Source organism: Salipiger sp. PrR002 (genome assembly GCF_010500775.1).
In the GTDB taxonomy this organism is placed as follows: Bacteria; Pseudomonadota; Alphaproteobacteria; order Rhodobacterales; family Rhodobacteraceae; genus Salipiger.
Window position 1 is genome coordinate 1 of record NZ_JAAGOU010000033.1, and the last position, 53,907, is coordinate 53,907.

General features: G+C 63.6%; 55 protein-coding genes and 1 tRNA gene. 27 read left to right on the forward strand and 29 right to left on the reverse strand.

Translation table 11 applies throughout. The features are described from left to right. Positions 1–243: 243 nt before the first annotated feature. Both G0A00_RS21710 and G0A00_RS21715 read right to left on the reverse strand, forming a co-directional pair. The gene (locus G0A00_RS21710) at positions 244–480 is read right to left on the reverse strand and encodes a hypothetical protein (protein ID WP_164184400.1); all 237 of its coding nucleotides are present in this window, start codon (positions 478–480) and stop codon (positions 244–246) included. Positions 481–636: 156 nt separating this feature from the next. Further along, positions 637–873: a hypothetical protein gene (locus G0A00_RS21715; RefSeq protein WP_164184444.1), complete on the reverse strand. Its 237-nt coding sequence runs from the start codon at positions 871–873 to the stop codon at positions 637–639. A gap of 409 nt (positions 874–1,282) precedes the next feature. Here G0A00_RS21715 and G0A00_RS21720 point away from each other — a divergent pair, with 409 nt between their 5' ends. Then, positions 1,283–2,275, forward strand: coding sequence for a zinc transporter ZntB (locus tag G0A00_RS21720; protein WP_164184443.1), 993 nt, complete (start codon positions 1,283–1,285; stop codon positions 2,273–2,275). Between the two features lie 67 nt (positions 2,276–2,342). Here G0A00_RS21720 and G0A00_RS21725 read toward each other — a convergent pair whose 3' ends face one another. Further along, on the reverse strand, positions 2,343–2,945 hold the full coding sequence (locus tag G0A00_RS21725; protein ID WP_164184442.1) for a response regulator transcription factor: 603 nt from the start codon (positions 2,943–2,945) through the stop codon (positions 2,343–2,345). A 172-nt stretch (positions 2,946–3,117) separates the two neighbouring features. Here G0A00_RS21725 and G0A00_RS21730 point away from each other — a divergent pair, with 172 nt between their 5' ends. Then, entirely contained in the window at positions 3,118–3,633 is a 516-nt protein-coding gene (locus tag G0A00_RS21730; protein WP_235953269.1) for a molybdopterin-dependent oxidoreductase, read from the forward strand. Next, positions 3,630–6,182: an ATP-binding protein gene (locus G0A00_RS21735; protein ID WP_164184441.1), complete on the forward strand. Its 2,553-nt coding sequence runs from the start codon at positions 3,630–3,632 to the stop codon at positions 6,180–6,182. The genes G0A00_RS21730 and G0A00_RS21735 overlap by 4 nt, the downstream gene beginning before the upstream one ends. On the opposite strand, the gene cueR is transcribed toward G0A00_RS21735, so the two are convergent. The 5 genes from cueR to G0A00_RS21760 all read right to left on the reverse strand — a co-directional run bounded on the left by cueR (position 6,179) and on the right by G0A00_RS21760 (position 11,650). Next, entirely contained in the window at positions 6,179–6,589 is a 411-nt protein-coding gene (gene cueR, locus G0A00_RS21740; RefSeq protein ID WP_066102732.1) for a Cu(I)-responsive transcriptional regulator, read from the reverse strand. The genes G0A00_RS21735 and cueR overlap by 4 nt on opposite strands. Next, positions 6,586–9,075 carry a heavy metal translocating P-type ATPase gene (locus G0A00_RS21745; RefSeq protein ID WP_164184440.1) on the reverse strand — a complete coding sequence of 830 codons (2,490 nt, stop codon included), beginning with the start codon at positions 9,073–9,075 and terminating at the stop codon, positions 6,586–6,588. The genes cueR and G0A00_RS21745 overlap by 4 nt, the downstream gene beginning before the upstream one ends. Before the next feature lie 100 nt (positions 9,076–9,175). After that, a complete protein-coding gene (locus G0A00_RS21750; RefSeq protein WP_164184439.1) occupies positions 9,176–9,601 on the reverse strand; it encodes a hypothetical protein in 426 nt (141 codons plus the stop codon). A 103-nt stretch (positions 9,602–9,704) separates the two neighbouring features. Then, complete coding sequence (gene rlmN, locus G0A00_RS21755) at positions 9,705–10,901, reverse strand: 23S rRNA (adenine(2503)-C(2))-methyltransferase RlmN (RefSeq protein WP_164184447.1); 1,197 nt, start codon at positions 10,899–10,901, stop codon at positions 9,705–9,707. Between the two features lie 221 nt (positions 10,902–11,122). Continuing rightward, the gene (locus tag G0A00_RS21760; protein WP_164184438.1) at positions 11,123–11,650 is read right to left on the reverse strand and encodes an invasion associated locus B family protein; all 528 of its coding nucleotides are present in this window, start codon (positions 11,648–11,650) and stop codon (positions 11,123–11,125) included. 167 nt (positions 11,651–11,817) lie between these two features. Between G0A00_RS21760 and G0A00_RS21765 the strand changes: the two genes are divergently transcribed. Continuing rightward, complete coding sequence (locus G0A00_RS21765; protein WP_164184437.1) at positions 11,818–12,834, forward strand: asparaginase; 1,017 nt, start codon at positions 11,818–11,820, stop codon at positions 12,832–12,834. Between the two features lie 81 nt (positions 12,835–12,915). Here the strand turns inward: G0A00_RS21765 and G0A00_RS21770 are convergent, their stop codons facing one another. From G0A00_RS21770 to serB, 5 genes are all read right to left on the reverse strand, one after another. Continuing rightward, positions 12,916–13,245, reverse strand: a complete 330-nt coding sequence (locus G0A00_RS21770) for a hypothetical protein (protein WP_164184436.1) — start codon at positions 13,243–13,245, stop codon at positions 12,916–12,918. A gap of 30 nt (positions 13,246–13,275) precedes the next feature. Then, positions 13,276–13,563 carry a hypothetical protein gene (locus G0A00_RS21775; RefSeq protein ID WP_164184435.1) on the reverse strand — a complete coding sequence of 96 codons (288 nt, stop codon included), beginning with the start codon at positions 13,561–13,563 and terminating at the stop codon, positions 13,276–13,278. Beyond that, a complete protein-coding gene (locus tag G0A00_RS21780) occupies positions 13,563–13,820 on the reverse strand; it encodes a hypothetical protein (RefSeq protein WP_164184434.1) in 258 nt (85 codons plus the stop codon). Before G0A00_RS21780 ends, G0A00_RS21775 begins: the two co-directional genes overlap by 1 nt. Before the next feature lie 201 nt (positions 13,821–14,021). Beyond that, entirely contained in the window at positions 14,022–14,303 is a 282-nt protein-coding gene (locus tag G0A00_RS21785; protein ID WP_164184433.1) for a hypothetical protein, read from the reverse strand. Between the two features lie 155 nt (positions 14,304–14,458). Further along, positions 14,459–15,325 (reverse strand): phosphoserine phosphatase SerB, encoded by an 867-nt coding sequence (gene serB, locus G0A00_RS21790; RefSeq protein WP_164184432.1) that lies wholly within the window; start codon positions 15,323–15,325, stop codon positions 14,459–14,461. A gap of 181 nt (positions 15,326–15,506) precedes the next feature. Here serB and G0A00_RS21795 point away from each other — a divergent pair, with 181 nt between their 5' ends. From G0A00_RS21795 to G0A00_RS21840, 10 genes are all read left to right on the forward strand, one after another. After that, on the forward strand, positions 15,507–16,901 hold the full coding sequence (locus G0A00_RS21795) for a trypsin-like peptidase domain-containing protein (RefSeq protein ID WP_164184431.1): 1,395 nt from the start codon (positions 15,507–15,509) through the stop codon (positions 16,899–16,901). Positions 16,902–16,943: 42 nt separating this feature from the next. Next, entirely contained in the window at positions 16,944–18,260 is a 1,317-nt protein-coding gene (locus tag G0A00_RS21800) for a replication-associated recombination protein A (protein WP_164184430.1), read from the forward strand. Positions 18,261–18,380: 120 nt separating this feature from the next. Continuing rightward, positions 18,381–18,758 (forward strand): fluoride efflux transporter CrcB, encoded by a 378-nt coding sequence (crcB, locus tag G0A00_RS21805; RefSeq protein WP_164184429.1) that lies wholly within the window; start codon positions 18,381–18,383, stop codon positions 18,756–18,758. After that, positions 18,755–19,804, forward strand: a complete 1,050-nt coding sequence (locus G0A00_RS21810; protein WP_066102704.1) for an RluA family pseudouridine synthase — start codon at positions 18,755–18,757, stop codon at positions 19,802–19,804. The genes crcB and G0A00_RS21810 overlap by 4 nt, the downstream gene beginning before the upstream one ends. Positions 19,805–19,807: 3 nt before the next feature. Next, positions 19,808–20,485, forward strand: coding sequence for an HAD-IA family hydrolase (locus G0A00_RS21815; RefSeq protein ID WP_164184428.1), 678 nt, complete (start codon positions 19,808–19,810; stop codon positions 20,483–20,485). After that, a complete protein-coding gene (locus G0A00_RS21820) occupies positions 20,482–21,195 on the forward strand; it encodes an ATP12 family chaperone protein (protein ID WP_164184427.1) in 714 nt (237 codons plus the stop codon). The genes G0A00_RS21815 and G0A00_RS21820 overlap by 4 nt, the downstream gene beginning before the upstream one ends. A 196-nt stretch (positions 21,196–21,391) precedes the next feature. Further along, entirely contained in the window at positions 21,392–22,411 is a 1,020-nt protein-coding gene (locus tag G0A00_RS21825; protein WP_164184426.1) for an amino acid ABC transporter substrate-binding protein, read from the forward strand. Positions 22,412–22,549: 138 nt separating this feature from the next. Then, a complete protein-coding gene (locus tag G0A00_RS21830; protein WP_066102692.1) occupies positions 22,550–23,983 on the forward strand; it encodes an amino acid ABC transporter permease in 1,434 nt (477 codons plus the stop codon). 1 nt (position 23,984) lies between these two features. Next, positions 23,985–25,301, forward strand: a complete 1,317-nt coding sequence (locus tag G0A00_RS21835) for an amino acid ABC transporter permease (protein WP_164184425.1) — start codon at positions 23,985–23,987, stop codon at positions 25,299–25,301. Positions 25,302–25,312: 11 nt separating this feature from the next. Next, complete coding sequence (locus G0A00_RS21840; RefSeq protein WP_164184424.1) at positions 25,313–26,101, forward strand: amino acid ABC transporter ATP-binding protein; 789 nt, start codon at positions 25,313–25,315, stop codon at positions 26,099–26,101. A 370-nt stretch (positions 26,102–26,471) separates the two neighbouring features. On the opposite strand, the gene G0A00_RS21845 is transcribed toward G0A00_RS21840, so the two are convergent. The 11 genes from G0A00_RS21845 to rpmH all read right to left on the reverse strand — a co-directional run bounded on the left by G0A00_RS21845 (position 26,472) and on the right by rpmH (position 35,457). Further along, on the reverse strand, positions 26,472–26,960 hold the full coding sequence (locus tag G0A00_RS21845; RefSeq protein ID WP_164184423.1) for a histidine phosphatase family protein: 489 nt from the start codon (positions 26,958–26,960) through the stop codon (positions 26,472–26,474). Continuing rightward, entirely contained in the window at positions 26,957–27,637 is a 681-nt protein-coding gene (locus G0A00_RS21850) for a ferredoxin (protein WP_164184422.1), read from the reverse strand. The genes G0A00_RS21845 and G0A00_RS21850 overlap by 4 nt, the downstream gene beginning before the upstream one ends. Further along, positions 27,634–28,527 (reverse strand): acetylglutamate kinase, encoded by an 894-nt coding sequence (argB, locus tag G0A00_RS21855; protein ID WP_066102678.1) that lies wholly within the window; start codon positions 28,525–28,527, stop codon positions 27,634–27,636. Before argB ends, G0A00_RS21850 begins: the two co-directional genes overlap by 4 nt. Positions 28,528–28,609: 82 nt before the next feature. Next, positions 28,610–29,266 carry a ribosome biogenesis GTP-binding protein YihA/YsxC gene (gene yihA, locus G0A00_RS21860; RefSeq protein ID WP_164184421.1) on the reverse strand — a complete coding sequence of 219 codons (657 nt, stop codon included), beginning with the start codon at positions 29,264–29,266 and terminating at the stop codon, positions 28,610–28,612. Beyond that, positions 29,263–30,006: an MOSC domain-containing protein gene (locus tag G0A00_RS21865; protein ID WP_164184420.1), complete on the reverse strand. Its 744-nt coding sequence runs from the start codon at positions 30,004–30,006 to the stop codon at positions 29,263–29,265. Before G0A00_RS21865 ends, yihA begins: the two co-directional genes overlap by 4 nt. After that, entirely contained in the window at positions 30,003–31,832 is a 1,830-nt protein-coding gene (gene yidC, locus G0A00_RS21870; RefSeq protein WP_164184419.1) for a membrane protein insertase YidC, read from the reverse strand. The genes G0A00_RS21865 and yidC overlap by 4 nt, the downstream gene beginning before the upstream one ends. Before the next feature lie 223 nt (positions 31,833–32,055). After that, a complete protein-coding gene (locus G0A00_RS21875) occupies positions 32,056–33,603 on the reverse strand; it encodes a bifunctional diguanylate cyclase/phosphodiesterase (protein WP_235953268.1) in 1,548 nt (515 codons plus the stop codon). Between the two features lie 61 nt (positions 33,604–33,664). Beyond that, complete coding sequence (gene ttcA / locus G0A00_RS21880; RefSeq protein WP_066102664.1) at positions 33,665–34,555, reverse strand: tRNA 2-thiocytidine(32) synthetase TtcA; 891 nt, start codon at positions 34,553–34,555, stop codon at positions 33,665–33,667. An 8-nt stretch (positions 34,556–34,563) separates the two neighbouring features. Next, positions 34,564–34,785, reverse strand: coding sequence for a membrane protein insertion efficiency factor YidD (yidD, locus tag G0A00_RS21885; protein ID WP_066102662.1), 222 nt, complete (start codon positions 34,783–34,785; stop codon positions 34,564–34,566). Continuing rightward, positions 34,782–35,195 carry a ribonuclease P protein component gene (rnpA, locus tag G0A00_RS21890; protein ID WP_164184418.1) on the reverse strand — a complete coding sequence of 138 codons (414 nt, stop codon included), beginning with the start codon at positions 35,193–35,195 and terminating at the stop codon, positions 34,782–34,784. The genes yidD and rnpA overlap by 4 nt, the downstream gene beginning before the upstream one ends. Positions 35,196–35,316: 121 nt before the next feature. Further along, a complete protein-coding gene (gene rpmH / locus G0A00_RS21895; protein ID WP_164184417.1) occupies positions 35,317–35,457 on the reverse strand; it encodes a 50S ribosomal protein L34 in 141 nt (46 codons plus the stop codon). Positions 35,458–35,807: 350 nt separating this feature from the next. Between rpmH and G0A00_RS21900 the strand changes: the two genes are divergently transcribed. The 5 genes from G0A00_RS21900 to G0A00_RS21920 all read left to right on the forward strand — a co-directional run bounded on the left by G0A00_RS21900 (position 35,808) and on the right by G0A00_RS21920 (position 41,242). After that, positions 35,808–36,548: a TVP38/TMEM64 family protein gene (locus G0A00_RS21900; protein ID WP_164184416.1), complete on the forward strand. Its 741-nt coding sequence runs from the start codon at positions 35,808–35,810 to the stop codon at positions 36,546–36,548. Between the two features lie 5 nt (positions 36,549–36,553). After that, on the forward strand, positions 36,554–37,972 hold the full coding sequence (locus tag G0A00_RS21905) for an NAD(P)/FAD-dependent oxidoreductase (RefSeq protein WP_164184415.1): 1,419 nt from the start codon (positions 36,554–36,556) through the stop codon (positions 37,970–37,972). A 29-nt stretch (positions 37,973–38,001) separates the two neighbouring features. Beyond that, the gene (locus G0A00_RS21910; RefSeq protein ID WP_164184414.1) at positions 38,002–39,384 is read left to right on the forward strand and encodes a HAMP domain-containing sensor histidine kinase; all 1,383 of its coding nucleotides are present in this window, start codon (positions 38,002–38,004) and stop codon (positions 39,382–39,384) included. 66 nt (positions 39,385–39,450) lie between these two features. Beyond that, positions 39,451–39,527: transfer RNA gene (locus tag G0A00_RS21915), tRNA-Arg, on the forward strand. 155 nt (positions 39,528–39,682) lie between these two features. Beyond that, positions 39,683–41,242, forward strand: coding sequence for a TniQ family protein (locus G0A00_RS21920; protein ID WP_235953267.1), 1,560 nt, complete (start codon positions 39,683–39,685; stop codon positions 41,240–41,242). Between the two features lie 208 nt (positions 41,243–41,450). Here G0A00_RS21920 and G0A00_RS21925 read toward each other — a convergent pair whose 3' ends face one another. Next, a complete protein-coding gene (locus tag G0A00_RS21925; protein ID WP_164184413.1) occupies positions 41,451–42,338 on the reverse strand; it encodes a LysR family transcriptional regulator in 888 nt (295 codons plus the stop codon). A 91-nt stretch (positions 42,339–42,429) separates the two neighbouring features. On the opposite strand from G0A00_RS21925, the gene G0A00_RS21930 reads away from it, so the two are divergent. After that, positions 42,430–43,524 carry an aldo/keto reductase gene (locus G0A00_RS21930; protein ID WP_164184412.1) on the forward strand — a complete coding sequence of 365 codons (1,095 nt, stop codon included), beginning with the start codon at positions 42,430–42,432 and terminating at the stop codon, positions 43,522–43,524. 349 nt (positions 43,525–43,873) lie between these two features. On the opposite strand, the gene G0A00_RS21935 is transcribed toward G0A00_RS21930, so the two are convergent. Next, the gene (locus tag G0A00_RS21935; protein WP_164184411.1) at positions 43,874–44,224 is read right to left on the reverse strand and encodes an EthD domain-containing protein; all 351 of its coding nucleotides are present in this window, start codon (positions 44,222–44,224) and stop codon (positions 43,874–43,876) included. Between the two features lie 12 nt (positions 44,225–44,236). Next, the gene (locus G0A00_RS21940) at positions 44,237–45,058 is read right to left on the reverse strand and encodes an antibiotic biosynthesis monooxygenase (protein WP_164184410.1); all 822 of its coding nucleotides are present in this window, start codon (positions 45,056–45,058) and stop codon (positions 44,237–44,239) included. Positions 45,059–45,199: 141 nt separating this feature from the next. Here G0A00_RS21940 and G0A00_RS21945 point away from each other — a divergent pair, with 141 nt between their 5' ends. Then, a complete protein-coding gene (locus tag G0A00_RS21945) occupies positions 45,200–45,916 on the forward strand; it encodes an IclR family transcriptional regulator (RefSeq protein WP_164184409.1) in 717 nt (238 codons plus the stop codon). A gap of 266 nt (positions 45,917–46,182) precedes the next feature. Here the strand turns inward: G0A00_RS21945 and G0A00_RS21950 are convergent, their stop codons facing one another. Then, complete coding sequence (locus tag G0A00_RS21950) at positions 46,183–47,043, reverse strand: exonuclease domain-containing protein (RefSeq protein WP_164184408.1); 861 nt, start codon at positions 47,041–47,043, stop codon at positions 46,183–46,185. Between the two features lie 500 nt (positions 47,044–47,543). On the opposite strand from G0A00_RS21950, the gene G0A00_RS21955 reads away from it, so the two are divergent. The 3 genes from G0A00_RS21955 (at position 47,544) to G0A00_RS21965 (ending at position 51,123) form a co-directional block, all read left to right on the forward strand. Next, a complete protein-coding gene (locus tag G0A00_RS21955) occupies positions 47,544–48,170 on the forward strand; it encodes a hypothetical protein (RefSeq protein WP_164184407.1) in 627 nt (208 codons plus the stop codon). Between the two features lie 475 nt (positions 48,171–48,645). After that, a complete protein-coding gene (locus G0A00_RS21960) occupies positions 48,646–49,500 on the forward strand; it encodes a phosphoribosyltransferase (protein WP_164184406.1) in 855 nt (284 codons plus the stop codon). Between the two features lie 576 nt (positions 49,501–50,076). Continuing rightward, complete coding sequence (locus G0A00_RS21965; protein ID WP_164184405.1) at positions 50,077–51,123, forward strand: reverse transcriptase family protein; 1,047 nt, start codon at positions 50,077–50,079, stop codon at positions 51,121–51,123. A gap of 449 nt (positions 51,124–51,572) precedes the next feature. On the opposite strand, the gene G0A00_RS21970 is transcribed toward G0A00_RS21965, so the two are convergent. Continuing rightward, positions 51,573–52,178 (reverse strand): DNA-binding transcriptional regulator, encoded by a 606-nt coding sequence (locus G0A00_RS21970; protein WP_164184404.1) that lies wholly within the window; start codon positions 52,176–52,178, stop codon positions 51,573–51,575. Between the two features lie 236 nt (positions 52,179–52,414). Here G0A00_RS21970 and G0A00_RS21975 point away from each other — a divergent pair, with 236 nt between their 5' ends. The 3 genes from G0A00_RS21975 to G0A00_RS21985 all read left to right on the forward strand — a co-directional run. Next, positions 52,415–52,657, forward strand: a complete 243-nt coding sequence (locus G0A00_RS21975; RefSeq protein WP_164184403.1) for a helix-turn-helix domain-containing protein — start codon at positions 52,415–52,417, stop codon at positions 52,655–52,657. A gap of 200 nt (positions 52,658–52,857) precedes the next feature. Beyond that, positions 52,858–53,550, forward strand: coding sequence for a TnsA endonuclease N-terminal domain-containing protein (locus G0A00_RS21980; RefSeq protein WP_164184402.1), 693 nt, complete (start codon positions 52,858–52,860; stop codon positions 53,548–53,550). Beyond that, on the forward strand, positions 53,550–53,907 hold a 358-nt coding region (locus tag G0A00_RS21985), incomplete at its 3' end, for a hypothetical protein (RefSeq protein ID WP_164184401.1). The genes G0A00_RS21980 and G0A00_RS21985, both read left to right, overlap by 1 nt.

Below are 53,907 nucleotides of genomic sequence, written 5' to 3' on the forward strand. Positions count from 1 at the left end.
ACCTACGCCGGGCAGCAGATCGGGAAAGGGCCGCCTCAGGGCGGCCCTTTTTCGTTGGTGGAGTGGTGTGCGCCGGGCCGCTTTCGCGGGGGAGCGCTGCGGGCGGCTGAGGCGCAGGCCGTGCCGCAGCCCGGCTTCAGGGACCCAAACACAACTGCGCCCCCGCAGGGCTCTGCGGGGGCGCTTTGCGTCTGGTGCTGTGAAGCTGTGCTGGCGCGGCCCTCAGGCCGCGACCGGCGGAGCTCAGTTCAGCGACTGGATCAGCGCTTCGGTCACGCCGATTTTCTTGGCTGCGCCTTCGGTTTGCTGCAGCGTGTGCGCCACGGCGACGATCTGCTGGTCGCTCAGGCCCGAGAGGTCGGCGTTCGGCACGCTCGCCTCGATCACGCGCGCGGCGTTTGCGGCGGCGGAGGGGGCTGCGGAGGCGACGCCGGTCAGGGCTGCGGTGGCGATGAGAGTGGATGCGATAAGCGTTTTCATGGGAGGTTCCTTCCGTAACTTTGAAGCAGGCATTCTGCGATGCCATTGTGCTTTGATGCGCGTTTGTGCGCGGGGGGCTTGGCGGACGGGCCGGTCAGACCGGCTGGCCCATCCGTCTGGTCTTCGTGCTCACGCCGCGTGGGGCGTGGCAGACACTCAGTTCAGCGTCTCGATCAGCGCCTTTGCGATGCCGGCTTTCTGCGAGGGGTTGTCGAGGTCATTGACGGTCTGCACGACCGAGATGATCTCGGCGTCGCTCAGGCCGGACAGGTTGGCACCGGGCACGAGCTGCTGCAGCTCTTTCTGTGCGGGAGCCGCGGTAGCGGTAGCAGCCGAAGCGGCGCCGGTCAGAGCGGCGGTGGCAACGAGGGCGGATGCGATAAGAGTTTTCATAACGACGTTCCTTTTAACTCCTGAATCTGCGGTGGCGTCAGGCGTCGCCGCGTCCCGTTTCGTTTTGGGATGAGTGATAAATCGTTATTTCACGGCGATTTAGCAAATCACGGGAGCGATCACAGCGGATCGCGAAAGCGTGCACTTGAAAGTGAGCAAGCAAATCCCAATGGGTTTATAAACCGCACAAAATAAGAGCATTTGAACTCTCGGGTTCAGTTTCATCCTGTCCAATTTCGTGAACGAGAGTTCGAAAACCCATGGGTTTCCAAAAAAGAGCCAGAGGCTGTGCGAAAATGAACAGCTGCAAGATCGAGGTGACGACGAAGCGACAACTGCATGAAATTTAAGTAACATTTCATGACTTGCAGGGACTTGCCCTTTGCGGCGTCCAATGTACCTTTTCGCCATGCAAAACCTTGTCCCGCGCCCCGCTGATCTTATCGAAACCGGATTCGTCCTCGACGGGCCCAACGCGGGGCGCAGACTCACGCCCACTGAGGCCCCCGAGGTGCTGCGCAGCGAGACTTTGGGCTGGGTTCACCTCAAGGCCTCACACGCGGATGCGCCGGGCTGGATCGTCGAGAATCTCTCATATCTCGATCCGACGATCATCGACGCGCTGGTCGCCGAAGAGACCCGGCCGCGCATCACGCGGATTGGCGACGGGTTGATCGTTATCCTGCGCGGGATCAACACGATCGAGGGCGACGATCCCGAAGACATGGTCTCGATCCGGCTCTGGATCGACCAGCAGCGCATCGTCAGCCTGTCGCGGCGGAAGGTCCGGGCGGTGGACGACATCGCCCATGCTCTGGAGCTTGGCGGCGGACCGAAGGATTGCGCGGAATTCCTGTCGCTGCTGGTCGAGCGGCTGACCTACCGGATCGAATCCTTCTGGCGCGGCATCGAGGAGGAGGCCGACCAGCTTGAAGAGGATGTGCTGGAAGAGACGCATGACGCCATGCGTCAGCAACTGGTCGAATTGCGCCGCCGTGCGATCATCCTGCGCCGCTACCTGCTGCCGCAGCGCGATGCGCTGAAGGTGCTGCAAACCAGCCATCCCGATTGGCTCGAAGCCGACGACCTGCGCCAGATGGAAGAGGAACTGGACGCGATCGAGCGTGTGGTCGAAGACGCGGATGCGATGCGCGAACGGATGGCGCTGGTGCGCGACGAGCTTGCGGGGCAGCTGTCGGACCGGCTCAATCGCAACATGTATATGCTGTCGGTGCTGTCGGCGCTGTTCCTGCCTCTGGGCTTTCTCACGGGACTCTTTGGGATCAACGTCGCCGGGATGCCGGGCGCGGGTGAGCCCATGGCCTTCTGGATGTTCTGTGGCGGTCTGGCGGTAGTGGTGGGGCTGCAACTGCTGATCCTGCGCCGCCTGCGCTGGATTTAGGGCGCTGGTCTAGGGTACTGGTCTAGGGCGCGCTGGATTTAGGGCGCAGAGCCCCGCAGCGCGCCGCTCAGGCCAGGTTCAGCTCTTTGGCGATCATCGCCGCATGGGTGCGGTTGCGCGCCTCCAGCTTGCGGCTGAGCGTCTTTACATGCAGCTTGATGGTCACTTCCTGCAGATCGAGGTCGCGGGCGATTTCCTTGTTGGATTTGCCCTCGCAGAGCCCGCGCAGCACTTCGCGTTCGCGCGGGGTCAGTTCGGCGGCCTTGCCGTCGGGGGCCTGCGTCATAAAGCTGTAGGGGGCAAAGATCTCGCCCGCCGCCATCACCTGAGCGGCGCTCACGATGGTTTTGGACGGCAGCGTCTTGGGAATGAACCCGGCGGCGCCCGAGCGGATCGCGGCCTGCGCGATATCGGCGGTGGCGGTGCCCGAGAGCAGGGCGACGGGCACGCCGCCGCAGACGTCACGCATCCGATCAAGGCCCGAAAGACCAGCCATGCCGGGCATGTTGTAATCGAGCAGGATCAGATCGAAGGCCAGCCCACGCTCGACCAGCGCGATCGCCTCGTCCAGCGTTGCGGCGGTGAACACCTCGTCGATACCCTCCGAGCGGAGGAAGGCGGCGATCGTCTCGCGGACGAGATCGTGGTCATCAGCGACCAGAATACGCATGTGTCCTCCTGCCAAGAGCTCTGCTTGCAGCAAGCAAGTTCTGGCGCAAAAGTCTTACCGCTTAGTTTCAGAAACTAGTTTGGGCACTGGCAATCTGGTACGTCTTTGCGCTTGGGTAACAGCGACGTATGATATTGAGCGGCAACGAAGTTCGCAAGGAGGTTGGACACTGATGCTCCGCTGGGTGGTTTTGATGTTCGTTTGCCTGTTTTCCGGGGCTTTTTCCGGCTCGACCGCTTGGGCGCAGACGCTGCGCACACCAAGCGGGCCGGTGCTGCTGACCGTGGATGGGCCGCTGTCGGTCTCGAACGTTCCCGAGGGGGCGTCCTTCGATCTGCCCATGCTCAAGGAACTTGGCGAGACGAGCTTTACCACCGAGACGATCTGGACTGAGGGAGAGCAGACCTTCACCGGGGTCTCGCTGCATCGGCTGCTCGAAGAGCTTGGGGTCGCAGATGGGAGTCTCCGTGCTGTGGCGATCAATGAGTATTGGGTCGAGATCCCGGTCAGCGATGCCGAACCTGATGGGCCGATCATCGCATGGGCGCGCAACGGCAAGCCGATGAGCGTGCGCGACAAGGGGCCGCTCTGGGTGGTCTACCCTTACGACGACAACCCCGACTATCGCAGCGAGATCATCTTTTCGCGCAGCATCTGGCAATTGAAGAGGATCGAAATCGAGCCGTGAGCGACGCAAGCGATTCCTCCGCCGGTGGCAGCCTGCCGAACCGCAAACGCTGGGCGGCGCTGAGCGCGCCCTTCATCGTGCTGTGTCTTGCCGCGCTGGTGCTGCTGACCGTCGACGCGGCGCGGCAGATCCAGGGACTCGCGACCGCCAACTCGGACAATGGCCAGTGGTCGCTGGCGCAGATGGAGGTGGAGTTCGGCACCCTGCAGGCCGAGCTTGATAAGCCCGACGGCTATACCAATGCCGATGCGCTGCGTCTGGCGTTCGACATCTTCTACAGCCGGTACCAGACGATCTCTCGTGGCGCGCTTTACGCCGACATCGTCAACACGCCCACCGCAGAAGGGCCGATGCGCACCGTGCGCGAGTTCCTGAAAGACACAGTGCCGCTGATTGACGGTCCCGAGGATGCCCTGCTGGCGGCGCTGCCAGAGCTGCGGGTGCGGGCCGAGCCGGTGCGGCTGGCGATCCGCGAGGTCTCTCTGTCGGGGGTACGGGCGTTCTCGGCGGCGTCCGACACCCAGCGGCGCAAGGTGATGAACTCTCTGGTGCGGCTTTCGGGAATGGCGCTGATCCTCGTGCTGGCGCTTGCGCTCGGCGTGGTGGCGCTCTGGCAGCTGATGCATGTGGCCCGCGATCAGGCGCAGCGCCGGGCCCGCGCCAATCACCGGCTCGAAGCGGTGGTCTCGACGGCGCTCGACGGGATCGTGGTGACCGATGGCGCGGGGCGGATCCTGCAGTTCAACGGCGCGGCGGAATGCATTTCCGGCCATGGCCGCGATCTGACGCTGGGCCGTCCAGCGTCTGAACTGTTGTTCCCGCCCGGTAGCCCGGAGGCACGCGACCTGACCTTCTCCAGACATGCAGGGCGGGGCCGGGTGCGCTGCGAGGGGCTGCGCGCCGATGGCACGCGCTACCCGATGGAGCTTTCGGTCACCGAGACGGAGCATGAGGGAGATATGCTGCGCGCGGTCTATTTCCGCGACATCACCCGCGACATCAGCGCCGAGGAAGAGCTTGTCGAGGCGCGCGACAAAGCGGTCGAAGGCGAGCAGGCCAAGGCCCGTTTCATCGCCATCATGAGCCACGAGATGCGCACGCCGCTGAACGGTATGATCGGTGCGCTGGAACTGCTGACCGAAACGGAACTGAACCGTGACCAGCGCGAATATCTGCAGATCCTGCGCCGCGCCGGGGACGTGCTCTTGCAGCATGTGAACGACGTGCTCGACCATACGCGGCTGGAGACCGGGCGTTTCAGCTTTGCCCGCGCGCCGTTTGATCCGGTGGAGCTTGCGCGGGAGGTGGTGGACGTGCTGCGGCCCACGGCGGCAGCGCGCGGCAACATGCTGCAGGTCTCGCTGCCCGATGGCGGCTGCCCGCTGATGATGGGGGATCCGACGCGCCTGAGGCAGGTGCTGGTCAACCTCATGGGCAATGCGATCAAATTCACCGAGAATGGCGAGATTCACCTCACGCTGGACTGTCCCGAGCGGACCGGCACGCTGCATTTCGAGGTGGCGGACAATGGCATCGGCATCGCCGAGGACCAGCAGGAGCGCATCTTCGAGGATTTCGTGACGCTCGACTCCTCCTACATGCGCGCGGCAGAGGGCACCGGGCTGGGGCTGGGGATCGTCCGGCGGCTGGTCAATGCGATGGGCGGCGAGGTCTCGGTCGAAAGCGCGCCGGGGAAGGGCACGCGCTTTAGCGTTGCGCTGCCTGCCGAACGCGCGCCGCTTCAGGCGCTGCCGCCCGCCCCGGTGCAGAACCCGCAGATGGCCCCTTCGCGCATCCTCGTGGTCGAGGACAATCCGGTGAACCGCCTCGTGGCGAACGCCATGCTGCGCAAGATGGGGCATACGGTGATCGAGGCGCGCGACGGTGCAGAAGGGCTGAAGATCGCGGCAGAAGAGCCCTTTGACCTCGTGCTGATGGATATCTCGATGCCCGGCCTCGATGGTGTCGAAACCACGCGCCGTCTGCGTGCCGGGGGTGGGCCGAACGCCGAAACGCCCATCGTCGCGCTCACCGCCCATGCGCTGCCCGCCGACATCGCGCGGTTCCGCGAGGCGGGCATGAAGGTCACCCTGACCAAGCCGATCACATGGCGCGCGCTGACCGAAGCGATCGCGGGCATTGCCCCGGTTGCTGCTCCGCTCCCCGAGGCGCAGGGCGCGGCGGATATGGAGCCGCAGGACGCCCCGGTGCTGGATGACGTGGCGCTCGACGCCGCGGCGACGACGCTCGGGGCAGAGCTGTTCGCCTCGCTGCGCGACCGTTTCGTGTCCGAGACCGAAGACGGCCTGCGCGAACTGGCGAAGGAAATGCGCGCCGGGATCGACCCGACGCGCTATGCCGAGAAGGTCCACCGGATCGCGGGATCCGCGGCGGTGTTTGGTGCCACTGCCCTGCACGCCGCCTTGCGCGTCGAGGAAGAGCGCGCCCGGTCAAGCGAGACGCTGCCGGTGGGCAGCCTCGACGCGGTGATGCCGGTCTGGCAGGCGACCCGCCGGGCGCTGCTGGAGCTTGAGACCCAAGCGCCCTAGGGCTCGGACGGTGCTTTGCACGGCTCCGAGGCCAGATCGCTGAGGATCGGGCAGTCGGGGCGGTCGTCGCCGTGGCAGGCGTGGACCAGATGCGCCAGCGTGTCGCGCATCTGCTGCAACTGCGCCAGCTTCTCGTCGATCTGCGCCAGATGGTCCTCGGCGATATGCTTCACCTCGGCGCTTGCGCGGCTTTCGTCCTCATAGAGCGCCAGCAGCGCGCGGCAGTCCTCAATGGTAAAGCCCAGCGTCCGCGCGCGGGCGAGGAAGGCCAGCTTGTGCACGTCCTGTTCTGTGAACGCGCGGTAGCCGTTGGCGCCCCGGTGCGGCGTCACGAGGCCGATGTCCTCGTAGTAGCGGATGGTCTTGGGCGGCAGCCCGGCGCGGGTGGCGACATCTCCGATGTTCATGCCTCGGCCTCCTGCGGTGCGGCAGACTGCGACGGGCGCGCGGCATGCTCCGGCGCCATGGCCGGGGCGAGCCTGCGCAGACGCAGCGCGTTGCTCAGAACAAAGACCGACGACAGCGCCATCGCGCCCGCCGCCAGCATCGGCGAAAGCAGCGTGCCGAAGGCCGGGTAGAAGACCCCAGCCGCCACCGGGATCAGCGCCACGTTGTAGCCGAAGGCCCAGAAGAGGTTCTGACGGATGTTGCGCAGCACGGCGCGGCTCAGGTGCACGGCCTCGACCACCCCCCGCGTGTCGCCCGAGACAAGCACCACATCGGCGCTTTCGATGGCCACATCGGTGCCGGTGCCCATGGCGAGCCCGACCTCGGCCTCGGCCAGCGCCGGGGCGTCGTTGATGCCATCGCCGACGAAGCCCACAGCGCCATGCGCGTCGCGCAGCGCCCGCACCGCATCGCGCTTGCCCTCGGGCAGCACCTCGGCCTCCACATGGTCGATGCCCAGCTCGGCGGCGATGGCCTGCGCGGTGGCGCGGGTGTCGCCGGTGATCATCGCGGTCTTCAGCCCCATGTCGTGCAGCTTGGCGATGGCGGCTTTGGCACCGGGTTTGACCTTGTCGGCCACGGCCAGCGCGCCGGCGATCTGCCCGTCGACGGCGACCAGCACCGGGGTTTGCCCGGCCCCGGCGATCTCGTCATGCGCAGCGCTCAGTGCGCCAAGGTCGATCCCCTCGCGCGCCATCAGCCGGGCGGCCCCGACCAGCACGCGGCGCCCCTCGACGCGGGCAACAAGGCCGTGGCCCGCGATGGCCTCGACCTCTTCGGCCTGCGGCAGCGTACCCTCGGCGGCCCGCTCCAGCGCCCGTGCGATCGGGTGCTCCGAGCTTTGCTCGGCGCTGGCCGCAAGGCGCAGCACGGCTCCCTCGTCAAAGCCCGGCGCGGCGGTCGTGCGCACCAGTTCTGGCCGCCCCTCGGTCAGCGTGCCGGTCTTGTCGAAGGCAACGACGCTGACGCTTTCCAGCCGCTGCAGCGCGTCGCCCTTGCGGAAGAGCACACCCAGTTCAGCGGCGCGCCCGGTGCCGACCATGATCGAGGTCGGCGTGGCCAGCCCCATGGCGCAGGGGCAGGCGACGATCAGCACCGAGACGCCGGCGACCAGCGCGTAGGTCAGGGCAGGGGAGGGGCCGAAGATCAGCCACGCAAGGAAGGTGAGCGCGGCGGCGGCCATGACGGCGGGCACGAACCAGATCACCACCTTGTCGGCCAGCGCCTGAATCGGCAGCTTGGCCCCCTGCGCCTCTTCGACCATGGCGATGATCCGCGCCAGCATGGTGTCGGCGCCCACGGCGGTGGCCCGGAAGCTGAGCGCGCCCGCGCCGTTGACCGTACCTCCAACCACGGTGGCGCCGTCCGATTTCTCCACCGGCACCGGCTCGCCAGTGATCATGCTCTCATCGACATAAGAGCGCCCGGTCAGCACCTCGCCATCGACGGCAATGCGCTCGCCCGGTCGGACGTGCAGCACATCGCCCTGTACCACTTCGGCGATGGGCAGCTCGGCGATCTCGCCCTCGCGCTCTACGCGAGCGGTCGAGGGTTTCAGCCCGACCAGCCGCTTGATCGCCGCCCCGGTGCGGCCCTTGGCGCGCGCCTCGAGGAAGCGGCCCAGCAGGATCAGCGTGACGATCACGCCCGCCGCCTCGAAATAGACCGCCCGCGTGCCCTCGGGCAGCAGCCCGGGCAGGAACAGTGCGACGGTGGAGTAGAGCCAGGCCGCCAATGTGCCGAGCGCCACCAGAGAATTCATGTCCGGCGCGCCCTTGAGCAGCAGCGGCAGGCCGATCTGGTAGAACCGCCGCCCCGGCCAGACCAGCACCGCGGTGACCAGAACGAACTGGACCAGCCAAGAGGTGGTCATGCCGATCGTCCCGGCGATCAGATCGTGAAAGCCGGGGATGAAATGGCCGCCCATCTCAAGAATGAACACCGGTGCGGTCAGCACGGCGGCGACGATCAGGTCGCGCTTCAGCGCCGTGTGCTCGGCGTTCTTGCGGGCTTCCTGCTCGGCGCTGTCGTCGCTGGCGAGGCTGGCCTTATAGCCCGCGCCTTCGACCGCGTGGATCAGCGCCGGGGCCTCGGCGGAGCCGCTCAGCAGCTTCACCTCGGCGGTCTCGCTGGCGAGGTTCACAGTCGCCGAGAGCACGCCGGGCACATCGGCCAGCGCCCGCTCGACGCGGCCCGCGCAGGAGGCGCAGCTCATGCCCTCGATGCCGAGGCGCATGGTCGACTCGCCGGCAGGGTAGCCCGCCTTGTCGAGCGCCGCACGCAGCGCAGGCACCCCGGCGCTGCCTTCCACATGCGCCATCTTGGTTGCGAGGTTCACCGAGGCGTCGGTGACGCCCTCGACCCCGGCCAGCGCCTTCTGCGCGCGTCCCGCGCAGCCGCCACATGTCATCTTCGTCACTTCGAAGCGCAGGCTTCCGTCGGCCATGATGCGACTCCTTCCAATCTTGGTCGCCTCACAACATAGGGCTTCCAGTCACTGGAAGGTCAAGGGCGCGGTTTCACTTGGCACGCGTCCGTGATGGGGGTCAGTTCAGGCGGCAATCGAGGCGCGCGCGGCATTCCTCGCAGAGCAGCGGCAGGCCAAGACGCTCGGCGGCGTTGGTCAGCGTCAGAATATGGATGGGGGTGACCAGCATGGTGGCCTCGGCTAGCGCCAGATCGCGGTCTTGCTCTGTGGCGGTCAGCACGAAGCTGGCAATGGCGCGCTCATCGTCGGAGAGGCCGGTCGCCTCCGGCGGGAGGATGAGCGGAGCGTGCCACCCATGCGTGGTGAGCAAATCCGCGAAATCACCCAAGGCGCGCAGGCAGGCGCGGGCGCGCGTGAAGCCGAGCGCGTCGCGCAATTCGAGCTGCGCGGTGGCTTCATCATTCTCGCGCCACAGCCGTAGTAGCCGCACCACCCGCGCTTCCGCGGGGCGCAATGCCACCCGGTCGAACCGTTCATGTCGCATGGAACCTCTCCCAGCCAGTCGCCCCGATGGGGCCGTCGATCCGGGCTGTCCCGGAGGTGGGACTGGCTGGGTGAGGTAATCCTGATTAATTAAATCAGGTTAGTCAAGCCGCGCCGCCGATGCCGCTCTCGGCTTCGATCTGCTTGCGCGATTTGCGGGCGCGTTCGGTGGCCGACTTCAGCTGACCGCAGGCGGCCATGATGTCCTCGCCGCGCGGGGTGCGGATCGGCGAGGCGTAGCCAGCCTTGTAGATGATGTCAGCGAACCGCTCGATCCGCTCCCAGTCCGAACGCTGATAGGGCGCGCCGGGCCATTCGTTGAAGGGGATGAGGTTGATCTTGGCCGGGATCCCCGAGATCAGCTTCACCAGACGGCGCGCGTCGGCATCGGTGTCGTTCACATCCTTGAGCATCACATATTCGAAGGTGATGCGCTCGGAGTTCGACAGCCGCGGATATTCACGCAGCGCGTTCAGCAGTTCTTCGATGTTCCAGCGCTTGTTGATCGGCACCAGCTTGTTGCGCACCTCGTCGGTGGTGGCGTGGAAACTGACCGCCATCAGGCAACCAATCTCTTCGGCGCATTTGGCGATCTCCGGCACGACGCCCGAGGTCGACAGGGTGATGCGGCGGCGCGAGAGGGCGATGCCCTCGCCGTCCATGGCGATCTTCATCGCGTCGCGCACGTTGTCGAAGTTGTAGAGCGGCTCACCCATGCCCATCAGCACGATGTTCGACAGCAGGCGCGGCCCGTTCTCGCCGGTGCCGGTGCCCGGCTCGGGCCATTCGCCAAGATCGTCGCGTGCCAGCATGACCTGACCGATGATCTCGCCGGCGGTAAGGTTGCGCACCAGCTTTTGCGTGCCGGTGTGGCAGAACGAGCAGGTGAGGGTACAGCCCACCTGAGAGGAGATGCAGAGCGTGCCGCGATCTTCCTCGGGGATGTAGACCACCTCGACCTCATGGCCGCCCGCGATGCGCACGAGATATTTGCGGGTGCCATCCGCCGAGACCTGCTTCGAGACAATTTCGGGCAGCGAGATCGCAAATTTCTCGTCGAGCAGGGCGCGGTAATCCTTGGAGAGGTTGGTCATCGCCGAGAACTCGCGGACGCCCCAGTGATAGACCCACTGCCAAATCTGGCCGACCCGCATCTTCGCCTGTTTCTCCGGCGTGCCAGCCTCGATCAGGGCGGCGCGCAGGGCGTCACGGGTGAGCCCGATCAGGTTCACCTTGCCCTCTTCGGGCTGCTTGCGGGGGATCGTCACCACGTCCTGGGTGATCGGCGCGCTGGCGGTCATCTCGTCATCCTCGGAAAAAGAAGGCCTCTCCATACAGGATTCGCCTGCAAAAAGTCAAAGGGAACGCGCAGGCGCGTTCCCTCGGTGAAGCTCATCTGTGGATGGCTCCTGAAATTTCAACCGGCCTGTGCGTGGCAGCGCTGGAATTTGAGTATTTTCGGAAAGATGAAAGCGCTTCGGGGTGCCTTTCATCTTTCTCCAATTACTCCCGCGCTGTCGGCTTAGTTGGTGCAGCGCTTCTCCGCATCCTCGACCGCGGCGGTGAAGCCCAGCAGCGAGAAAGTGTCCTTGGTCTGCGTGCCACGGCTCGACCGCGCGGTCAGCGTGGCATCGGAGCCGCGCTTCATCGCCGCGATGATCTTGGCGTCGTCCTGCGGCGTTGCGGGCCACGCCCATTCGCCCTCTGTGTAGAGCTCGAAGGTCTCACCCGAGACATTCGCCTCGACGGTCGAGCCACCCGCGAACGGGTACCCGCCGGTGAAGGCGACCTGACCCATCACATTGGCTTCGGGGCGGTAGAAGACCATCAGAAGGATATCACCGCGCTTCACCGAGACGACGCGGCCGTCCTTGGTGTTGACGCTTTCCTTGTAGGTGGTCACCGCCCAGCATTCGCGCGGGCTGTTGCCTTCGAACACCGACCAGTCGGTGATCGCATTCACCCGGTTGGTGCTTTCTTCCTGTGCGAGACCCGCCGTTGCGGTCAGCGCCATCGCTGCGCCCAGAACCCCACCGAGAATTGACTTCATACCTGCAGCCTCCAGCCGTGCTTGCCTCTAGATGTGTGGCGCGCCTCCAACCTGTTCCGGTCCCTTGACCGGCGCGACCATTCGTGCTCGACGGCGGGACAATAGACCGAAACACGCGGGGCGAGAAAGCCCCGATGGCAGATTATCGCTCGTTTGTGAGGACCCCCATGCGTCAAGAGCCCATCACCGCCGCCGTACCTCTGGTGGAGGTCCGCCGCGGGCCGCTCGCGGAAAGCCTGCATATGGGGCACGCGGTGATCTGTGACGCCTCCGGCGGCATCGTACACGCTTGGGGCGATCCGGATGCGGTGGTCTATCCGCGCTCCTCGTCGAAAATGATTCAGGCGCTGCCGCTGGTCGCCTCGGGTGCCGCCGAGGCATGGCATCTGACCCCGCCGCAGCTGGCGCTCGCCTGCGCCTCGCATCAGGGCGCGCCGATCCATGTGGCGGCGGTCGAAGCGTGGCTGGCGGATTTGGAGCTGTCGGAGGCGGACCTGCGCTGCGGTGCCCAGCCGAGCCGCGACAAGGCTCTGAAGCTGCAGATGAACCGCGAGGGCGAAAGCCCCTGCCAATTGCACAACAACTGCTCGGGCAAGCACGCGGGCTTTCTGACGCTCAGCCAGTATCTGGGGGCCGGTCCCGAATATGTGCTGCCAGAGCATCCGGTTCAGGTGGCGGTGCGCGATGCCTTCGAGGAGGTAACCGGCGCGGTAAGCCCCTGCTTCGGGATCGACGGCTGCTCGGCCCCCAACCACGCCACCACGATGGCGGGCATGGCGCGGGCCATGGCGTGGTTCGCCAGCGCGCAGCAGCGCGGCGATACGCTCAGCCGTGCCGGGGTGCAATTGGTTGAGGCGATGTATGCCTATCCCGATCTGGTGGCGGGGGAAGGCCGCGCCTGCACCTTGCTCATGCGCGCCGCGCTGGAGCCGCTGGCGATCAAGACCGGGGCGGAGGGCTATTTCGTCGCCATCCTGCCGGAGCGCGGTCTGGGCGTTACGGTCAAGATCATCGACGGCGCCACGCGCGCGGCGGAATGCGTGATGGCCGCGCTGCTGGTGCGGCTTGGTGTGGCGGACCCGGCGCATCCCGACGTGCACCGCTTCCTCAACCCCGAGCTGCGCAATTTCGCAGGCCATCTCACCGGGGAAATCCGCCCGCTGGACACGCTCTTCGCCGCGTGACGGAGGTGAAGCAGGAAGGCGCGTTCCGCAGGTTGGGAGAGCGGGTAGCGCTTTAAACGGTTGGAAAGCGTCGCGGACTGATCAGCGGCTGGCTCTGCCTACTCCGAGGTCTTCCCCGTAGGCGGCCTTCACCCGGTCTCGGAACGTCTCCACCTTGCGCATGAAATCCTCCTGCTTCTCGAAATCCTCGAGATTCAACTCAAGCCTGAGCAACTGCCAGTCGCCGCCTTCACCTTTGCGCGGCGTTGTGGTGCAGTCCTCGGGGTCGCTCGTGTTCCAAAGGGTATCCTTGGCATCGAAGGGCTGCTCTGCCCCAAGCCACTGGTAGGCGTAGATGGAAAAGCTGGTTTCGGTCTCGGTCTCAGACGGGAGCGCCGAGGGGGATGGGCTGACACCGGGCGTGTCCTGCATGGTGTCCCAAAAGCCAGAGTCGGCGCAGGGTCACAGGTAGACGATGCATTCTCCCGGCTTGATGGTCCAGTAGCGCGTTCCCACGCTGTTAAGCGCGATTGCGCAGGATTGCATCGGAACGAAATCCCAGCTCCACTTTCGCAGCGGGTCGACCCGTTGAGGCGGCGCCACGTCATGTTCTGTCGCGAACCAGCAGGCGAAATTCAGCGGCTCGAATTCGCGCCGAGCTAGTTTCATCATCGCCAAGGTGCGCTGCTGGTAGGCGGCGACAACGCGATAGGCGGTGCGCACGTTGCGCAGCGAGTCGGTCCAGGTCATTACCATATTTCCAAGCTCTCCAGTCCAAGTTCAGCGGTGTTGGGAAGCGGGTGCAGGCGCTTCAGACCGACGTCGAAGTCAACGTGCACGAAGCCGAAGAAGGAAAGCGCCTTCTCGAGATCCGACAGGATGCGCGCTTCGGCGGGGCTGACCTTGGCTTGCAGTTTCGTGACTGCGCGCGCGATATCGGCCCAGCTGAACCACGCGACCTTCACGTCTTCCCGGACAGCAGCGGCTGCGGCGCGAAAGGCGGCCATGTCGCTTACCCTGCCGCCGACACCGAGAACCCCCAGGATATCGGCGGGGGTCTCGTACTCTTCGCGCTGCCGTTGCAGGTAGCTCTGGAGTTGGTCCTGCCATTGTCGGGGCCATTGCGTGGCATGTTCCTGCTTCGCCTCAACGATGAGATCGAGCGTCTTCGCAGGGTCTCCGACCGTCAGGCGGATGAAGACGTCGGGCTAGACGCTGGTTCTGCCTGCATCGGGCGCGGGCCAGCGGGGCCAGAAGTCTACGGTCGCGAATTCGGCTGTCTTCCAAGCGAAGAGCTGGGCGCCGTCCGCAGAGTCATGCCGGGCGGCCTCGCGGAGCAGCTTCATCGCTGTGGGCCCCGACAGGTAGCTGAGCCTTTCGATGAAGGTCGCGGTAATATGGTCTTCTCTGGTTTGAAAGGACTCGCGCCAGAAGATGCGATCTTCCTCGCCGGCGCGGCCGGCTTTGGAGTGCAGGATGGAATTGAGCATTGTACCTCGGATTGTTCAGCCTCATCAGCGAGATGAACAGGTCTGACCGGCGCAGATCAACCCGGGTGCTTTCGGCTTTCGAACTTACGTGTTGATATGCCACATGTCGCTGGAAGCTAATCGACTGCCGAACCGCCGCCGCCCTGACGCCGCGCTCAGCCCGCGAATTCGTCGCGGGCGTAGCCCTGCAGGAACAGCAGCGCGGTCAGATCGCCGAGGTTCACCCGCAGAGCGCATTCCGCCTGCACCGAGGGTTTGGCATGCAGCGCGACGCCAAACCCGGCGCGGCCCAGCATCCCCAGATCATTCGCGCCGTCGCCCACCGCGAGCACGTCGGCCTCGGTGATGCCGAGCCGTGCGGTGATCTCCTCCAGCGCCTGCACCTTTGCCTCGCGCCCGAGGATGGGCCGTGCCGGAATGCCGGTGAGCTTGCCGCCCTCGACCAGCAGCGTGTTGGCGCGGTTCTCGTCGAAGCCAACCTGCGCCGCCACTTTCCCGGTGAAGGCGGTGAACCCGCCCGAGACCAGCGCCGCATAGGCACCATTGGCCTTCATCGTCGCCACGAGGGCAGGGCCGCCCGGCATCAGCGTGATGCGGGTCTCCAGCACCTTGTCGATGACGCTTTCCGGCAAGCCTTTCAGCAGCGCCACCCGCTCGGTCAGCGCGCCTTCGAAGTCGAGCTCGCCGTTCATCGCCCGCGCGGTGATCTCTTTCACATGCGCGCCGACGCCGGCTTCCTCGGCCAACTCGTCGATGCATTCCTGCTGGATCATCGTGCTGTCCATATCCGCCAGCAGCATCTTCTTGCGGCGGCCATCGCCCGGCAGCAGGTTCACGTCTGCCTGATCGGCGAGCGAGGCGCGCACCTCTTCGAAGTTGCTAGGCGCGGTCTCGATCGGGAATTCCGCCGCTTCGCCATCCGACAGCACGGTGACGGGGCCGCCGCCGAAAGCGTTGCGCAGGCTGTCGACCAGCGCGGTATCCAGCGTGCCGGGGCGGGCGATGAGCGAGACGATCTGCATGAGGGCACTCCAATGACTGACGCGGCGGCTTCTGACACGGCGCGCGCGGCATTTCCAGTCTTAGCAGCTCCGGTCTTGGCCGCGCCCCGCACACGTAAAGCGCACGGGGCGCGCACCGGGGCGTGACTTGCATTCCAAAGATCCGCCCGACATATCCCAAGAGGTACTGGAGGACCGCTACATGCTGCGAAACATCCTGATCGTTCCCGCCCTCAGCCTTGCCCTCACAGCCGTGCCGGCGCTTGCCGAGACCTCGGCCAAAGTGCCGCAGAGCAAGGCGGAGATTTCCCTCTCCTTCGTGCCGCTGGTGAAAAAGGCGACCCCGGCGGTGGTCAATATCTATGCCAGCCGCGTGGTCGAGGCGCGAAGTCCTTTCGCGGGCGATCCGCTCTTCGGCAACCTGTTCAGCGATTTTCGCGGGCGGCCGCGGGTGCAGAACTCGCTGGGCTCGGGGGTGATCCTGTCGGCGGATGGCATCGTCGTGTCGAATTACCACGTGGTGGGGCAGGCGACCGACATCCGCGTGGTGCTCAACAATGGCGCCGAATATGACGCCGAGGTTCTGCTGGCCGACGAGGAAGCCGATCTGGCGATCCTGAAGCTCGACGGCGCCAAGGGCATGCCCTTCCTGCCGCTGCGCGACAGCGATTCCGTCGAGGTGGGCGAACTGGCACTGGCCATCGGCAACCCGTTCGGCGTGGGGCAGACCGTCAGCTCGGGCATCGTGTCGGGCCTTGCCCGCTCGGGCACCGCCACCGGCAATGCGCGCGGCTATTTCATCCAGACCGATGCGCCGATCAACCCGGGCAATTCCGGCGGCGCGCTGATCGACGTGAAGGGCCAACTCATCGGCGTGAACACCTCGATCCTCACCCGCTCGGGCGGCTCGAACGGCATCGGCTTCGCCATCCCCTCCGCGCTGGTGAGCCAATTCGTCGAACAGGCGGAGGCGGGCAACACCTCCTTCGAGCGGCCTTGGGCCGGGATGACCGGACAGAGCGTAGATGCGGACTTGTCGGAAAGCCTTGGCATGGGGCTGCCCGGCGGTGTGCTGATCTCGGAGCTGCATGAGGCCAGCCCCTTCGCCAAGGCCGGGCTCGACGTGGGGGACGTCGTGCTCGAGGTCGACGACCAGCCGGTGAACACGCCGGCAGAGATGCTCTACCGCATGTCGGTGACGGGGCTGGGCCATAAGGCGCAGATCACCTATCTTCATAACGGCGCGCAGAACGAAGCCAAGGTCGCGATGATCGCCGCGCCCGACGAGCCGCCGCAACAGCGGGTCACGCTGGACGAGCGGGCGGTGCTGCCGGGGCTGACGCTGGCACGGCTGAACCCGGCGGTGCAGACCGAACTTGGCCTGCCGCTTGCGGGAGGCGAAGGCGTCGTGGTGGTCGATCCCGGCCCGTGGGGCGCGCGGATCGGTCTGCAGCGCGGGGATCTGCTGCGGGCAGTGAACGGCCATCAGGTCGCGCTGCCCGGCGAGGTGGACGGGCTGTTGAAGGACGCGGTGCCGCGCATCCAGATTGACGCGCAGCGCGGCAATGGCCGCATCTCGCTGCGCTTCAGGGCCTGACGCGGCAAAAGCTGAACAGGGCCATGGGAGGGGCCGACACAGATGGCCGATCTATTCGACGACCCCTCCGGGGCTGCGACGCCCGCACAGTCCGGCCCGCGCCCGCTGGCGGACCGCCTGCGCCCCAAGGCGCTGGGCGAGGTGATCGGCCAGCAACAGGTGCTCGGCCCCGAGGCGCCACTTGGGGTGATGCTGGCGTCGGGGGCGCTCTCCAGCCTGATCTTCTGGGGGCCGCCGGGGGTGGGCAAGACCACCATCGCGCGGCTGCTGGCCGATGCCACGGACCTGCATTTCGTGCAGATCAGCGCGATCTTCAGCGGTGTGCCCGAGCTGCGCAAAGTGTTCGAGGCGGCGCGCCACCGCCACGCCAACGGGCAGGGCACGCTGCTCTTCGTTGACGAGATTCACCGGTTCAACAAGGCGCAGCAGGACGGCTTCCTGCCGCATATGGAAGATGGCACCATCCTGCTTGTGGGGGCCACCACCGAGAACCCCAGCTTCGAGCTCAACGCCGCGCTCCTGTCGCGCGCGCAGGTGCTGGTGCTCGAGCGGCTGGGCCTTGCCGATCTCGAGAGTCTCGCGCAGCGCGCCGAGCGGGAATTGGACCGCAGCCTGCCGCTCGATGCTGCCGCGCGCGCCGCGCTCCTCGAGATGGCCGATGGCGATGGCCGCGCGCTGCTCAACCTCATCGAGCAGATCATGGCGTGGAAGGTCGATGCGCCGCTGGCCCCCGAGGCGCTCTCGGCCCGGCTCATGCGCCGCGCCGCGCAATACGACAAGAGCGGCGATGGCCATTACAACCTCATTTCGGCACTGCATAAGGCGGTGCGCGGCTCGGACCCGGATGCCGCGCTCTACTGGTTCGCGCGGATGCTGGAGGGCGGCGAGGACCCGCGCTTTCTTGCCCGGCGCCTGACCCGCATGGCGGTCGAGGACATCGGTCTGGCCGATCCTCAGGCGCAGGCGATCTGCATCGACAGCTGGCAGACCTACGAGCGGCTGGGCAGCCCCGAGGGCGAACTGGCGCTGGCGCAGGCGGTGATCTACCTCGCGCTGGCCCCCAAATCCAATGCTGCGTATGTGGCCTATAAGGCCGCCAGAAGCGCCGCCAAGCGCACCGGCTCACTGATGCCGCCCAAGCATATCCTCAACGCGCCGACCGCGATGATGAAGGATCAGGGCTATGGCAGCGGATATGCCTATGACCATGACGCCGAGGATGGGTTTTCGGGGCAGGATTACTTCCCCGAGGCCATGGACCGCGGCAGCTACTACGCGCCGGTCGAACGCGGCTTCGAGCGCGACCTGAAAAAGCGCGTCGACTATTTCGAAAAGCTGCGCCGCGAGCGAAACCCCTGACCTTCGTCTAGGCTGAAATATCCCGGGGGTGAGGCGCGCAGCGCCGAGGGGGCAGAGCCCCCCCTATGCTTAGCGGCGCGGAAACTTGACAATTCCCCAGTCGCAGGACATTTCCGCCCTATGATCCTCACGGTTTTACAGGTCGCGCTCGGCGGAGCGCTGGGTGCCAGCGGGCGCTATCTCACCGGGCTTGCCATGGCGCGCCTGCTTGGCAAGGGATTCCCATGGGGCACGCTGACGGTGAACATCGTCGGCTCCTTTGCCATGGGCGTCATCGTGGTGCTGCTGGGCAATCTTTCGGCCAACCGTTTCGCGCCCTTCCTGATGACCGGCGTGCTTGGAGGCTTTACCACGTTTTCCGCGTTTTCCCTCGACTTCGCAACGCTTTATGAGCGCGGCGACGTGGCCGTCGCCGGGGCCTATGTGGCGGTCTCAGTGGCTGTCTCGCTTGCAGCGCTTTTTGCCGGCCTGCTGATCACCAGGAGTTTCTTCGCATGAGCCGAGTACAGACCGTGACCGTGGGGCCGGGCGATGGCGATCAGCGCCTCGACCGCTGGATGAAGCGCCACTTTCCGCATGTGCCGCAGGGCCGCATCGAGAAGATGTGCCGCAAGGGCGAGATTCGCGTGGATGGTGGCCGGGTGAAAGCCTCGACCCGCCTCGCGGTGGGCAATCAGGTGCGCGTGCCGCCGCTGCCCGAGCCCGAGGAAATGGCCAAGACCGCCCCGGCAAAGCCGAAGGTCTCGGAGGCCGACAGCAAGCTGATCCAGTCCTGCGTGCTGTGGAAGGACGATCACATCATCGCCCTGAACAAGCCGCCGGGGATGCCGACGCAGGGCGGCAGCAAGCAGACACGCCATGTGGATGGGCTGGCGGAAGCGCTGAAGTTCGGCTTCGAAGAAAAGCCGCGCCTTGTGCACCGGCTCGACAAGGACACCTCGGGCGTGCTGCTGCTGGCGCGCACCCGCGAGATGGCGCAGGCGCTCACCGCCGCGATCCGCCACAAGGAAACGCGCAAGATCTACTGGGCGCTGGTGGCCGGTGTGCCCACGCCCTATCTCGGCGAGATCAAATACGGGCTGGTGAAGGCTGGTGGCCATGGCAAGGGCGGCGAGGGCGAGAAGATGCGCGCCATCCACCCGCGCGAGATCGACAGCACGCCCGGCGCCAAGCGCGCCCATACGCTCTATGCCACTCTCTACCGGGTCGCGGGGCGGGCAAGCTGGGTGGCGATGGAGCCGGTGACCGGGCGCACCCACCAGCTGCGTGCGCATATGGCCGAGATCGGCCATCCGATCATTGGCGATGGCAAATATGGCGGCTCCGGTCAGGAAAACCTCGGCGATGGCTGGGGCGCGCAACTGGGCGGCATCATCTCGAAGAAGCTGCATCTGCACGCCCGCTCGATGACCTTCCTGCACCCGGTGACCAAGAAGCCGGTCACCGTCACTGCGCCTCTGCCCGAGCATATGACGCAAAGCTGGGAGACCTTCGGCTGGACCGAGGATCTGGCGGCGGACGATCCCTTCGAAGAGCTGCACTGAGCGATGGACCTGAAACTGATCATCTTCGACGTCGACGGCACGCTGGTCGACAGTCAGGCGGATATTCTCGCGTCGATGCGCGGCGCTTTTGCCGAGGTCGGGATCGAGACGCCGAGCCGCGAAGAGATTCTCGGCATCGTCGGCCTGTCGCTGCCGGTGGCCGTGGCGCAACTGGCACCGCAGGCCGATGCGCGCACCGTCGAGGCGATGGTCGAGGGCTACAAGGCCACCTACATGCGCCTGCGCGCGCAATCGGGCACGCCGGTCAGCTCGCCGCTCTATCCGCATGTGCACGAGATGCTGGAGGCGCTGCACGCGCGGCCCGAATGGCTGCTTGGCATCGCCACCGGCAAGTCGCGCCGCGGGCTCGACAAGCTGGTCGACGGGCACGGCATCCGCAACCTCTTTGTCACCCAGCAATGCGCCGACGATCACCCGTCAAAGCCGCATCCGGCCATGCTGCAGGCGGCGCTCGCCGAGGCGGGCGTGGATGCCCGCGATGCGGTGATGCTGGGCGACACGAGCTTTGACATGGACATGGCCGCCGCTGCCGGGATCCACGGGATTGGCGTCAGCTGGGGCTATCACGACCGCGCGCGCCTTGCCTCGGCGCGCAGCATCATCGACGATATCCGCGCGCTTCCGGCGCTGCTGGACCAACTCTGGAGCCAAGCCGCATGAGCGAATGGGCCCCCCGCCGCTTCTACAAGGACGCCACGGTCGAAGAGGCCGAGGGCGGTTTCACCGTGCATCTCGACGGGCGCCCGCTGCGCACGCCGGGCAAGGCCGCGCTGGTGGTGCCGAGCCGGGCCATCGCCGAGGCCATGGCCGAGGAATGGCGCGCGCAGGACGAGAAGATCGACCCCTCGACCATGCCGTTCACCCGCACCGCCAACAGCGCCATCGACAAGGTGGCGACGCAGCACGCGGATGTGGCGGACATGCTGGCGGAATACGGCGACAGCGATCTGCTGTGCTACCGCGCCGACAGCCCCGACATGCTGGTCCAGCGCCAGCAGGCGCAATGGGACCCGCTGCTCGACTGGGCCGAGCGCGAGCTTGGCGCGCGGCTCGAAACGCGGCAGGGGCTGATGCATGCGTCGCAGCCCGAGCCCGCGCTGCGGGTTCTGCGCGAGCGTACCCATGCGCTCAGCCCGTTCGAATTGGCCGCCTTCCACGATCTCGTGGCGCTCACCGGCTCGCTGGTGCTGGGATTCGCCGCCACCGGCAAAGAGCATGACGCCGAGGAAATCTGGGCGCTGTCGCGGCTGGACGAGAGCTTTCAGGCGGAACTCTGGGGCGAGGACGAAGAGGCCACGGAAGCCGCTGAGATCAAACGCGATGCCTTTCTGCACGCGCACCGCTTCTTTGCCCTCTGCGGTACTGCCTAAACGTATATCTCTTCCAGAATCGTTGCGTAAGATGCAGGCATTTGCATGCCTTTTTCGCGCCGCACCGGCTTGACCTTGCCGAAAGTTTCCTCCCAAACTCCCCCCAGCACAGGGAGGGAGCCCCTGGCTGCACAAACCGATCCAGCAAGGATCAAGAGCCGGTCCACAAGGGGCCGGGCAACAGGAAGAGGTTAACATGAAAAAAACCGTAACTCTGGGCGCTCTGACGGCTGCCGCCTTCGTGGCTGGCGCTGCAGGTGCTGCGACCCTGGACGACGTGAAAGCGGCCGGGGAGCTGAAGTGCGGTGTGTCGACGGGTCTGGCCGGTTTCTCGGCACCCGATGCAAACAACGTGTGGCAGGGTTTCGACGTGGCGTACTGCCGCGCGCTCGCCGCAGCCGTTCTGGGCGACCCGATGAAGGTTGCCTTCACCCAGACCACCGGTCAGACCCGCTTTACCGCGCTGGCCTCGGGCGAGATCGACGTTCTGGCGCGTAACACCACCTGGACCTTCTCGCGGGATGTCGACCTGAAGTTCGAATTCGTCGGTGTGAACTACTACGACGGTCAGGGCTTCATGGCTCCGAAGTCGCTGGGTGTGGCTTCGGCCAAAGAACTCGATGGCGCCACCGTCTGCATCCAGACCGGCACCACCACCGAGCTGAACCTCGCGGACTTCTTCCGCGCCAACAACATCAGCTACGAGCCGGTTCCGATCGAGACCAACGCCGAAGCGCAGCAGCAGTATCTGGCTGGCGCCTGTGACGTCTACACCACCGACGCTTCGGGCCTCGCAGCGACCCGCGCAACCTTCGAGAACCCGGGCGATCACGTGATCCTGCCGGAAATCATCTCGAAAGAGCCGCTCGGCCCGCTGGTTCGCCATGGCGACAGCGAGTGGGGCGACATCGCCCGCTGGACCCTGAACGCGCTGGTCGCCGCTGAAGAATACGGCGTGACCTCGGCAAACATCGCAGAGCTGTCCTCGGCTCCGACGAACAACCCCGAGATCAACCGTCTGCTCGGCACCGAAGGTGAACTGGGCGCGATGCTCGGCCTCGACGCAGAATGGGCCAAGCGCGCCATCATGGCAGCCGGCAACTACGGCGAGATCTTCGAGAAGAACATCGGCGAAGCAACCCCGATCGGCCTGTCGCGCGGCCTGAACGCGCAGTGGACCGAAGGTGGCCTGCTCTACAGCCCGCCGTTCCGCTAAGATCGACTAAGGCGAGGGGCGCAGGGAAACCTGCGCCCCTTTCCACCTAAACAAGAAAAACATCGCGTTTGCGTGAGGGGACGGACGGCGGATCAACCGCTGCGGTAACCCACACAGCAAATGTCCGGGGAGACATTTATGGCGACCATGACGGATCCGCCGGAGCGAGGCTTCCGGCTGAGTCAGCTCATTTTCGACACGCGCTATCGATCGATGACCATCCAGGTGGTGGCAATGATCCTGATTGCGCTTTTGCTGTCGTGGCTGATTTCGAACACGATCCATAACCTCGAGGCATTGGGCAAGGATTTCGACTTCGGTTTCCTCGGCCAGCCTGCGGGTTATGACATCAACCAGCAGCTCATCGACTACAACAACCAGATGTCCCACGGACGTGCGGCGCTGGTGGGCATTCTGAACACCCTGCTGGTGGCCGTGCTGGGCTGTGCCCTCGCCACCGTGCTGGGGGTGATCGCGGGCGTTCTGCGCCTGTCGAACAACTGGGTCGTCTCGCGTCTGACTGCGGTCTACGTGGAAGGCTTCCGCAACGTGCCGCTGCTGCTGTGGATCGTGCTGATCTTCGCGCTGATGACCGAATCCATGCCGACACCGCGGGACTTCCGCGGCGAAGACGGATCTTCGATGATTCTGGGCGAGAGCGTCGCGATTACCAACCGCGGGGTCTATATCCCGAACGTGGTGTTCAGCCGCTCGCTGGGGGGCAATGAGGTTGCCGCGCCCGAAGCGCCCGCGCCCGCCGCAGCCGCGAGCCCGAGCACCAATATGGCCGGAACCTATGGCGCCAGCCGCATCGCCACCGGCGGGGCCGGTGTGCAGACCGGTCAGAACAATGACGCCACCTCCACCGCCGCAGACGCCTCGGGTGGCGCTGAGGCAGGTGAGGGCGGAGAGGTCATCCCCACCTCTTCGGTCTGGGACTGGCTGCTGATCCTCGCCGTACTGATCGCCGGGGGTGTCGGTGCCAAAGTGCTTGGCACGCGCGCGACCCATATTCAGGAAGCAACCGGCAAACGCCCCATGACGCTGCCTTTCCAGATCGCCTCGGTGCTTGTGCCGGTGATCGTGGTGCTGCTCCTGCTGGGCGCGTCTCTCGACAAGCCTGAACTGGGCGGCTTCAACTTCGACGGCGGCGTGCATCTGCGCAACTCGCTGATCGCCCTGTGGCTGGCGCTGTCGCTCTACACCGGCGCGTTCATCGCCGAGATCGTGCGTGGCGGTATCCTCGCCATCTCGAAAGGCCAGACCGAGGCCGCCTATGCGCTGGGTCTGCGTCCGGGCACCACGATGAACCTCGTGATCCTGCCGCAGGCGCTGCGGGTGATCATCCCGCCGCTGATCTCGCAGTTCCTCAACCTGACCAAGAACAGCTCGCTCGCCATCGCCGTGGGCTACATGGACGTGCGCTCGACCTTGGGCGGCATCACCATCAACCAGACCGGCCGCGAGCTTGAAGGCATGTTGCTGCTGGGCCTGTTCTATCTGGTGCTGAGCCTGCTGATCTCGGGCGTGATGAACATCTACAACTCCTCCGTGAAGCTGAAGGAGCGGTGACATGAGCGATACACACGCACAAACCGTCGCCTATGTCCGCGATACGATGCTCGACCAGCAGGACCCGCCGCTGACGCAGGTCGGTGCGGTGAAATGGATCCGCGAGAACCTGTTCTCCGGCTGGCTCAACATCCTGCTCACCGTGCTCTCGCTCTGGGTCATCTATGCCGCCCTGAGCCACCTGCTGCCTTGGGCCCTGCGCGGGATCTGGGATGCCTCGAGCCTCAGCGAATGCCGGGCGATCCGTGACGAGATCTACGGGGCCGATGCGTCGGTGGCCTGTTGGGCGGTGCTGGCCGAGCGCTGGCCGCAGCTGATCTTTGGCTTCTACCCCAAAGACCTCTACTGGCGCCCGATCCTCGCCTTCCTGATCTTCCTCGCGGCGGTCGCGCCGGTGCTGTTCAGCTCGGTGCCGCGCAAGGCGCTCTGGGTGACAGCTCTTGCGCCCTTCGTGCTGTTCTGGCTGCTCTGGGGTGGATCGCTCTGGGGGCCGATCGCGGCCATCCTCGGCTTCGTCATCGGCTGGGCGATCATGAAGTTCGCCGCGCCGAAGCTTGGCTCTCTTGTCTCGGTCATCCTGACGATCATCGTTCCGGTGCTCTACTGGCTCTTCGTGGCCGGGCCGCTGACCGGGGCGCTGGCCTCGGTGGTGCCACTGGCGCTGCAGAGCGTCCCGACGCAGAACATGGGCGGCTTCATGCTGGCGATGATCATCGGCGTGTCGGGCATCGTGCTGTCGCTGCCGCTGGGCATCCTGCTGGCGCTGGGGCGTCAGTCGGACATGTTCATCATCAACAAATGTTCGGTGGCCTTCATCGAGATCATCCGCGGCGTGCCGCTGATCGTCTGGCTGTTCACCGCTTCGCTGCTGCTGAACTACTTCCTGCCGCCGGGCACCAACTTTGACCTGATGCTGCGCGTCATCATCATGGTCACCCTGTTCTCGGCCGCCTATATCGCCGAGGTGGTCCGCGGTGGTCTCGCCGCCCTTCCCAAAGGGCAGTATGAGGCCGCGGATGCGCTGGGTCTGGACTACTGGAAATCCATGCGGCTGATCATCCTGCCGCAGGCCCTGAAGATCTCGATCCCGGGGATCGTGAACACCTTCATCGGTCTGTTCAAGGATACCACGCTGGTCGTCTTCATCGGCCTGCTGGACCCCATCGGCCTGTCCAACTCGATCCGGGCGACCACCGACTGGAACGGTGTCTACTGGGAACTCTTCGTCTTTATCGGTCTGTGCTTCTTCATCTTCTGCTTCAGCATGGGCCGCTATTCGCTCTTCCTCGAGAAAAAGCTCCGCCGAGAGCACCGCTAAGGAGACCTCCAATGTCTGAACTTGCAACACGCGAAGTCGATCGCAGCCAGATGAAGGTCTCCGATGAGGTGGCCATTCAGATCACGAAGATGAACAAGTGGTACGGGACCTTCCACGTGCTGCGTGACATCGATCTGACCGTCTATCGCGGCGAACGGATCGTCATCGCCGGGCCTTCGGGCTCGGGCAAATCGACGATGATCCGCTGCATCAACCGTCTTGAAGAGCATCAGGCGGGCAGCATCATGGTCGACGGGATCGAGCTGAGCTCGGACCTCAAGAACATCGACAAGATCCGCTCCGAGGTAGGCATGTGCTTCCAGCACTTCAACCTCTTCCCGCATCTGACCATCCTCGAGAACTGCACGCTGGCGCCGATCTGGGTTCGCAAGATCCCCAAGAAACAGGCCGAAGAAACGGCGATGCACTTCCTCGAGAAGGTGAAGATTCCCGAGCAGGCCAACAAATATCCCGGCCAGCTTTCGGGGGGCCAGCAGCAGCGTGTGGCCATCGCCCGCTCGCTGTGCATGAAGCCGCGGATCATGCTGTTCGACGAGCCCACCTCGGCGCTCGACCCGGAGATGATCAAGGAAGTGCTCGATACGATGGTCGAACTGGCCGAAGAGGGAATGACCATGCTCTGCGTCACGCACGAGATGGGATTCGCCCGTCAGGTGGCGAATCGGGTCATCTTCATGGACGCCGGACAGATCGTCGAACAGAACGAGCCCGAGGAATTCTTCAACAATCCGCAGCACGAGCGCACGAAGTTGTTCCTTAGCCAGATCCTTGGGCACTAACGCCTAAAAAATCTGCATTATTTCAGCGAGTCCCATTAAATTTGGGGCTCGTTTTTTTATCATTTGTGTTACGTTCTGTGACACGGAGTCGCACGGCGGCTCCTCCGGTCTCTGACCGGATGCAATCTGTGCCGGTTTCATGAGGGGACGATCCGCGAAAGGTCGTCCGAGTGTCGCCCGCGTTCGGATCGTTGCGTGGGAGGATGCGCGATCTGATATGGCTGACCCGGACCTTTCGAATGGTCCCTTCAAACCGTGACCGGCTACAGGGGCGCTCGTGGTCCTTTGGGAGGGGGATCGCGGGCGCCACTTTATTTTCAGACGCATTGTTCGGGACTGTCCTTGGCCCGCGTGGGGCCCGCGTGCAGGGTCAGACCAATTCGCGCGGAATGGTGAAGGCGTGGCTCGTCGCCTTGCCCAAACGCGCATCCGCCCACTCGTCGATGTCGAAATCCGCCACCAATGTTGCGCCCGTCGGGTAGTCGGCGAATCGCGGGTGGTTGGGGCCGCGCGACACAACGGCATTGGCAAAATCGCAGATGCCGGGGTTATGCGCGAGCATCAGCACGGTGGTTCCAGTGGCGGCCTGCAGGCTCTTGAGCAGCGCCGAAGGGCCCGCAAGATAGAGCCGGTCTTCGAAGCGTGTGGGCAACTCGCCGAGATGCAGCAGGTCGAGCGTTTCGCGTGTCCGCGCCGCCGATGAGCAAAGCACCTGATCGGGAAGGATGTCTTCGGCGCGCAGCCAGTCGCCAAGCGCTTCGGCGCTGCGCCGTCCGCGGTCATTGAGCGGGCGCGCGTGATCCGGCGTGCCCACCGACCAGTCGGACTTGGCATGCCGCATGAGAATGAGCCGTTTCATGATGGTCCCTCCGCCTCATGCCAGTTTCCCATGAAGCTCGCCATGTGGAAAGCCGCCTGTTCGGGCTGGCGCTGCAGGGCCGAGGACAGCGGGCAGGCGCGGCGCACGAGGCAGCCGTGGATGCGGCATTCAGCGCCCTCGTCGCTGCGCAGATGGGCTTGGCAGGCGGGCACGTCATAGGGCGTGCCATCACCAAGCGCGCCGACGGGGCAAGCCCCGACACAGGGCCTCGCGCAGGGCGCACAGGGGCTTTCTGAGGGGGCATCAGGCAGGGCGAGGCGTTCGCGCAGGGCGATGGCGCCGCGGTAGCTGATCAGCAGCCCCGCCTCGGTGTGGACGAGCATGCCCGGCGGCGCGGTGGAGGCGGAGCCGCTGGCCTTTGCCCAGTTCAGGAACGACGGGTAGGGCGGCCCGTCGGAGGGAAAGATCGCCGCCCCGCCAAACCTCTGCGCCAGTGCGCCGACGACCCGCTTGGACCAGCGGTCCATCGAGTCGGGAGTGCGGTCACGGTATTCGGGAGAACCCGAGAAGATCGGCCAGAAGCGCGGCTCGTCTGGTCCCAGCAGGACCAGCGTGCCGCAGCGATCCGGCGCGCCGTCGCCCTGTGATGGATGGAACGCGCCGCGCAGCGCCAGCCCCTCGGCCCGCGCTGCCTCGGCGATCCTTGCGAGGGTCACTCGCGCGGGCGCACCGGTTCCAGATCGGCGCGGCGGATCAGCGAGCCTGCGCCATGCTCGGTGAAAAGCTCCAGCAGGCAGGCGTTGGGCACCCGCCCGTCGAGGATGACCACCGCGCGCACGCCTTCCTCGACCGCTTTCAGCGCGGTCTCGGTCTTGGGGATCATGCCGCCGGCGATGGTGCCATCCTCGGTCATTGCGCGGACATCCTCGGGGGTCATCTGCGTGACCACTTCGCCCGCCTTGTTCTTCACGCCAGATACATCAGTCAGCAGCAGCAGGCGATCGGCCTTCAGCGCCCCGGCAAGCGCGCCCGCGGCGGTGTCGCCATTGACGTTGAAGGTCTCGAGATAATCCATGCCGGTGGCGACGGGTGCCACGACAGGGATGATCCCGGCCTTGAAGAGATCGTGCAGCACCTGCACGTTGCACTCCACCGGGCGGCCGACAAAGCCCAGTTCGGGATCGTCCGCCTCGCAGACGATGAGATCATCGTCTTTGCCCGAAAGGCCGACGGCACGTCCGCCCTCATCCATGATCGCCTGCACGATGCGCTTGTTCACGAGGCCGGTGAGCACCATCTCGACCACTTCGACGGTGGCCTGATCGGTGACCCGCTTGCCGCGTTTGAACTCGGATTTGATGTTCAGCTTGGCCAGCATGTCGTTGATCATCGGGCCGCCGCCGTGCACCACAACCGGGTTCACCCCGACCTGACGCATCAGCACGATGTCCCGGGCGAACTCTGCCATGGCGTCGGTGTCGCCCATGGCATTGCCGCCGAACTTCACCACCACGATCGCGCCCGTATAGCGCTGCAGGTACGGCAGGGCTTCGTTGAGGGTGCGGGCGGTGGTGATCCAGTCTCGGTTCATCGTCTGCTTCTTCATCTTGTGGTGCATCCTCGATGCGGGAAACGTCTCTCGTCCCGCAGAGAACTAGACCCTGCGTCAGGATTTGCGAAGGGGAATCTCAAGAAAGTCCGTGGATGATCGCGCGAAGTGTCGGAATCCCTTCGCCCTTTTCAGAGCTGGTGAGCACGATTTCGGGGTAGGCGGCGGGGTGTTTCGACAATTTCTCGCGCACTTGGCTCAGGATCTTGTCGAGGTCCTTGGCCTTGAGCTTGTCGGTCTTGGTCAGCACGGCCTGAAAGGTCACGGCGGATTTGTCGAGCAGATCCATGATCTCTTCGTCCACCGCCTTCACGCCGTGGCGCGCATCGATCAGCACGAAGGCGCGGCGCAGCGAGACACGGCCAGAAAGATACTGCTTCAGCAGGCGCTGCCATTTCTCGACCACCGCAACAGGGGCATTGGCAAAGCCATAGCCCGGAAGGTCGACGAGATAATGGCTCTCGTTCAGCGTGAAGAAGTTGATCTCCTGCGTCCGGCCCGGCGTGTTCGACGCGCGGGCAATGCCCTTGCGACCAGTGAGGGCGTTGATCAGGCTCGACTTGCCGACGTTGGAACGCCCGGCAAAGCAGACCTCGGGGCGGTCGTCGGGCGGCAGCCCATCCATGGCGACCACGCCCTTGAGGAATTGCACGTCACCGGCAAAGGCCTTGCGCGCCGCCTCGCGGGTGGCGTCATCGGGGTCTTCGGCGATGGGAAAGGGAAGGGGGGTCGTCACAGCAGAGTTACCTCGTCGTCCAGGGCGATCTCGCCGCCTGTCGTCACTTCGGCCTGCACCGAGAAATCAGTATGCCCCCAGTGCCGCAGCGCGCCCAGCGTATCCGCATCGCGCTGGCCTGTCTCGGGGTTTGCGGTGGTGGCGGCGCAGCGGCCGGTGCGTTCGCGCACGGTGAAGATCGCAGAGCCGATCTTCACCTGTCGGCCAACCCAGTCGAACTCCTGCCACGGCGCCAGCCCATCCAGCCAGATGTTGCCGCGCCAGCGGTGGATCGACAGCGGCTGACCCATCTGCGCTTCGACCGCGCGGTGCGAGGCCATGTTGCACAGGGTGATCGACGGAAAGGGAGCGTCGGTCATGCCGCGCGCCTGCGCCCGAACCAGCCGCGCCGATTGCGCCCGGTCTTCGGGCATCAGCGGGCGGACCCAGTTTAGGAAGGCATCGCCGTCGCGGTCGGGATTGATGGTCAGATCGGGGCGGTCCGGGTGGTGCAGGGTGATGGTGCCCGCCGCCTCGTTCAGCTCGGCGCTGATCGCCATGAGCTGGGGCGCCTTGGCGCCCCGGCTGAAATTGCCGCAACGGGCCCATTCGGACCCGTCGACAGCAGAGTTCTCATGCGCCACCGCCCAAGCCCTGTCGAAGGGCAGGCAGTGGTGAGCGGTGAGCGTCACCCGATCCAGCGCCTCGCGGCCATGGGCCTTGATCGGGTGGCGCCAGATCTGGGTGACGCTTGCGCTCATTTTCCGTCCGACTTCGCGTCCTTGGGCTTACGCTTGAAGCCGGATTTGATGTTGCCGAACACGTCAGGCTTCGCCCCATGGCTGCGCATGATGATGTACTGCTGGGTGAAGGTGATCGTGTTGTTGGTGATCCAGTAGAGCACCAGACCCGAGGCGAAGCCGCCGAGCATGAACATGAACACCCAAGGCATCCACGCAAAGATCATCTTCTGCGCCGGGTCGGCGGGCGCCGGGTTCAGCTTCTGCTGCAGGAACATCGAGATGCCCAGCAGGATCGGCAGGATACCGATGAAGATCATCGCCAGCGTCGTGCCCGGCTCGGGCGCCGCCCAAGGCAGCAGGCCGAACAGGTTGTAGAGCGAGGTGGGATCGGGCGCCGAAAGGTCTTGGAACGGGCCGAAGAAGGGCGCGTGCCGCAGTTCGAACGCGACGAAGATCACCTTATAGAGCGAGAAGAAGATCGGGATCTGCAGCAGGATCGGCAGGCAGCCCGAGGCCGGGTTGACCTTCTCGCGCTTGTAGAGCGCCATCATCTCTTGCTGAAGCTTCTGGCGGTCGTCGCCCGCCTTCTTCTTCATCTCTTCCATCTGCGGCTGCAGTTCCTTCATCTTCGCCATCGAGACGTAGGATTTATACGCCAGCGGGAAGAGGATCGCTTTCAGCAGGATGGTCAGGCCGATGATCGACAGACCCATGTTGCCGATCAGCTGGTGGATGTGGTGCAGCAGCCAGAAGATCGGCTTGGTCAGGAAGAAGAACCAGCCCCAGTCGATGCTGTCGACGAAACGGTCGACGCCCTGATCCTGATACTCGTTGATGATCTCCCAGACCTTGGCGCCCGAGAACATGCGGGTCGAGACCTCGGCGGTGGCGCCCGGCGCGATGGTCTGCGTCGGCATGACCACTTCGGCCTGATAGATGTCACGCGCTTCGTTATATTTGATCGCCTGACGGTAGCTGGTGCCATTGTCGGGGATCAGCACGGTTTCCCAGTAGTGCTCGGTGAAACCGATCCAGCCGCTGTCCGAGACCTGATAGGTCTCTGCGAGGGTGCTCGCGTCTGCGCTGGGATCAAAGTCGCGGATTTTCTTATACTTGTTCTCGGCGAGCGTGCCGTCGGTCATCGCAATGGCGCCTTCGTGCAGCACGAAGAAGTTCTTGAGATCGGAGGGCTCGCCATGACGGGCGAGAATGCCGTAGGGCGCGGCGGCCACCTCGGCGTCGGTGGGGTTCTCGACCGACTGGGTGACATCGAACATGAACTGCTCATCGACCGCGAAGGTGCGGCGGAAGATCAGGCCCGAGGGGCTGTCCCAGCGCAGGGTGACCGGGCTGTCCGCGCCGAGCGTCTCGCCATCTTCGACGGTCCACTCGGTGTTCGGGCCGGGCACGTCGCCAGACTGCAGCCCGTTGCCGGGCGCCCAGCCGTAAACGGCGTAATAGGGGTTTGCGCTGCCCACGGGCTCGAGCAGCTTCACCACCGGCGAGCTCTCGTCATTGGTTTCGTGGTAGTTGCGCAGGCTCAGATCGTCGATCCGGCCGCCGGTGAGGGCGATCGAGCCGACAAACGCCGGGGAGTCGATGTCGACGCGCGCGGTGTCGACGGTCGCCTCGGCCGGAGCCGAGGTGCCAGCGGCGGGCGCGGTCTGCGCGCTGCCGTTTGCGGCGGGGGTGCTCACGCCCTCGGCGGACTCGACGGTCTGCTCGGTGGTCTGGGCGGTCTCGTCAACCGGCGCTTCCGGCGGGGGGAAGAGCAGGAACCAGACGAGGATCACGACGAAGCTCAGCGCCGTTGCGATGAGCAGATTCTTGTTCTGATTGTCCATGCGAGAGACTGCCACCTGTCCTTGGAAAGTCAAAGCCGGGTTCAACAGGGCGGACCCCCAAAGGTCAAGCTGATTCATACCCTGCAAGGGGCTTTGTGACTTATTCCAGTGATGGAGCGTGGCGTTATCCGGGGCATCCTGTCCGCTCGGGGCAAAGCGCCGCCGAGGGTTGCGGGGGCCAAGTAGCCGTTTTTGTGGTGGACGCAGGGCCGCCGGAGGGCGCTCAGGCGGGGCCGCGCCCCAGCTTTTGCGCCGCGGCGATACGCTCTGTATGCGCCATCGCCCAATCGGCCAGTTGCGCGGCGGGCATGGGCCGCGCGATGCCAAAGCCCTGCGCATGATCGCAGCCAAGCTGGGCCAGAAGCGCGTGTTCGCCGCTGCTTTCCACGCCCTCTGCCACAGTCTCGAGACCCAGACGGTCCGCGAGGCCCAGCACGGCGGCCATCATCCGGCGCTGGTCTTCGCTCCGGTCAACCCGCGCCACGAAGCTGCGGTCGATCTTGAGCCGATGCACGGTGAGACGGCGCAAAGTTGCGATGGAGGCGTGGCCGGTGCCGAAATCATCGAGATCGATCCGGCAGCCAAGCCGCGATAGCTCCATGATGTTGCGCGGGATGATGCCCTCGGGGCTTTCGGCGATCACGGTTTCAAGCACCTCGATTCCCAGCCGCGTTGGGGGCAGGCCGAACCGGTCGAGATCCCATTTCAGCCGGTCGACAAGACGCGGGTTGCGCAATTCCACATCCGAGAAATTGATGCTGAGGCGAGGGATCGACACCCCTTGAGCGTCCCATTCCCTGAGGGCCGTCAGCCCGTGGTGAAGGACGGTTTCGGTAAGTTGGTCCATACGCCCCGACTCGTGCAGGGCCTCTAGGAACTGGGCCGGGGGGATGATGCCCCGCTGCGGGTGTATCCAGCGCACCAGCGCTTCGACGCCGCTGATCTCGCCGGTCGAGGTGCACAATTGCGGCTGATACCAAGGCTGTATCTGCCCTTTTGCGAGCGCCGCCTCGACCTCGGTCAGCAGTTCGGTGCGGGCACGCCGCTCCGAGCGCATGCCTTCGCTCCACGCGCGGATCGCAGATGGCGCATTGTCCGAAGCCTCGCGCAGCGCGGCTTGCGCACAGTCGAGCATATCCGCGCCATCGGCGCCCGGGCGTAGCCGTGCCGAGCCGCAAAACCCTATGGCCACAGAGAGATAATGTAGCCCACTGTCAGTCACGGCCGGTTCTTCGAGGATGCGCTGGAGGCGGTCGGAAAGGGCGATCAGCGCCTCGAGATCCAGCCGCAGCCCGGGGGCGATCAGCACCATGAACCGGGAATCGCCGATCCGCATGGCGGTGTCTTCGGGGCGCAGCGCCTGACGCAGGCGCCGCAGCAGGAGCACGCGCAGGGTTTCGGCCACATCCTCGCCCATGCGGCGCGAGATTGTTTCTATCCCTTCCGCCTCGAAGAGCAGACAGGCGGTGTGCATCTCGGCGGCGCGCGCCTGTTCAAAACTGTGCTGCGCGAAATCCTGCGCGGCGGCCATGCTGACAAGATCCTGCCCGGGGCGGCGCCGTGCCGGGTGTCGCTGCGCCGCTTCCGTGCTGCAGACCAGCCCATAGACCAGCGGCAGGGTCAGCGCGACACCGAGAAGCGCCAATTCCCCGCCCAGCCAGTAGCCCGCCAGCGACAGCGCCGGGATGAAGGCCAGCATATGCGGCCCAAGCGACCAGCGCTGCAGCGCGCTGCGGAGATAGGCGATCTTATGAGTGATATCCGGCGGCATGGCCCGCCCCCTGCATCTTCAGAGACGGGGACAGGCCTAGCGCAAGAGAGTAAGGCTTCGCTTAACGCAGGTCGGGAATTCCGTCGTCTGCATCGGGTGCGCGCTTGTTCATGTCGCGCATCAGCCCGGCGAAGTCGAAGAGCTTGGGGTCCATCATGTGCGACGGGCGAATGTTGGTCAGCGCCTTGAACATCACCTGACGGCGACCGGGCGAGTTCTTTTCCCAACCGTCGAGGATCTGCTTCACCTGCTGGCGCTGCAGCCCGTCCTGCGAGCCGCAAAGGTCGCAGGGAATGATCGGGTAGTTCATCGCCTTGGCGAATTTCTCGCAATCCACCTCGGCCACATGCGCCAGCGGGCGGTAGACAAAGAGATCGCCCTCTTCGTTGACCAGCTTCGGCGGCATGGTCGCGAGGCGCCCACCGTGGAAGAGGTTCATGAAGAAGGTCTCGAGAATATCGTCGCGGTGATGGCCCAGCACGACCGCCGAGCAGCCTTCCTCACGCGCGATCCGGTAGAGGTTGCCACGGCGCAGGCGCGAGCAGAGCGCGCAATAGGTGCGGCCCTGCGGGACCTTGTCCATCACCACCGAATAGGTGTCCTGATACTCGATCCGGTGCGGCACCTGCATCTTTTCGAGGAACTCGGGCAGCACCGTCGCCGGAAAGCCCGGCTGGCCCTGATCGAGGTTGCAGGCGAGGATCTCGACCGGCAGCAGGCCGCGCCATTTCAGCTCGTGCAGCACCGCCAGCAGCGTGTAGCTGTCCTTGCCGCCCGAGAGACAGACCAGCCATTTGGGCATGGTGCCGTCCTCGCGCCGCTCGATCATGCCGTAGTGTTCCACCGCCTCGCGGGTGTTCTGCACGATGCGCTTGCGCAGCTTCTTGAACTCGGTGCTCTTCGGAGCGCCGTAGAACAGCGGGTGGATGTCGTCGGCGTCATCGTCGAACATGGGCGGCCTCAGTCGGGTACGTTGTCGATGCCGGACCCGCCCAGCGGGTGGCAGCGCAGAATGCGGCGAATCGCCAGATAAGAGCCCTTGAACGCGCCGTGCTTTTCGAGGGCTTCCATGGCGTAGGCCGAGCAGGTCGGCTGGAAGCGGCAGCCATGGCCAACCCAAGGCGAAAACACCAGCCGGTAGGCGCGCACGGGCAGGGCAGCGATATGGGCGAGCGGGCTCATGCCTCGCTCTTTTGGCGCGGCTTGCGAGGGGGCTTGGGGCCAGAGGCGTCGTGGATTCGGCGCAGCGCGTAGCCCAGATCGTCCTGCAGCGCCGCAAAATCGCGCTCGGCGGTGGCGCCCGCGCGTCCGATCAGCACGTAGTCCCAGCCCGGCTTGCCCAGCTGCGGCAGGTTCAGCCGCGCAATCTCGCGCAGTCGGCGCTTGGCGCGGTTGCGGGCGACGGCATTGCCGACTTTTTTCGAGCAGGTGAACCCGACGCGGATGCCGGGGGTGCCGTCATCGCGATAGCGTGCCTGCAACAGGAAGGACGACACCGGCTGGCGTCGCGCACGCGCCGCCGCGAGGAAATCGCTGCGCTTGCGCAGGACCTCGAGCTTGGGCGTGTCGCTGTCCTTGGCAGGACTGCTCATGTCTGGGGCCGCGTCTGAACCATTCGCACGGACGCCAAGCGCAAAGGCCGCTTCGGTCTGTCCCGAAGCGGCCTTGGCCGGTGTCTTGTGCTTCCGCTCCGCCATGGGCAGAGCGCTCGGCTCAGGCGCTGAGCTTCTTGCGGCCGCGGCCGCGGCCGCGGCGCGCGTTCAGGATCGCGCGGCCGGCTTTGGTCGCCATCCGGGCCCGGAAGCCGTGGCGGCGCTTGCGAACGAGGTTCGAAGGCTGAAAGGTGCGTTTCATCGCGCTCTTCTCCGTCTGGTCGGGCCTCTCTCGAGGCCTGTCTCACATAATGGTCTCATTGCTGCCTGCGGCGCTTGCCCGAGGTGCCAGTCGCTGACAGCATGAGCTTACATCACAGACGGCCCAAAGCGGATTCGCTGGGCCGGGTCATTCGAGGCCCGTGCTATAGGCATGACCGGGCCGCGTGTCAAACCTCTATCCTATGCGCGTCGCAACATTTCCTGCGCGGGCCCTTTCGGGGGTGTATCATGGTGCGCGGGGGCAGGGGAAAGCCCGCCGCCGACGTCACCGCCGATCAAGGCGGCGTGATCGGGCTGTGCGCGGAGGATTCTAAACGCCATTCTAGGGACATGACAGATCCGAAGCAGACCCGTGACAGCTCAGCCGCGCGCCCTTGGCGCCACCTTCCGCTCGCGCTTATCGCATTAGTGGCGGTGATCGGCGCGGTGACCCTGCGTGACTACATCAGTTTCGAGACCTTGGCCGAGAATCGTGCGGCGCTGCTGGCGCTGCGGGATCAGAACTATCTGCTGATGGCTGGGGGATTCGTCGCCGCCTATGTGACCATCGTGGCGTTCTCGCTGCCCGGAGCGGCGGTGGCCTCGGTGACCGGTGGGTTCCTCTTCGGGCTCTGGGCGGGCACGGCCTTTAACGTGATCGCCGCCAGCCTCGGCGCCATCGCTATCTTTCTCGCGGCGCGGGCGGGGCTGGGGCAGACGCTCGCGGCGAAACTGGACGCCTCTGAGGGGCGCATCCGGCGGCTGCGCGATGCCCTGCGTGAAAATGAGATCAGCGTGCTGCTGCTGCTGCGGCTGGTGCCGGCGGTGCCCTTTTTCGTTGCCAACCTTCTGCCCGCTCTGGTGGGCGTGGGGCTCGGCAATTTTGCTTGGACCACGGCGTTGGGAATCATCCCCGGCGCGCTGGTCTTCACCTCGATCGGGGTTGGCGTGGGCTCGGTCTTCGACCGGGGTGAGACGCCGGATCTCAGCCTGTTGTGGGCACCGCAGGTCATCGGGCCGCTGCTTGGTCTCGCCGCGCTGGCAGCCTTGCCCATCGTTCTGCGCGCATGGCGCGCGCGCAAGGGAGTATGAGTGCCATGGAAGAGATCAAGACAGACCTGTTGATCATCGGTGCCGGGTCCGGCGGGCTGTCGGTGGCCGCGGGCGCGGTGCAGATGGGGGCCAAGGTGGTGCTCGTCGAGCGCGGCGAGATGGGGGGCGATTGCCTCAACTACGGGTGCGTGCCGTCCAAAGCGCTGATCGCTGCGGCCGCGCAGGTGCATGCGCCGGGGCAGGCGGCGGCCTTCGGGGTGGATGTGGACCCGGCGCGTGTGGACTGGCTGCGCGTGCGCGCGCACCTGCGGCAGACCATCGCGCGCATCGCCCCCGTCGATTCGCAGGAGCGGTTCGAGGGGCTGGGCGTGCGGGTCATCCGTGCGCACGCGCGGTTTATCTCCGAGCGCGAGGTCGAGGCAGGGGCTCACCGCATCCGCGCGCGGCGCATTGTGCTGGCCACCGGCTCTTCGCCCTTCGTGCCGCCGGTGCAGGGGCTCGAGGATGTGCCCTATCTCACCAATGAGACGCTCTGGGACATCGACGAGCTGCCTTCTCACCTGCTGATCCTCGGCGGTGGTCCGATCGGCATGGAGATGGCGCAGGCCTTCCGACGGCTCGGGGCGCAGGTCACCGTGGTCGAGGGGGCAAAGGCGCTGGGGCGCGAGGATCCCGAGATGGCGGCCATCGTGCTCGACCACATGCGCAGCGAGGGGGTGACGATTCTCGAAGGCGAGACCGTGAGCGAAGCGCGCCGCGACGGTGGCGCCATCGAACTGCTCTTGCAGAGCGGCAAGCGACTCACCGGCTCGCATCTTCTGGTGGCGGCGGGACGCCGGGCGAATACCGACGGGCTTGGGCTGGATGTCGCGGGCATCGAGACCAGCAAGACCGGCATCGCGGTGGATGTCGGCCTGCGGACGAGCAATCGCAAGGTCTACGCCATTGGCGACGCGGCGGGCGGGCTGCAGTTCACCCATGTGGCGGGCTATCACGCGGGCATCGTCATCCGCTCGGCGCTTTTCGGCCTGCCAGCCAAGGCCAGCGACAGCCATATCCCGCGCGCCACCTACACAAAGCCGGAGCTGGCGCATGTGGGGCTGACAGAGGTGGAGGCGCGTCAGCGCTACGGCGACAAGCTGGAGGTGCTGCGCGAGGCCATGCAGCACAATGACCGTGCGATTGCTGAGCGCGAGACGGTCGGACTGATCAAGGTGATGGTCCACAAAGGCCGCCCGGTGGGGGCCAGTATTGTCGCCGCGCAAGCGGGGGATCTGATCTCCACTTGGGCGCTGGCGCTCTCGTCAGGCGTGAAAATCAGTCAGTTGGCAGGCATGGTCGCGCCCTATCCGACGATGGGGGAGCTTAACAAACGGGTTGCCGGAACCTATTTCACACCCAGATTGTTTGAAAACCGCACGGTCAAGGCTGTTACACGAACAGTTCAGCGTCTGCTTCCCTGACCGCCCCAGAAGGCCAAAGACTGCACTCCATGTTCAATTCGCTCTCCGGCCGCTTCCTAGTGCTCACGACGGTGTTCGTGATGTTGGCCGAAGTGCTGATCTTCGTGCCCTCGGTGGCGCGATTCCGGCAAGATTATCTCAACGACCACCTCGAACGGGCGCAGATCGCCTCTCTGGCGCTTCTGGCCGATGACGTGCTGGCGCCGGAACTGGAGGCAGAGCTTCTGGAAAACGCCGGGGTCTACAACGTGGTGTTGCAGCGCGACGAGCGGCGCGAGCTGGCGTTGTCCTCGCCGATGCCCGGGTCTGTCGATGCCAGCTTTGATCTGCGCGAGGCCGGTCCGCTGATTCTGATGAAAGACGCGCTGGTGACGCTGGCCGATACGACGCCGCAGTTGATCCGCGTGCTGGGCTATCCCAAGGACGATGGCGGCGAGCTGATCGAGGTCACCATGGACAGCGCGCCGCTGCGCACGGCGATGATCGAGTTCGGCCTGCGCGTGCTGCTGTTCTCGGCGATGATGTCGATCGTCACGGCGGTGCTGCTGTTCCTCGCGGTGCGGGCGCTGCTGATGAAGCCGATCAAGGGCGTGGTCGGCCACATGCAGCGCTACGCCGAAGACCCCGAGGATGCGCGCCGGATCATCAGGCCCACCGCCGGAGTGCGCGAGATTCGCGAAGCCGAGGAAGCGCTGAAATCTCTGGAGACGCAGCTTTCGCAGTCGCTGCGTCAGAAAGAGCGGCTGGCGCAGCTTGGCGGGGCCGTGGCGCGGGTCAGTCACGACCTGCGCAATATCCTAAGCTCTGCGCAGCTGTTCACCGACCGCATCGAGATGTCCGAAGACCCCACGGTCAAGCGTATGGCGCCCAAGCTGGTCAGTTCGATCACCCGCGCCGTGTCGCTGTGCGAGACCACGCTGGCCTTTGGTAAGGCAGAGGAGCCCGCGCCGCTGCTGACCCATTTCAACCTCGCCGAACTGGTGAGCGAGGTGCTCGAGGCCGAGCGGCTGGCGATCGGCGACCATGAGGTCAGCCTGTCGGAGGATATTCCCGCGTCGATGCAGGTGCGCGGCGACCCCGAGCAGATTTATCGCGCCATCGCGAATCTGGTGCGCAACGCCCGTCAGGCGATCACCGGCTCGGGTGAGGAGGGCGAAATTGCCGTGTCCGCCCGCGCCGAGGACGAGGATTGGGTGATCGAGGTGACCGACACGGGCCCCGGCCTGCCGCCAAAAGCGCGCGATCACCTGTTCCAGCCGTTTCAGGGCGGCGCACGCAAGGGCGGCGCGGGACTCGGTCTCGCCATCGTTGCGGAGCTGGTGCGGAATCACGGCGGAAAACTGCAGCTCCTGCGCTCCGACGAGCATGGCACTTGCTTCGAAATTCGCCTTCCTACGGGTGACTTAGGGTAAGTTTGGAAGTTTTTCGAAAATCTCTCTTGCGTATCCTCCGCACAAACTCTAAACCCCGCCGCAGACGGACCGATAGCTCAGCTGGATAGAGTACTTGACTACGAATCAAGGGGTCGGGGGTTCGAATCCTCCTCGGTCCGCCACTTCCCTCCTGTGGGGTGTCAGGCAAAACTGACTTTCATGTCAGATGCCTGACCCCGCAGGCGGAACTTCCAGAATGCGGAGTGGCGTTGCCCAGTTGAGCTCGCGATCGTAAGGTCAGGACATTCCTGCCTTTGTCTGATCCCGGAAGTCTCGTTTGGCCAAGAGCCTCCCTGCCATCCCCGGAAATACCTTTCCTCAGTTGCCGCTGACCGTGCCGCATGCCGCTTTCGAGCCGGCATCGTCTTTGCTGTCCCGACTCGCGGCGAGGGGCGGCGCAAGCTCCATGCAGCGATTTTGTGGCGACATTGCCTTTCCGATCGATCCCCTGTTCCGCGGGGAGAAGGTCGCGATCGAGCAATTGGCGCAGCTGGCGGGGTGCGATGCGGCTGCGTTGGAGTGGGTGTCAGTCCGCCACCTCGGAAAAGGGCATTTCCGACTGCGAGACGAATTTGCCTCCCTCCAGAGCTTTCAACGCTTGCGTGTCCGTGTCTGTCCCGAGTGTGTAAGGGCGGAGTCGCCGTCTGCAGCTGAATCGTGGCGTGTTCCGCGCCGCCTGCAGTGGAAATTCTCGTCGATCAAAAGCTGCCCCGAGCATGGCTGTATGCTCGTGACCCTCCCGCCAGAGAAGTTTAGCAAAGATGCCAGGGATTTTTCGGCGCAGCTTCGGAAGCACTACGGGTGGATCTTGGATCAGCCGATGATCCCCGCAGGCCACAGCCCTTTCGAGCAGTACCTCACCGACCGCATCCTGAAAGGGCGGGGCGATCGATGGATCGACCGTCTCGAGCTCAATGTGGTGTCCCGCGCGTGTGAGGTGCTGGGGCTGCGCATCGCCAAGGGGCCAGACGCTTCGCTGGCGGGGCACAGAGAGGCCGACTGGATGAATTTCGGCGCCATTGGCTACGACGTTCTGAAAGATGGCCGTGTGGCCCTCTCAGAGTGCCTCGCGGCGATGGCGCGTGAGGAGGGCGTGGATGGGCGTTTTTTCGGTCGGCTTTTCGGCCCCTGGACCTCATGGCTGAAAAGCCGGAGCCTCGGTGACGAATTCGAACCCCTGCGTGACGTCGTGCGGCGGCACGTCTTCGACCATTTCTCTGTCAGAAGGGGAGTGCTGGTGCTTGGGGTGCCGTCGGAGGGAAAGGCTGCGTTGAACGCGCAGAAGCCATTTCCGCTCAAGGGCTTCGCCAAGCGCAACGCAGAGGACTTGGTACGCCGCGGCCTCGCTCAGTGCCAGGCTGATGGCACCATTGTTCCGATGGGCTTCGTGACGCAGCGAATGCTTGCGGCGTACGAGCGCGAGAAGAAGTTCTTCCCAGCTCGTAAGGGCTCTGGTGCAAGCGTAGCTGGCGAGGCGCATGGTGCCGACGCTGAAGAAGCGGCGGGTGAGGCCCATCTCTCCATCAGCGCAGTCGCACAGGAGCTACGAGTCACCGCAAAGACGGTGGGATACCTGGTTGAAAACGGATTGCTGCACGGTGCTGATGCTTCAGAGCTCTACCGACGAGGGACGATCGTAGTTACCGCTGGTAGTCTGATGCAGTTCCAAGGAACCTTTATATCTTTGGGCGAGCTTGCCGACGTCGCTCAGCGCCCACAGGGCGCTTTGGCTATGAAGCTTAGAAATGCAGAAGTAGCGCTCTTGGCGATGCCACACGATTTGAGCAGAATTTACTGGCGCGAAGATGTGTGCGCCCACATGGCGACAGGGCAGTAAAACTCTGCCCTGACCGGACATTCGCTGGCCTGGTGCGCGCAGCGGCGCGGCTTCATCTAAGAGGCCGTTCGGGTCTCGGCGCAGCATTTCCAACGCTCCGAAGTCCGCAGTGCGGACCTTCACCCAGTCGATTGCGCGCCGTGATCCAGGCAGCAAGTCCTGCTTTAAGCGGACCTCCGATCGGCACAGCCCCGACAGGTCCGCCTCGCTACCCTTTCAGGAAATCAATCAGGGCGCGCAGTGCGGGCGGGCTTTGTCGGCGGCTGGGGTGGTAGAGATGAACGCCGTCAAAGGGCGGCGTCCAATCCTCCAGCACCGCTTCCAGACGGCCCGCGCTAAGGTCCGCGGCCACGTCTTCCTCCATGTGGAGACTGACGCAGCCACCTTGTCGAACGAGCGACAGCGCAAGATCCGAGGAATTGCAGATCAGCGGCCCCTCCACCCTTTGCCGCAGCTCGCGCCCGTCCTTCTCGAACTCCCAGGGCGCGATGCCCCCGCTGCTCAGCTTGTGGTAAGCAACGCAAGGATGCTCACTCAGGTCGCGTGGCTGCGCCGGGCGGCCATGGCGCGTCCAATAGTCTGGCGTTGCCACGACGAGATGCCGCAGCGGCGGGCCGACACGCACAGCGATCATGTCTTTTTCGACGTCCTCGCCAAACCGCAGCCCAGCGTCGAAGCCATCCGCGACGATGTCCTGCAGCTTGTCGTCCACGGTGACCTGCACGGTGATGCCAGGATGCGCCGTCAGAAACGCAGGCAATCGCCGCGCCAGAAAGGTCTGCGCGATCCAGTGAAAGGTGGTGATCCGGACGATCCCCTCGGGCTCGTCACGAAAGGCGGCAAGGTCCCCCAAGCCGGCGTCGATCTCTGCCAAGGCCGGGCCGAGGCGATCCAGAAGGGACGTTCCCGCCTCTGTAGGGGCGACGGAGCGTGTCGAGCGCGCCAGAAGACGGACTCCGAGGCGTTCTTCCAGACCCCGCATCGCATGGCTGAGGGCAGAGGGGGATACGCCCAGTTCCGCAGCCGCCGCGGTGAAGCTGCGCGTGCGGGCGACCGCGGCGAAGGCGGCCAGATCATTGAGCGGCATTCGCGCCATTGTTGAAATTTCCTCACAGGCTCATGGCACAGGTACCATCTAATCCGCGACGGTACAGCCTCTTACCTTTGCCGCGACAAAGGAGAACACCATGCACATGACCGATTACCGACCCTTCGGCCGCTCCGGCCTCATCGTCAGCCCTCTGGCGCTTGGCACCATGACCTTTGGCGCAGGTCGCTGGGGCACTGACGAGCCGACCGCCCGCGCGATCTTTGACACCTATGTCGAGGCAGGCGGCAACCTGATCGACACCGCCGATGTCTACAGCGGTGGAGAAAGCGAAAGGATGCTGGGCCGTTTCCTGAAGGACAGCGGCATGCGCGACCGGCTGGTGATCTCGACCAAGGCGGGCTTTTCGCGGTCCGAAGGCACGCCGATGCACGCGGGCAATGGCGCCTACAACATCCGCCTCGGCATCGAAGGGTCGCTGAAACGGCTGGGCGTGGACCGGATCGACCTCTTTTGGGTCCATGTCTGGGATCAGTTGACCCCGGCGGAGGAAGTGCTGCGCACTCTCGCCGATGCTGTCGCGCGGGGCGAGATCCTCTACTACGGCTTCTCGAACGCGCCTTCCTGGTATGTGGCCAAGATCGCCACGCTGGCCGCGGCACACGGCCTGCCCGGGCCCATCGGCCTGCAATACGCCTGGTCTCTGGTGGAGCGCGGGGTTGAGTTGGACCTGATGCCCATGGCCCGCGAATTCGGCCTTGGAATGATGCCGTGGAGCCCGCTGGGTGGCGGGCTGCTGACCGGGAAGTACGGCCGGGAAAAGCTCGCCGCCGCATCCGAAGGCGCCACGGTGCCCAATGCAGCCGACACTGCCGAGGATCAGCCGCGGGAACGTCTGAACGGGGCAAACCCATATGGCGGAATGCTGTTCACCGAGCGGAACTTTGACATCGTGGACGTCGTTCGCGACATCGCCGCCGAGCTCGAGGTGCCGATGGTGCAGGTTGCCCTGGCCTGGGTGCTGGGCCAACGCGGCGTGACCTCGCTTCTTCTGGGGGCGAGCCGACCGGAGCAACTGAAAGGCAACCTTACCGCTCTGTCGCTGGAGATGACGGAGGATCAGCGGGCGCGCCTCGACGCTGTGAGTGCGCTGCCGTCGCTCAATCCTTATTTCATCTTCAGTCTTCCCAGCGAACTTCTTCATGGCGGCATGCAGGTGGCCCGGCCTGCGTGAGCTAGGGCGGATGCACCGGGCCGAGGATAAAATCATTCTTGGCCTGGGCCGGGCTCAGTTCAGTCTCACCGCGCCGCAGCGGCCAAAGCCAGGTTTACATGCCGTAATACGGCGTTCCCGGCCCTGACCTGCCGTTCAGTCCCTTGCCGATCGCCGCGGTGCAGCTTCACCAGACCGGCCATTCGTCTATCGCGCAACATTATCGGAGAATGAAGGTCGGCACGGACACAAGGCTGACTTTCGCTCGACTGCTCAGATTACGCTGCCCCTGAGCAGACACGCGTGAGAAAGGCGGACGGAGCAGGCGCTTTTCCAAGCCCACTCCCCACGACGTGCCCGAATGCCCAGGCTATGCCTTCTCCTCGATGATCTCAGTTTGCTCCCCCACGAGGATGAGGGTGTTCTCATGGTCGAGGAATGTTTTCTCGTCGGGGAGAACCTTCTGCTCGTAGGTCTCTGACTCAAGCACGGTTTTCATCCCCTCGGGGCTGTCGAACCAGATCTCGGCGGTGCCATCGAAGTCCGCCTGTGGGACAGGAAATTCGCCTTCGGTCGGGTGTGTCTGAATATAGCGCAGCACATGAGTCTTTGCCTCCGGGATCGAGCGGAACAAGGGCCCGTGCGTCTCGCGATGGTGCCGCACGAAGGCCGCGTGGTCGATATCTGGATTGCGCTTCAGAAGCATTGTCATCTTGATCATGGTCTTGGTCCTTCAGGGGTGGGGGGTCCAGCGGGGTGCCGGGCTGTCCATGGGCAGGTCGATGCCGCCGGGATAGGTCAGCAGCTCAAACAGCGTTCCCCAGGGCGCGTGCCCGTAAATGCCTGCATTGCCGTCATTGTCTTCGTTGTTGGCAAGCGGATGCGGGCCCTTCAACAACGTACCGCCGGCGGCCGTGAAAGCGGCGCATGCCGCATCAATGTCGTCGACGTAGAGGCCGAGATGAGTGAGCCCGAGATCCTGAAGGCGCGCAGGATCGGACTGTGTCCCGTCCTCCATTCGGAAAAGCTCGAGGCACGGCCCGTTGCCAATCCGCACGAGGCGCATGTGTGTGATCCGTGTGCCTGGCGAAAGACCAAGTTCCGCCTCCGGCCCTTCGCCTTCCATGTCGGGCCCTTCCTTTGGCAACACGTCGTAAAGCGTAACCGCCCCGAATGCGTCGGACAGAAAACGGGTCGCGGCCTCAATGTCCGGCACCGTAAGGCCCGCATGGTCCACGGCCCGAATGCCCGGGGCCGAGACCTGTGCGCCGGCAAAGCAGGCAAGGTCGGTCACACTCGAAGCACCTCCTGTGGCAACCTCCTCGAGCGCTGCGTTGAACTCTTGGGTATGGGGTTGGGAAAGGTGCGCCTCGAAGGCCGCGTCGTCGCGGTATTCCTCGAGGATCACCACTGCACCGTTGCCTTCGCTGAAGGCCTCGAAGCGAATGTTGCCCGCTTCACGGCGCACCTCCTCGGCCAGTGTTTCCACCAGTGCTGCCAGCCTGTCGGTCTGGCCCACCTTGGGCGTTGCCCTTGCGATCATCGTGCGTGTCATGGTCATCTCCGCCTTGGGATGCTGCGCTGCGGCAGTCACTCGGCCAACACGTACCCGAGACCGTCCGTTCCCTTGAAATCTGGACTAAATGAATGTTTCGGCTAATTTTTTCTGAAACTTCAGCGATGTGGAAATTTCCCGATGATCCAGTCCGTCACCCGCGCCCTCGAGATGCTCGATACGATCGCCCATGCAGGCGGTGCTGCCTCTCTTGGAGAGATCGCCGAAGGGGCAGGCCTGAAAACGACGACCGCACACAATATCCTGAGAACCCTCCAAAATGCGGGCTACATCCGACGCCGCCCCGGCGACATGCGCTATCATCTCGGGGATCGCATCCTGAACCTTGCCCGGGTGGTAGGCGATGACGATGCCCTGCGCCGCCGGCTGCGCCCCGCTCTGGAGGAGATGGCTACCCGAACCAGTGAAACTGTATTCCTCGCCGTCCCTTCCGGTGACGAGGTATATTTTCTTGACGCGATCGAGAGCCCGCGCACGTTACGCGCCTCTAGCCAGTGCGGAGAGCGCCAGCCGATGGCAGGCTCGGCCATCGGTCTTCTCTTCCTGGCATTTCTTCCGGCCCTGCGCCGCCGGATGTTCGAGGTCCACGCGCCCCGCATCGGCTCGGGGATAGCGGCCGAGATTGACGCCATAGCAGCACGAGGCCACGCCCTTGACCGAGAGAACTGGTGCCCCGGCCTCAATTGCGTTGCCGTTCCTTGGCACGACGATGGCGAAGTCCGCGCGGGCTTCGGTCTCGCCGGACCGAGCAGCCGCCTGACTGCCACGCGGCTGGACGAGATGGCGCAGATCATGCGGGAGCTTGCCTCAGACGCGTCCGCTCCATATCGGGGCTGACACATGTCGCAAAGGGCTCGAAGCGGACTCCGTCCGCGGAGCGATGCGAACACCCGGCGAGCCGCGGCGGCCGTCGCTCCCGGCCCGAAGCCGACCTTGGCCAGGATCACCGTTGCCGCAGCGCAGCTTCCCCACGCCGGACCTTCGTGGCACTGAGCAGGAAGGTCCAGGATCCCTAGGTTGGCAGTGCGGACAAAGTGTGAGTTCGCTGCGGCTGCGCTAATGTCGCAAATGATTTACATGACCTATCACGTGGGTATGGCTGTTTAGGAAAGCGCGACCAACTCCTTGAAGTCGGTCTCGCGAATGATGCGCAGTTGTTGACCCGCTTCGACCAGTTCTTCCGCTTTCCGGTGCTTCGACGATTTGTCGTGACCCGCGAGCTTCGTCACATCCACATCCCCCACGACGAGCATGGTCGTTTTCTTGGTGACGCTGTTCGCCACATTGCAGCCTACGGAAGCCGCAAGATTTGCGGCCTCACGGCGGGGTATGTCCAGCGCGCCCGTGAATACGATCACCTCACTTGCAAGCGGGCCGTCCGGGTTCCCGTCGCGCGTGATCGCAGCGGCTCCGCTCGACGACGGGTCGATGGGCTGCAAGGCGCGTTTCTGGATCGCATCGAGATCGAGACCGCTTTCCTTCATCGCAGCGAGCATGACGTGCCCCGCGGCCTTTGCATCCTCAAGCGCGTTGTGATGCTCGAAGGTGTAACCGATCATTTTGCAGACGTTCGCGAGGCCGTAGCCCGATTTCGCGCATTCCGCCCATGTTCTCCGGGCGACGCGGGCCGAGTCGAGCCAGGTGCAGGCCGGGGTCGAAATTGCCCAGCGGCCTGCAGCTTGATGCATCGCAACACGGTCGAAATGTGTGTGGGTGACAACGACCTGCGAGCCAAGAAGCCGTTCGATGTCCACGGCGACTTCGTTGAACGTCGGCGCGCCTTGCACATCGCCTTCCGTGATGCCGTGGATCGACATGTTGACGGGATCGAAGAAGTCGTCCGGGTCTATAAGCGAGTACCATTCAGACGCAAGGGTACCGTTCTCGAAGGCGGCGACTCCGATTGAACAGATGGACGCCATGTCGGCGTTTGCGGTTTCAACGTCTATAGCAACGAATCTCATAGCGAAATTTATCCCTCATTGGTCTAGCTGGAAACGTAACGATGCATGTTTCGTCAGCCAACGCACTCCGTTGATCTGTCCAAGCATTTGCCTTCACCAAAGTCGCCCTCCATGCAGATCGCAACATCGGTCCCTTCGGGCTGGGAGCGTACATGCGGCGGTGCGCCGACCTGCTCGCCCAGGTTAGGCGGTCCGCCTGGCGCAAGCGGCCCGTTGCGGTCATTCGTCTAGCTGGCCGCGCTGCGTCGCAGCTTCGCCAACCCAGAAATCGGTGGGATCCTGCAGCAAGATTTGGCCCGCCAAGGTCGGAAGTGCGGACATTCTGGACATTCTTAGCGCAAACTCACATCCTAGATTGTGCGGAGCGTCTCGAGCCAAACCAGGGAGGGGCTGTACACCTGAGCTTTTGGTGCATACTTCCGATTAGGTGCGACTGGTCTAGGTTCAGGAGGTCAGCCCTGGAAGATGGTACCGCAGACCAGAATAGAGGTCTTCAGTTCTTGCTCGATTTGCTGCGGGACGATGACCCCCGCTGGCTGAGCACAAACGAATTCGACGATCTACTCGCCAACATACAGGCTCTGGAGGCACTGATTTGGGCGACGACCAAGAGCCCAATCCTGTGGAAATGGGTCATCATCGCAGCTCACACTACCCTTCAAAGTCTAGCGATCTGCAAACTCACGCGCACCGATGGGTTCGGCGCAAAGAGGGACGACATTGAAAAGAAGGTGGCTGCCTTCTACGCAGCGGGGAAGAATACCCTTCATGACAACGAGGAATTCTTGGCGCTGTCTGCAAAGGAGAACATGGCGAACTTCCCTAGCCTGATGCGCCGGCTGGGTTATGACCTACCAAAACCCGAAGATGCTCACTTGGAAAACAGTGACACAAACCTAGCGCTCTTCTTTCTTCACGACTTCCGATCAACCTATACGCACTACCCCCCAGTACAGTTGACTCTGAGGGCCTCACAGGTGCGCGCAATTGTGCGGATCGCGGTCGATGTCATTGACTTGGAAATTAGTAAAGGCGATTGGAGGCGCTTTCCTTTGATCACGGTCGATGAGGTGGCGCCATTGCTCGACAGCATTCGACGCAGGTTCGAGCAGATCGACAAAGGTTGAGTGAGCGTAGGCCGACAAATACTCGTTCCTGCAACCCACCATGGGCGTTGCACGAAATTGAAGAACCTGCGATCTCCTCGGATGCATTCTACACTTGGCCGCTCCGGGCTCCTTCCCGACCTTCGCTGCGCCGCCGGGCCAAGCGCCTGATCGCGCCGTTCGTGCGGCGTCGTTCCCGGCCCGAAACGGTCATTCATGACCCGCGCAGAGAATGACCGGTTTCAGCCCTAAGCGGACCTGTGCGCCTGGCGCAGCAAGGCCAGCAGGGTCGACACGAAGGGCGGAGAGCTGCCGTTCGCTGCACACAGCATGAATTACCGGGATGCGCGCGTTATCCGACATTCGAACCTGTCGCCGCCAACGCCGGCCTGTCCACTTAGACCCATCAGCGCATTCTCACAGTCCAAAGTGGCCCAAAGTGCTTGTGCTTGTGCAACTGTGCTCTTACTTTCCACAAGAAAAAGCCGGAGGCGATATGGTAGAACGTTCCAATGAAATCATGTCTATGCCGAATTTCGCTGAAATTCTTAGATTGGCTATGAAATCCCAGTGGCTGGAAAGCAAATCCAACGCTGTCAATGAGATTTTTAGTTTGTGTGTGACACCTGAGCAGAAAAGTTTGGTCACAAATTTAATCGAGCGTTTTCATTATGCAACGCCAAATGATCAGCTTCAATATCGCAGGTCTATCGCGTTTCACATTGTTAAGACGTTAAAGATATCTCCGGCGAACTCCATTATTATCGCGCTTAATGATAGGGAGCTTGCTGATAGCTCTTCTTCCTACGTGCAGCAAATGAAGGGTGTATTGGCTGAATACGATGGATGGACAAGTGGAAATTTTGTGGACAAATTAATTTCTGCCGTCAGCGCGGCCGAAGACGGGAAGTCCATCATTATTGTAGACGACTTTGCAGGAAGCGGCGACACTATTGCTAAGAAGTCCGCGTGGCTTCGACAAAAGTTGGAGGCCTGTGGTAAAGATTGTAATATATTTGTCGCCGTTGCGTCCGCTATGGAAAGCAGCAAGGACAAGGTCGTTCCGTTAGTTAAAGACTATTATGCCGTAAACTGGCTCAGGAAGGGGTTAACGGATTTCTACGATGGCGAAGACGCGGTGTCAATGTCGCTCGCGATGGAACAGCTTGAGGAAAAACTTAAAAAACGATCAAACGGAAAAAGTATAAATGACTACTCCTTTGGCTGGAAGCGTAGTGAGGCCACGTATTTTCTAGAGGGTGACAATCCTCCGAATAACAACTTTCCTATATTCTGGTGGCCGGAACTCAAAGGGGGCGCAAAAAGAAACCGCCTCACGCCGAGGATATGATGTACAATTCACAGCATAGGATTGTCCTGAGAGCCCTTTTTGCAGAGAGCGATTGGGTAGACTTGTACCGCCTCCACAAGGAGACCTTGGTGGCGCCAGGGCAAATAGCTGCATTGCTGTCATTCATGCTGGAACGAAAATACTGTCTGGTTGAAGGCTTGAGAGCTCGGATTACCTCAAGCGGAAGAGCTTGGATTTTGCAGAACAGGAAGCAAATATTTTGCAAAGTGCATGCAGAATGGAGGGAAGGCAGTAAGTCCGAAAGGCCTTCTGAGCTTCGGCCTAGCTCGCCCTACTTGCCAAATTTAGCATATCTAGACCGAGATTTTTTTACTAGAAAAGCTTGAGATCCGAGATGTTTTCTGCTTGGCTCACTTGGGAGGGCGGGCATGGATAGAACTTAGAGGCGCATTCGCCTCGGTTGTTCAGGCTGACTTTAAGGCAGCCTCCCTCAAGAGGGAGGCTGTTGTTCCTGCGGAACAACACGGTGCCCATGAAGGGCACCATGCAAATATCATATTTTTGATATGATATAAATTATTAGGTATCCCCCGCCCTTCATCTCGGAGTTTGAAGTTGAGTAAAAGCTCGGAAGAATGGCGACACTTCTTTGAGGAAAGTGGTGTTAAAGACAAAAAGGCTCTGCCTGGATATCTGCAGTATATCGAGGATATGGAGGCCAAAGGCTTGCCGCCAATCTTTGAGATGCAGCATCTCTCAGAACTCATTGGAGTGAATAAATCTTACATAGCAGCAGTAACGAAGGATAGTTCTGCATTTTATCGTGATTTCGAAGTCAAGAAGAGAAGCGGCGGCGTTCGAGTTATTTCCGCTCCACACCCGACCCTCCTTCTTTGCCAGAGATGGATCAACGGAGAAATTTTGCAACATGTTCCCGTCCATGACTCCGCCTTTGGCTTTGCTCAAGGGCGTTCAGTAGTCGACAACGCGAAGATGCACATCTCTGGCAATCACCTTTTGGGCATGGATGTCAAAGACTTCTTCCCGTCAATTCACATAGACGCTGTTCAGGATACCTTTCTGGGTCTTGGATATCCCCCTAATGTATCAGCGATAATGGCGCGCCTATGCTGCAAAGATGGCAGGCTACCCCAGGGTGCCCCAACGAGTCCGGCGATCAGCAATCTTGTATGCCGAAACATGGATAAAGAGATATCTGATTTAACCAAAGCCCGTTCCTTAACCTATACACGATATGCGGACGACATATCTGTCTCTGGAGAGGAATTAGGATCTGACGTGCTGGGTAAGATTGAGTTCATTCTCAAGAGCTTTGGGTTTTTGGTGAATGAGGGAAAAACTAGGATATCCAAGAACGGACAGAAGAAGATTGTCACAGGGATTTCCATAGGGACTGGCCACCCTAAGCTGCCAAGAAAAGAAGTCCGAAGCATCAAGGCTGATGCATACGCGCTGTTGAGTTATGGCCTTCTCCCTTATATTGAGAGAAGTGAGAAGCCAGACCCGCTGGTAGTGGAGCGCTTAATGGGAAGGGTTGCTTTTTGGCTCCAAGTAGAGCCAGAAAACCCAACGGCCGTAAAGCTAAAGAGCAATCTGCAAGCCCTTTCCGATCAAATGGATCGAGGCAGATTTAGGTTGTGATTTTGTGATCTGTGTCGGCTATCAGCGCACTGCAGGCTCTGGCAACTTGCGAGGCGACAGATGGGCTCGCCCTTTGGGTCAGCGCGCGGTTGCATGCGGCGCCTGGGGCGAATGTCAAAGAAGGGGCTAGAATCGGTCATGCCCCGTGCCAAGTTCGAATGTCCGCAGAGGGCCGGGCGCGCCTATGAAGTGAGGCGCGCCAGCTCGACCGGGCACGTCCGCTTCCTGCGCATTGCAGCCTTTCGTCCACGGCGCAGCGAATGACCGCTCCCCGCCCTATTGACCGTCAACGCGCCTTAGCAGGCTGCTGAAAAACTCCGGCAGCGAAAGAAGAGGTGCATAGCGACCCCACTCAGGCGCGATCTCGTGGAGCTGAACATCTTAGCCTCGGCTGCGGTTCGACGAGATCGGCGAAATCGGATGCCTCGACCAAGTTTATCAGCAGCCTGTTAGAGGGCCCTTCTCCCCCTATTGCCCGTTAGAATATGTCTGGCGGCCTTGAGTACGGGCAGCTCGGCAACGACTGAAAACAAGAAGAGCACGATCACACAGAAGGCGCCGATGAATGCCCAGTCCGTGCCGTTGACCCCGAAGCCAAAGGGGAGCCCCAGCCCCAGCGCGACATGCTTCGCGGCGAAGTACAGCGTTGCGCTGAGAAAGGCGTAGTCGCGGGCCTTCAGAAGATGCTGGCCAAGGGGAGAGTAGTTCCGCTCCCTGGATTCCAGACCCTCTCGCCTAAGCTTCACCCAGAAACTTTCCTCCACCGCAGTCTCCGCCGTTGCGCTTGGAGACAGCTCAGCGCCGTCCAGCCCAATCGCGGCGGCCAGTTGGTCGCTGGCAAGAGGGTCGATCTTGAATACCTGAATGATAGCCAGCCGCGCAGCCTGGGGCAGCTCGCGTTCCCCGCGCTCGTAGCGGCGTAGGGCGCGGTCCGAGAGCCCGATGGCCGCGGCGAACTGGGCCTGGCTCAGTCCGGTGGATGCACGAGCGGCCAGCAGGTTGGCCGCACCAACCCGCCGAGCAATCGATTCGTGATCTTCCTGTGGAGTAGCCAAATCCGGTGAATCCAGTGCCTGAGCTGTTCGTGCCTCTCAGGAACCTTAGCTCGGCCACGCTGGTCAGCGGTCAAGAAAACAACGCGGGCGGACCATTTGGTCCGTGCGGACCGAATGGTCCGGATGGTTTTTTGTTTTAAGACAGTGTCTTGCAAGATTGACTGGTTTAGATGGAGTTCCTTAACTGGATGGAGAGTCCTGCTTTTTTGCCCTCTCAGAACCAGGAGATCGCCCCGATGCGCACCCCGACAAAGGAAGATCTGGACGCTCACGAGCGTCTGAAGGCGGAACTTCGAATCCGCGGAACGTCACTGGCGCAGATCTCGCGAGAACTTGGCGTCAGTGACTCTGCGCTGACCTTGGTCGGCAAGCGTATGTGTCGGTCTAAGCGCATCGAAAAAGCCCTTGCTCGGGCCATGGGTATGCCGCCGGAGGAGTTATTTCCGGCGTGCGAAGAGGAGGGAGCAACCATGACCTAGAAAAGCAAAGGGCCCGAGGAGTTACCGCTCCTAAGGCCCTTCAGGTGTATCAAGTTGAACCCAGATACACCTCATTCATGACCCAACTTTAGGCCCCGGTCAAGCGCGCAGAGACTTCTGCGGGCCGGAGCTCAATTTCTCCATGAAAGAGGACCCCGTTGCACCGGCAGGTGTGCCTGCGGTGCCGGGAGCAACAGCCTATGTATGACGAAGATTTCGGGGGGCCTTACGTCCCGCCCGAGCGGACGCGTGCGACCCGGATGTTCCCCGCCCGATCGCGGGCGAGTGCACGAGGGTTTTTGGTCGCGAAACTACGTGCCCAGGCCGCCTGGCGGCAGCTGATCTTTGAGAGCCACCTTGAGCGAAAATGTCTCTTGGTGCTACTCTCCCAGCATGCGGTCGTCGACGTCTGGGATCAGCCGCCTCAGATCACCTATAGAAACCAAGATGGGAAGCTGAAGCCTCACACCTTCGATTTCCTGGCCACGTTGGACGACGGCAAAAGGATCGCGCTTGCCGTCAAGCCGGATGGGCTGGTCGAACGAAATGGTTTCGACCGTGAGTTCGTGCTGATCAGGGCTCAGACCGCGAAGCAATTCGCGGACGATGCGCTGCTCGTTACAGACAGTAGCTTCTCCGCAGCCGAAGTGCGCAATGCGGAGCTGCTGCACATGTTTCGGCAGGTCGAGGATGCTGAAGCAGACGCGGCGATTCAGCAGGTGCTCCGTGGCATGAACCGCGAAATGTCTCTGGGGCAGGTTGTTGCCGCGACCTGTCTGGAGGGGAGGGCATTCCGCGCAGGCTTCAAGGCGATCTTCAACGGGGCTGCCATGACGAACCTGTCCGTTCCTGTGACCGAGGCCAGCATGCTCTCGATGCCGGAGGTGCGCTGATGGCAGTCAGGCTACGGATCAGCAAATCAGATGCGCTGGTAGTGGGCGGCACCGTGCATGTGGTCTGCGGCGTCTTGGATAGCACGCTGGAACTGCGTCCATTGGACGGCAGTTCGGATTTGCTCTGCTTCAGCCATGCCGATGTCAAACGCATGATCGATGAGGGCAAGGCGTCCATTGAGTACGGCTATTTTTCCGGTGCGCAAGCCGCGCGCCGCGCCTTGGCGAGCAGCGCGCTCATCAGCCGGATGGACGCAGCCGAAAAAGCCGAGATCTTCCGCAAGCAGCTCTATGTCGATTGCTTTTGTGGCGCGACATCGCAGTTGAGTGCTGAGCGACATCGCAGGTGGATGACGG

Bases quoted from the DNA above. Each gene is read 5' to 3' on its own strand.
- argB (WP_066102678.1), bottom strand. From the start codon at position 28,527: ATGAAGAAGCAGACGATGAACCGAGACTGGATCACCACCGCCCGCACC.
- G0A00_RS21980 (WP_164184402.1), top strand. From the start codon at position 52,858: ATGTATGACGAAGATTTCGGGGGGCCTTACGTCCCGCCCGAGCGGACG.
- G0A00_RS21780 (WP_164184434.1), bottom strand. From the start codon at position 13,820: ATGGCCGCCTTTCGCGCCGCAGCCGCTGCTGTCCGGGAAGACGTGAAG.
- G0A00_RS21830 (WP_066102692.1), top strand. From the start codon at position 22,550: ATGGCGACCATGACGGATCCGCCGGAGCGAGGCTTCCGGCTGAGTCAG.
- G0A00_RS21950 (WP_164184408.1), bottom strand. From the start codon at position 47,043: ATGAGATTCGTTGCTATAGACGTTGAAACCGCAAACGCCGACATGGCG.
- G0A00_RS21720 (WP_164184443.1), top strand. From the start codon at position 1,283: ATGCAAAACCTTGTCCCGCGCCCCGCTGATCTTATCGAAACCGGATTC.
- G0A00_RS21810 (WP_066102704.1), top strand. From the start codon at position 18,755: ATGAGCCGAGTACAGACCGTGACCGTGGGGCCGGGCGATGGCGATCAG.
- G0A00_RS21935 (WP_164184411.1), bottom strand. From the start codon at position 44,224: ATGATCAAGATGACAATGCTTCTGAAGCGCAATCCAGATATCGACCAC.
- G0A00_RS21800 (WP_164184430.1), top strand. From the start codon at position 16,944: ATGGCCGATCTATTCGACGACCCCTCCGGGGCTGCGACGCCCGCACAG.
- G0A00_RS21775 (WP_164184435.1), bottom strand. From the start codon at position 13,563: ATGACCTGGACCGACTCGCTGCGCAACGTGCGCACCGCCTATCGCGTT.
- G0A00_RS21770 (WP_164184436.1), bottom strand. From the start codon at position 13,245: ATGCAGGACACGCCCGGTGTCAGCCCATCCCCCTCGGCGCTCCCGTCT.
- G0A00_RS21750 (WP_164184439.1), bottom strand. From the start codon at position 9,601: ATGCGACATGAACGGTTCGACCGGGTGGCATTGCGCCCCGCGGAAGCG.
- G0A00_RS21745 (WP_164184440.1), bottom strand. From the start codon at position 9,075: ATGGCCGACGGAAGCCTGCGCTTCGAAGTGACGAAGATGACATGTGGC.
- G0A00_RS21820 (WP_164184427.1), top strand. From the start codon at position 20,482: ATGAGCGAATGGGCCCCCCGCCGCTTCTACAAGGACGCCACGGTCGAA.
- G0A00_RS21840 (WP_164184424.1), top strand. From the start codon at position 25,313: ATGTCTGAACTTGCAACACGCGAAGTCGATCGCAGCCAGATGAAGGTC.
- G0A00_RS21925 (WP_164184413.1), bottom strand. From the start codon at position 42,338: ATGGCGCGAATGCCGCTCAATGATCTGGCCGCCTTCGCCGCGGTCGCC.
- G0A00_RS21940 (WP_164184410.1), bottom strand. From the start codon at position 45,058: ATGACACGCACGATGATCGCAAGGGCAACGCCCAAGGTGGGCCAGACC.
- yidC (WP_164184419.1), bottom strand. From the start codon at position 31,832: ATGGACAATCAGAACAAGAATCTGCTCATCGCAACGGCGCTGAGCTTC.
- G0A00_RS21945 (WP_164184409.1), top strand. From the start codon at position 45,200: ATGATCCAGTCCGTCACCCGCGCCCTCGAGATGCTCGATACGATCGCC.
- G0A00_RS21875 (WP_235953268.1), bottom strand. From the start codon at position 33,603: ATGCCGCCGGATATCACTCATAAGATCGCCTATCTCCGCAGCGCGCTG.
- cueR (WP_066102732.1), bottom strand. From the start codon at position 6,589: ATGAACATCGGAGATGTCGCCACCCGCGCCGGGCTGCCGCCCAAGACC.
- ttcA (WP_066102664.1), bottom strand. From the start codon at position 34,555: ATGTTCGACGATGACGCCGACGACATCCACCCGCTGTTCTACGGCGCT.
- G0A00_RS21905 (WP_164184415.1), top strand. From the start codon at position 36,554: ATGGAAGAGATCAAGACAGACCTGTTGATCATCGGTGCCGGGTCCGGC.
- G0A00_RS21930 (WP_164184412.1), top strand. From the start codon at position 42,430: ATGCACATGACCGATTACCGACCCTTCGGCCGCTCCGGCCTCATCGTC.
- G0A00_RS21900 (WP_164184416.1), top strand. From the start codon at position 35,808: ATGACAGATCCGAAGCAGACCCGTGACAGCTCAGCCGCGCGCCCTTGG.
- G0A00_RS21865 (WP_164184420.1), bottom strand. From the start codon at position 30,006: ATGAGCGCAAGCGTCACCCAGATCTGGCGCCACCCGATCAAGGCCCAT.
- G0A00_RS21975 (WP_164184403.1), top strand. From the start codon at position 52,415: ATGCGCACCCCGACAAAGGAAGATCTGGACGCTCACGAGCGTCTGAAG.
- G0A00_RS21710 (WP_164184400.1), bottom strand. From the start codon at position 480: ATGAAAACGCTTATCGCATCCACTCTCATCGCCACCGCAGCCCTGACC.
- yidD (WP_066102662.1), bottom strand. From the start codon at position 34,785: ATGAGCCCGCTCGCCCATATCGCTGCCCTGCCCGTGCGCGCCTACCGG.
- G0A00_RS21835 (WP_164184425.1), top strand. From the start codon at position 23,985: ATGAGCGATACACACGCACAAACCGTCGCCTATGTCCGCGATACGATG.
- G0A00_RS21825 (WP_164184426.1), top strand. From the start codon at position 21,392: ATGAAAAAAACCGTAACTCTGGGCGCTCTGACGGCTGCCGCCTTCGTG.
- rpmH (WP_164184417.1), bottom strand. From the start codon at position 35,457: ATGAAACGCACCTTTCAGCCTTCGAACCTCGTTCGCAAGCGCCGCCAC.
- G0A00_RS21960 (WP_164184406.1), top strand. From the start codon at position 48,646: ATGGTAGAACGTTCCAATGAAATCATGTCTATGCCGAATTTCGCTGAA.
- G0A00_RS21730 (WP_235953269.1), top strand. From the start codon at position 3,118: ATGCTCCGCTGGGTGGTTTTGATGTTCGTTTGCCTGTTTTCCGGGGCT.
- rnpA (WP_164184418.1), bottom strand. From the start codon at position 35,195: ATGAGCAGTCCTGCCAAGGACAGCGACACGCCCAAGCTCGAGGTCCTG.
- G0A00_RS21795 (WP_164184431.1), top strand. From the start codon at position 15,507: ATGCTGCGAAACATCCTGATCGTTCCCGCCCTCAGCCTTGCCCTCACA.
- G0A00_RS21765 (WP_164184437.1), top strand. From the start codon at position 11,818: ATGCGTCAAGAGCCCATCACCGCCGCCGTACCTCTGGTGGAGGTCCGC.
- crcB (WP_164184429.1), top strand. From the start codon at position 18,381: ATGATCCTCACGGTTTTACAGGTCGCGCTCGGCGGAGCGCTGGGTGCC.
- G0A00_RS21760 (WP_164184438.1), bottom strand. From the start codon at position 11,650: ATGAAGTCAATTCTCGGTGGGGTTCTGGGCGCAGCGATGGCGCTGACC.
- serB (WP_164184432.1), bottom strand. From the start codon at position 15,325: ATGCAGATCGTCTCGCTCATCGCCCGCCCCGGCACGCTGGATACCGCG.
- G0A00_RS21785 (WP_164184433.1), bottom strand. From the start codon at position 14,303: ATGCTCAATTCCATCCTGCACTCCAAAGCCGGCCGCGCCGGCGAGGAA.
- G0A00_RS21910 (WP_164184414.1), top strand. From the start codon at position 38,002: ATGTTCAATTCGCTCTCCGGCCGCTTCCTAGTGCTCACGACGGTGTTC.
- G0A00_RS21815 (WP_164184428.1), top strand. From the start codon at position 19,808: ATGGACCTGAAACTGATCATCTTCGACGTCGACGGCACGCTGGTCGAC.
- G0A00_RS21725 (WP_164184442.1), bottom strand. From the start codon at position 2,945: ATGCGTATTCTGGTCGCTGATGACCACGATCTCGTCCGCGAGACGATC.
- G0A00_RS21715 (WP_164184444.1), bottom strand. From the start codon at position 873: ATGAAAACTCTTATCGCATCCGCCCTCGTTGCCACCGCCGCTCTGACC.
- G0A00_RS21845 (WP_164184423.1), bottom strand. From the start codon at position 26,960: ATGAAACGGCTCATTCTCATGCGGCATGCCAAGTCCGACTGGTCGGTG.
- rlmN (WP_164184447.1), bottom strand. From the start codon at position 10,901: ATGACCGCCAGCGCGCCGATCACCCAGGACGTGGTGACGATCCCCCGC.